This window comes from Sulfitobacter sediminilitoris, from assembly GCF_010667575.1.
Taxonomy (GTDB): domain Bacteria; phylum Pseudomonadota; class Alphaproteobacteria; order Rhodobacterales; family Rhodobacteraceae; genus Sulfitobacter; species Sulfitobacter sediminilitoris.
The window spans coordinates 1-57,671 of the sequence record NZ_JAABNT010000016.1; the positions used below are offsets into that span (position 1 = coordinate 1).

The window sequence follows — 57,671 nt, forward strand, 5'->3', positions numbered from 1 at the left end:
GCAGGTCGCGCCATGGCGACCCGGTGCGTACCCGCCAGAAGACCGCCTCCAGAAACAGGCGATTGTCCTTTGCCGTGGCTCCGGAATCGCTGGCCTTACCCGGAAGATGCGGCTCAAGCCGCTGCCAAAAGACGTCCGACACCACAAATCGCTGCTCGTTCATTCAAACCTCCATTTTGGAAGCTTGAATCAGAAATCGGGCCAAATGGGAATCCTAAATGTCCACAGGCCCTAGAAAGGTTCGTGTCCGATACCGGTAAAGCCGATGCTGTGGCTCAGGTGCGGCAACATCATGGGCTGGGCGGGCGGCAGGACAAGCGGATCATCGGTACAGGCAGACAGCAGACCGCCCATCAGCACGGCGGCAACGAGTAAGCGTGGCATATGTATTCCTTGGCAGATCAGGATTGCGCCACTATTGCCGACACACCGCGCAGCGACAAGCCCGACAATGATCCACTAGGCTTGGACAGATCGTCTGCAAGCGATTTGCTGTGCGCACGCTGATACGCGTCAAGGCTCACACGATGCATTGTCCAACGCAAAAAGCCGCGCAGATTGCGCGGCCTTGCATCAGAACAGAAGCCTGATCTTACTTGATCTTGCCTTCTTTGTATTCCACGTGCTTGCGCGCAACGGGGTCATACTTCCGCACGACCATCTTTTCGGTCATGGTACGCGCGTTCTTCTTTGTTACGTAGAAATGGCCTGTGCCCGCGGACGAGTTCAGACGGATCTTGATCGTGGTTGGCTTTGCCATCTTGTCATCTCCTGCTGCACCCGGGCCTATGCGGGGTGCGTGAATTCTGAAACCCGGCTTCTAAATGAAAGGGGGGCCGAGTCAACACCTAAAGGACGGGTTTGTCCGCAGGCGTGACCTCCAGCCGATGGCGCGGCACCTGCCTGACGGTGCCGATAGAAAAAATACGCGCGGAAGGCCTGTAAGCCGGATTCTGTCCAAGGGTTGCCCCTCTGGATGACCATTCCTCTGACCGCACCGTTGCCGATGCGGCTATAGCTGCCAACCCGGACCTGCTGGGGCAAAAGCAGCCCTGTCTTGCGACACGCGGTCCCTATTTGGCATTGCTCCCGGTGGGGCTTGCCGTGCCGCCCCTGTTGCCAGCGGCGCGGTGGGCTCTTACCCCACCCTTTCACCCTTACCCCACATCGGTTTCGGTTGCCCGACCTGATGCGAGGCGGTTTGCTTTCTGTGGCGCTTTCCGTCGGGTTGCCCCGCCCGGGCGTTACCCGGCACCGTTACTTTTTGGAGTCCGGACTTTCCTCGACAAGGTTACCCTCACCGCAGTCATCCAGCCTTCCGCGCAAGACTGCAGGTAGTGTCCCACCTGTGGTCGCGTCAATGGGTCAAGCGTTGGCGGCGCGGGATTTTTTGCCAAAATGGGGGCGCTTAGCCCATTGAATGCCGGCCAAGTCGATAATCGAGGGGATGAAGAGGGCCGCTGCGCCATGGCGCAAAGCGCAGGCGCGTGGCGTTGAGCAAGGTCTCAAACGGGACATCAGCCGTAAAACCCGCCGCTTGAGCGCATGTGCGAAAGCTGGCCTCTGTCACCTCCTTTGGCGTTTCTCCTTGGGCGCATACCGCGAGATTGCGGCGGGCAAGCCGCGCCCAGTCGAAATGCGGCCCCGGATCCCCCTTGCGCCCCGGCGCCATGTCCGAATGGCCGATCACGCCTTCGGGTCCGATGCCCCACTTCTGCATGAGCCGGTCCATAAGGTGCTCAAGTGCCGCCATCTGTGGCTCCGGGAACGGGTGATTGCCTGCATTATCAAGTTCAATCCCGATAGAGCGGGAGTTGATATCGCCCTGCCCCAACCATTCTCCAGCACCCGCGTGCCAAGCACGCTGGTCATCCGCCACCAGTTGGGTAACCTGACCGTTTGTCGCGATGACATAATGCGCCGAAACCTCAACCTGGGGGTCGCACAGCCGCTCAATCGCTGCTGCCGCGCTTTGCATGGCAGTGTAGTGCAGCACGATCAGTTGCGGGGTCAGACCGTCGCGCCGTGGCCCGCAGTTGGGGGACGGGTGCCAGACAAACTCCAAGTCTGACACGCCTTACCCCTGCTGGGCTGCGCGCCGGAAGGGGGTCGGATCCCATGTGCAGGCAAAGCCGTCACCGTCGGGGTCCACGCCCATGCGATCCCGATCCGGGCCGCCGCGTGCCAGAAAGTCGATCTGCGCCTGATCGGGGCTGGCATATTCCGCGCAGGCACGGTCATACTTGGCCTGTTTGTTGAAACCCGTCCGGCGATAGACTGGTGTGCCGGGCGCATGACCGGTTTGGATCGCGTAGGCCACGATATTGGGGCCTGAATCCGTGCGGTCGGGCAATGCCTCTGGCTGGACGACCTGATACTGGGACCGGTTCGCCGCGATCCGGGCGGCATCCGCGTTGATACTGCGCTGGCCGGAAACCGCATCAAAGTTGTTTTCATCCGAGATGCCGGCTGCGTTCAGGACGGGCGGAGGCGGGTTCGACGGGCTGGCATTCAGCGGCTCGCCCCCGGAATTGCTGACCACGGCGGCACCGGGCCGTGTCGCAGCCAGCACGCGCGCGGTTTCGGCGGCCGTTGCCTCGGCAGAGCCGTCGTTCGCGGTGGCCTGAAGCGGCACGGAGGAGACCTGCGCAGGGGCTGGCACGCCGCCACCGGCAAGAGCCGCATCGCGGGCGCGCTGTTCAGCGGTGAACTGATCGTCAAAGCCCACGCCGCGGCCGGAGTCGGGGACCGCGGGTTGACAGGCCGCAAGCGCCGCGCCAGCGACGAGAACAAGGAAAGCGCGTGGGGTCATGGATCCTGCTTTGTCTTTTTGACTGCTTTATTACGCGGGGTTTACCACCATTTGTCCGGTTTGGCTACAAAGCCCGCCGCCTGTTCCAATGCGTAGGCGGAAGACAGCAAATCCGCTTCTTCCCATGGGCGTCCGATCAGTTGCAGCCCCAAAGGCAGCCCCTGACGGTCCGTGCCTGTCGGCACGGCGATGCCGGGAAGACCCGCCAGGTTCACGGTCACTGTAAAGACGTCATTGAGATACATCTGCACCGGATCGGCATCCGTCATCTCGCCCAGACCGAAGGCGGCAGAGGGCGTGGCAGGTGTTAGGATGCTGTCGATCCCTTGGGCAAAGACATCCTCGAAGTCTTTCTTGATCAGCGTGCGTACCTTGCGCGCGCGGTTGTAGTAAGCGTCATAAAAGCCAGCTGACAGCACGTAGGTGCCGATCATCACCCGGCGCTGGACCTCGTGGCCGAAACCTTCGGCGCGTGTCTTTTCGTACATCTCGGTGATGCCGTCACCCTGATCCAGCTTGGCACGGTGGCCGTAGCGCACACCGTCATAGCGGGCGAGGTTCGAAGACGCCTCGGCGGGGGCGATCACGTAATAGGCGGGCAGCGCGTACTTGGTGTGCGGCAGCGAGATATCGACGATCTCGGCGCCTGCGTCCTTCATCATTGCGATGCCGTCTTGCCACAGCTTTTCGATCTCTTCCGGCATGCCGTCCATACGGTATTCCTTGGGGATGCCGATTTTCTTGCCACGCACGTCACCTGTGAGCGCGGCCTCAAAGTCCGGCACGGGCAGATCGGCCGAGGTGGAATCCTTGGGATCATGTCCGCACATCGCTTCAAGCATGATTGCCGCGTCGCGCACCGACTTGGTCATTGGCCCGGCCTGATCGAGGGACGAGGCAAAGGCCACAATGCCCCAGCGCGAGCAGCGCCCGTAGGTTGGTTTGATGCCCACGGTGCCGGTAAAGGCGGCAGGCTGGCGGATCGAACCGCCAGTGTCGGTGCCGGTCGCCGCGAGGCAAAGGTCTGCAGCAACTGCAGCGGCTGAGCCGCCCGAAGAGCCGCCGGGTGTCAGTTGAGCATCATCATTGCCACGCCGCCAAGGGTTCACGGCGTTGCCGTAGACCGAAGTTTCATTGGAGGAGCCCATGGCGAATTCGTCCATGTTGAGCTTGCCCAGCATGACAGCGCCCGCGTCAAAAAGGTTCTGACTGACAGTGCTTTCGTATTCCGGCAGGAAGCCTTCGAGAATGCGGGAGCCCGCCTGGGAAGGCACGCCCTTGGTGCAGAACAGGTCCTTGATGCCGATGGGCAGGCCACACATGGCGGGCGCATCGCCCTCGCTCAGACGTTTGTCCGCTGCTGCGGCCTGCTCCATGGCGATCTCTGGCGTGTGGTGGACAAAGGCATTCAGCGCCCCTGCTCCGTCGATGGCCGCCAAGCAGGCTTCGGTCAGGTCTTTTGATGTAGTCTCGCCGCTGCGCAGCGCGTCGCGGGCTGCAGCCAGCCCCAGTTTGTTCAGATCAGACATTATTCAACCACCTTCGGCACTGCAAAGAAGCCTTCCCGCGCGTCGGGCGCATTCGACAGGATCTTGTCCTGCTGATTGCCGTCCGTCACCTCGTCCTTGCGCCGTTTCAGGCGCTGCGGCGTGACTGATGTCATCGGCTCAACCCCCTCCACATCGACTTCGCTCAGCTGTTCAATAAACCCCAGAATGCCGTTGAATTCCTGTGCCAGCGCAGGCAGCGCGTCAGGTTCGACCTTGATCCGGGCCAGTTTTGCCACGCGGGCGGCGGTTGTCTCATCGATTGACATGGGCGGTCCCCTCTGCGGTCATCTCGTTTCCCTGCCAATACCGCCCCCGGCGAGGCCTCGCAAGGGCGGGTCCATGTGAAATGTGGCAACGGATCGATCTAGGGACGGGCAATTGCCCCGCGGCTTGATCTGGCGGTCAACACCGTTCCGGATCAGAGCATCTTTTAAGCGGGGAGGATGTCTGAAAACGAGCGTCAGAACTGAGCCAGATCATCGTTAACCCAGCCTTAACCAAAAGCCCTGAACTCGCCTCAATTGGCGGTCGGCCTGCCTTACTTGAGCCAAGCCCGGTCCCTAGCTCAATACGCAATCAGGTATGAAAACCTTTCAGCAAACGTTTGAGGCCGACATGAGAACCTATCCGATCCCCTTCAATGAAGTACAACGCAGCGCCGCAGTGCAAAACGTGCCCGGTTTGACCCGTGAAAACCACGATGTCTTTGATAATCTGTGCCGGGCCACTGCCGCTTTGCTGGATTGCCCGATTGCCCACATCAGCGTCGTCGAAGAAGACAAGCAGTGGTACAAGAGCGTTGTTGGTATCGACCTTTCCGATATGCCCAAGGACAATTCGTTCTGTACCCTCACAATCATGAGCGATAGCCCGATGGTTATCACGGACCTCAGCAAAGACCCGAAGTTCAGCGAACATCCGATGGTCGCGGAAGGCGGTCCGCAGGCGCGATTTTACGCCGGTGTGCCTCTTGTGCTGTCTTCCGGGTATCGCTTTGGCAGTCTGTGTGCGCTTGATCTGGTGCCTCATGAAATGCCCTCGGATCAGCTTCTTGTTGTTCTGGAACACCTTGGAAAATACGTGGTTGCAGCCCTTGAAAAGGCGCCGGCAGCCCCCGCAGTGACAGAGGATGAGCATGGGCATTCTACGTTTCTGAATCTTGTCGGCCATGAACTGCGCACACCACTTACAATCGTGAACGGCGGCCTCAAATTACTGGAGCACCGGATTGAAGACGATGTGGTCAAGCAGCTTGCCAAGAGTTCCATCAAATCGACGGACCATCTTGCGAAACTTATCGATTCAATACTGAAGTTCAGTGATGTTTCGACCGGCGAATTGCAACTGAATGAGCAAAACACAGATCTTGGTGCGTTGCTGACCAATCTTGTAGAAACGCATGCCACCGCGCTCGCCGATGCACACAAGTCGATTGAGGTCACCAATCTTTCGACATCCAGACCTGTGTTACTTGATCCAGAACACATCAATATTTGTGTTACGTCACTGCTGCTGAATTCGGTCCTGCACGGCGGCGACACGGTTGAACTGTCCTGCACTCATGATGCCAAAGGACACATTGAAATACATGTGATCGATGATGGAAACATTGACGAACACGTTGAATTGGCTGAGCTTTACAAGCCCTTCATCATCGGCGGTGATGTCGAAAGACGGGGAACTCGCGGTGGCTTGGGGCTTGGCCTGCCTCTGACCCGCAAGCTGGTTGAGCTGCACGGCGGAGAATTCGAGGTCCGTTCAGAGGTTGATAGAACAGTGGCTTGCATTCGCCTTCCCAAGTGGCGGGAACTGAACTGAGGCGTGATACGCTGATCACGTCAGCAGTGTTGGCAGGCGTGCTGTCCATCGGCATGGCAGGGAACCACAGCAAGGCTAGACCTTTTGCGATGTCCTACTAAACTGCCCCCAAACATATTGGGGGAGAGACATCCATGAATATCATCTGGCTTGGCCACGGTTCATTCCGGTTCGAAATCGAAGATCAGGTGATCCTGCTGGACCCGTGGCTGAACGGCAATCCGATGTTGGCCGAAGATCAACATGCCGCGGCCATTGACGGCGCGACGCATATCCTTGTGACCCACGGCCACTTTGACCACGTCACCGACGTGGTGGAGATCTCCAAACAGACCGGCGCGCCCGTGTCTGGCATGTACGAGCTGGCCGCCTATCTGACGGCGCAGGGCGCTGTGGAAGGTGCTGGCTTTAACATGGGCGGCACTGTGCAGATCGGGGACAAGGTCAGCGCCAGCATGGTGCCGGCCTCGCACTCATCAACGAACAGTGTGAATGACATGCCAGTCGACATGGGCAGCGAGAGCGGATTTATCCTGCGTGGTGAGGGACATACGATCTATATCTCAGGTGACACAGGTATCATGGCCGACATGGACTGGATCGGGGATTTCTACAAACCCGACATCGGCATTCTGTCGGCAGGCGGTCATTTTACCATGGGCATGGCTGAGGCTGCCTATGCCGCGAAACGGTATTTTGATTTCGAGACCGTTATCCCCTGCCACTACCGCACCTTCGAGTTGCTTGAGCAATCGGCCAAGGTGCTGGCAGACGGTCTGCCCGGCGTGGATGTGATCGAGGCGGAGGTCATGACCCCCATCGCGCTGTGATGTCGCAGGTCGTCGGTTCTGCGGAACCTCCTTTGGTCCGCCGGGTTGAGGGGGGTAATCACAGGAGACGACGATGACCGACGCCGCAGACAAACCGCTGACCTTGACGATCTTTGGGGCCTCAGGCGCCACGGGGCGCGCCGCGATCAAGGCCGCGCGCCGCAGGAACCATAAAGTGCGGGCGGTTGATCATCATCTGCCTGAGCAAAGCGAAGACGATCCGATGATCACGCATGTTCAGGCCGATGTGCTGCAGGACGATCTGCGCGAACATGTGCGCGGTGCCGATGCGGTTCTGTCCTGCGTTGGGGTCGGGAATGCGCCGGAAACACTCCTGGACCCGCCGCCCCTTTATACCGATGGCACCGACGCGATTTGCAACGCGATGGAAGCAGAGGCGGTAAAGCGGCTGATCGTGATCTCAGCCACCTTTGTTGAAACACGCAATCGTGGGCCGATCTGGTTCAAGCTGCCAGCAATGACCAGCCTGCATCTGGTCTTTGAACAGATGAAGGAGATGGAGCACAACCTGCAGCGGCACAAAGGGCTAGACTGGACGGCTGTCCGCCCTGGATGGCTGATGGAAGGTCCCCTGACAGAAGACTACGTGGTGCAGGACGACGAGATCCCCAAAGACCTGATCCGAACGCGCCATGCGGACCTTGGGCACTTCATGGTGTCGTTGGCCGAGAGTGGTGAGTGGGTGCGTCAAACCCCGGCAATCGCACGGGATGAACCGGCCCATACCACGTCACCCCTTGCCGTTCTGGACGAGATCATGGGCGGCTAGGCCCTTTTTCCGGCAAAGAAACCCTTGAGCAGTTCTTCGCAGGCCAGCCCGTCTATTCCGTCAAAGACCTCCGGGCGATGATGACACTGCGGATGGTCGAAAACGCGGGCGCCATGGGCGACGCCGCCGGATTTCGGGTCAGCCGCGCCGTAATACAGCCGCTTAATCCGGGCCGCCGAAATGGCAGCGGCACACATCGGACAGGGTTCCAGCGTCACATACAATGTGTGGTCGACCAGTCTTTCGGATGCGGACAGCTTGCAGGCCTGACGGATCGCCAGAACCTCGGCGTGGGCCGTGGGATCGCTCAGTTCCCTTGTCCGGTTGCCAGCCTTTGAAACGACATTTCCGACAGGATCGACGACCACCGCACCAACGGGCACTTCGCCTCTGGCGCCAGCCGCACGCGCCTCTTCCAGCGCCTGATCCATGAAAGAACGGAAAACCATGGGCGCAAGAGGACCGCAAAAGCCACCCTTTCGCAAGTCTGCCAAAGCGGCTAAGCGGGGGTATGACAGACAAATCCTCCCCAGATACGCCGCCCGGCGACCGCATAGCCAAAGTCTTGGCCCGCGCAGGCGTTGCCTCGCGCCGCGAAGCGGAACGCATGATCGAAGCTGGCCGGGTCAGCGTGAACGGCAAACAGATCACCTCCCCGGCGCTTAACGTATCGGAAAATGACAAGATCACTGTGGATGGAAAGCCGGTATCAGAGCCTGAGCCCCCTCGGATGTGGCTATATCACAAGCCGCCGGGACTGGTGACCACAACGCGGGATGAAAAAGGCCGCGAGACGATCTTTGACAAGTTACCCGAAGATATGCCGCGTGTGATGACCGTGGGGCGGCTTGACCTGAACTCCGAAGGTTTGTTGTTGCTGACCAACGATGGGGGCATCAAGCGCAAGCTGGAACTGCCCAGCACCGGCTGGCTGCGCCGCTACCGGGTGCGGGTCAACGGGCGACCCACGGACGACAGCCTTGAACCGCTGCGCAAGGGCATCACGATCGACGGCGAACGTTTCCTGCCGATGACGGTCACGCTGGACCGTCAGCAAGGTGCGAATGCATGGCTGACCGTGGGGCTGCGCGAGGGCAAGAACCGTGAGATTCGCCGTGCAATGGAGGCGGTCGGACTGAGTGTGAACAGGCTGATCCGGATCAGCTATGGTCCTTTCCAGCTGGGTGAGCTGAAGGCTGGGGAAGTAGAGGAATTGCGCCGCAAGATCGTGCGCGACCAGCTTGGGCTGGAACTGGAAGATGACAGCGGGACGGCGGTGAAAAAGCCCAAGGCGGTCAAGCACATGTCCCGAAAAAGCCCCGCCCCGCGACAGCGCAGAAAAACGCCAAGGCCATAATGCCGCCAGTATGACTTGACGCTGTTTCGATGTCGCTTTTGCGGCAGGGGATTGCGCTTTGACCGCCAGAGCAGGTTGGATGCGCGACACTCAGGCAAACGGCATGAGCCCGACCCTAGCACCCGCTGCATATAACGCCTATGTTGCAGGGCAGAGAGAGGTACTATGGGCCGATTGTTTCTGATCCTGATGGTCTTGGTGGCGTGCGTTGTCATCGCCATGATACTTCATTCGATCATAACCGGCATCATCGAGGCCGGTCAGCGCGGCTTGCGCCCCGTACTGGGGCAAACAAAGGATGGGGAAATGGCACCGACCGGCATTCAAAAGGCCGCCTATGTGGCTTTGATTGTTGTCCTTTTCGGCGTAGCTTCTGGCTGGCTAGGAGGGATGTAGACCGTGGCACAACGCTTTGGCGGAAAATACAGCCCGGATGGCACAAATGGCGATGCCCCCCGCCCCGCACGCCGGGTCGAAGTAGATCCCGCTGGGGGGCGGTCGAACGTGATGTTCGTACCGGCCATCGTGCTGGTCGCCACCACGTTGTCCGATGGGGCGCTGCCCATGACGCTGGGATTGGCTGGCGCGGGTGTCTGGACGCTCTCTGCATGGCTATTGCGTGAAGGGCTGCAGGCTGAGGCTGCGTTTCGGGCGCGCAAGGTGGCCCGGCGCCCGGCGTTGCCGCGCAAGATGCTGGCAGCCGTTGGGATCGGTGTTGGAACCGCACTGGCAGTCATGGCGCATGTCAACAATACAACCGACGTATTGGCGCCCCTCTTGTTCGGGGTCTGCGCCAGTGCGCTGCATCTGGTGGCCTTTGGCATTGACCCGTTGAAATCCAAGGGCATGGAAGGGATCGACACCTTTCAGCAAGACCGCGTGGCCCGCGTGGTGATTGAGGCCGAAAAGCATCTGAATGCGATGACGGACGCGATCAGGCGCGCGGGCGACCGGAAGGCCGCTGCCAAGCTGGAAGACTTTCAGGAGACGGCACGCACCCTGATCCGCACGGTCGAGGAAGATCCGCGCGATTTGACCGCGGCGCGCAAGTATCTTGGCATCTATCTGCAGGGCGCGCGTGACGCGACGATCAAGTTTGCGGATATCTATAGCCGCACCAAGGATAAAGAAGCCCGGGACGACTACATGGCGCTGCTTGATGATCTGGATCACAATTTTGCCGCCCGCACGCGGAAATCCTTGCTGGATGATCGCAGCGACCTGACCATTGAAATTGACGTGCTGCGCGAGCGGCTGTCGCGTGAAGGGGTGCGTCTGGAATAACCTGCGCACTTCGCCATAAACTTTAAGGGACTCCATCAAATGTCTGAAAATGTTCGTGAAAAAGCCGCCAAGGAATTAGCCTTGGTCGAAGAGGTGACCGCCGTTGTGCTGCCTGAACCGGCCGAGGCAAATGCGATTGTGCCACTCAAGCAAGCCGACAAGCCGCTGGGCGAAGAAATCAAGCGCCGCATGGCCGAGATCGACATGGAGGATACGCAGTCCATCGTTTCGTTTGGCTCTGCTGCGCAAGCGGAATTGCAGGAAATCAGCCAGTCCATGCTGGCCGATGTCCGCAATAAGGATGTTGGGCCGGCAGGCGATTCCCTGCGCAATATCGTGACCACCATTCGCGGTTTCTCGGTTTCGGAACTGGATGTCCGGCGCGAACGGAGCTGGTGGGAAAGGCTGATCGGGCGGGCCGCGCCCTTTGCGAAGTTCACCGCGCGGTTCGAAGAGGTACAGGGGCAGATCGACCGGATCACGGACAACCTGCTGGGCCATGAGCACACGCTGCTGAAAGACATCAGATCGCTCGATATGCTCTATGAAAAAACGCTCCAGTTCTATGATGAACTGGCGCTGTATATCTCGGCCGGGGAAGCAAAGCTGGAGGAGCTCGACAGCAAGACCATTCCCGCCAAGGAGAAAAAAGTCGAAAAGGCCGCAGAAGACGCGGCGGTCATGAAAGCACAGGAGTTGCGCGACATGCGGGCCGCCCGTGATGATCTGGAACGCCGGGTGCATGATCTGAAACTGACGCGTCAGGTCACCATGCAATCGCTGCCCTCCATCCGGTTGGTGCAGGAAAACGACAAGAGCCTTGTGACCAAGATCAACTCTACCCTCGTCAACACTGTTCCCCTGTGGGAGACGCAGTTGGCGCAGGCCGTGACCATTCAGCGCTCGGCCGAAGCGGCGGCGGCAGTGCGCGAGGCAAATGACCTGACCAATGAGCTGCTGACGTCGAACGCAAAGAACCTGCGCGACAGCAACAAGATGATCCGTCAGGAAATGGAGCGCGGTGTATTCGACATCGAAGCGGTCAAACAGGCCAACGCCGATCTGATCGGCACCATCGAAGAAAGCCTGCAGATTGCCGATGAAGGCAAGGCAAAGCGCGCGGCTGCTGAAAAGGAACTGAAGGAGATGGAAGCCAAGCTGCGTGATACACTGGCTGCTGCCAAGGCCAAAAAGACAGGCTTGGGTGAAACCGCCTCAGGATCGGTGCCTGGCTGATCCGACATGGGGTTTTGGGCCGGCCATAAAACACTGCGCTGGGGGGCTGTTTTGGCAGCGACCCTGACGCTTGTCGCCTGTGTGCAGGGACCTGTTGGAGAATCGCTCAAGCCGCAGGCACGCCCGGCAAACGCAGCACCGCCCCCCGTTGTTGCCAAGCCCACGTCAGAGAAAAGCGCCCTGCTGCGCCAATACCTCAATCAGGTGCAGCAGGCGCAGTTGAGCCAAGGATTGCTACGACAGGATGGTGGCGGCGTAGACACACCCTTCACGCCTGACATTCTGGCGCGCAACTTTGAACAGATCGTCTTTTTCAATGAGTATGACGGCAACTTTTCAGGCCGTGGTGGGGCCAGCCCGCTGCGCCGCTGGGAAGATCCGGTACGCATGGAAGTCATCTTTGGCGCCAGCGTCCCGCCGTCGCGCCGCAAAAGTGATACCGACGATGTAAACCGTTACGCCCGCCGGCTGGCGCGTGCAACGGGGCATCCTGTGTCCGCCGTGGGACAGCCGAATTTTCTGGTGATCATCGCATCCGAGGACGACCGGAGCGAAACGCTGATGCAGGCCGCGACGCGCGTGCCGGGCATCTCTGCGGCCTCTTTGCGGGCGTTACGCGACATGCGCAGAGATACCTATTGCGCCGTGGCTGCCTACGCTGCTGGTCCGAACGCAAATGTGTACACGGCCGCGGTCGCGGTCATCCGCGCTGAAAACCCCGATTTGCTGCGCCTGTCATGCATTCACGAGGAACTGGCGCAGGGCATGGGGCTGGCCAATGACAGCCCCGCCGCCCGTCCGTCCATCTTTAACGATGACGACGAATTCGCGCTGCTGACAGATCACGACGAACTGCTGTTGCAAATGCTTTATGACCCGCGCCTGCGCCCCGGCATGAGCGCCACCGAAGCAGCACCCATCACAAGGATCATCGCCCGCGAGCTTTTGGGCGGACCGCTTTGATCCAGAACTGACATACGACGCAAAGGATTGACCCCATGGGCATTTTTGACTTTCTCACCGGCGAGTTTATCGACGTCATCCATTGGGTGGATGACACCCGCGACACCATGGTCTGGCGGTTTGAGCGCGAAGGCCACGAGATCAAGTACGGTGCCAAGCTGACCGTGCGTGAAGGTCAGGCGGCGGTCTTCGTGCACGAAGGCCAGCTGGCGGATGTCTTTACCCCCGGTCTTTATATGCTTGAGACCAACAACATGCCGATCCTGACCACGCTGCAACATTGGGATCATGGCTTCAAAAGCCCCTTCAAATCCGAGATTTATTTCGTCAACACGACGCGCTTCAATGATCTGAAATGGGGCACAAAGAACCCGATCATCGTGCGCGACCCGGAATTCGGCCCGGTCCGCCTGCGCGCCTATGGCACCTATTCCGTCCGCGTCAGCGATCCGGCACGTTTCCTCACGGAAATCGTCGGCACTGATGGTGAATTCACCATGGATGAGATCAGCTACCAGATCCGCAACGTCATCGTGCAGGAATTCTCGCGCACCATCGCGCGTGCGCAGATCCCGGTGTTGGACATGGCGGCCAATACCCGAGAGCTGGGCAAATTGGTGGCGCAGGAGATCGCCAAGCAAATCGGAGAATACGGCCTGTCATTGCCTGAACTCTACATCGAAAACATCTCGCTTCCTCCGGCAGTTGAAGAGGTCTTGGATAAACGATCTTCCATGGGTGTGATCGGGAACCTGAACGAATACGTGCAGTTTCAGGCGGCCGAAGCCTTGGGCCGCGATGGTGCAGGTGCGGCGGCCATGCAGACCGGGTTGGGCGCGGGCCTTGGCATGCAGATGGGCCAGGCAGCGGCTGCGCAGGCAGGACCCTGGGGCGCACGCACGCAAGCCCCGGCTCAAGCGCAGGCCCCAATGGCTTCGCCACCGCCCCCTCCTGTTGAGCACGTCTGGCACATCGCCGAGGGTGGAGAGACGAAGGGTCCATTTTCCAAGGCCGCTCTGGGGCGGATGGCCGCCGAAGGGGCGCTGACCCGCGAGACCTACGTCTGGACACCCGGGCAGGATGGCTGGCAGCGCGCAGAAGATGTCGTGGAACTGGCGCAGCTTTTTACCGTTTTGCCTCCACCACCTCCGGGTGCATAGGCGGGCACAGCAGATCATGTTCTGTCGTGCTGTAACACTGGCGTTGGCGAGACAGCCGTGATGCGCCTTCCGCAACGGCGGACGGCCCTCAAGATCATGCACTGGGCCATGGTTCCCCTGCTGATCTGGTTCATCCTTGTCACGCCGGATGACGTGCTGCCCTTTGGCCCTACGGCGTTTCAGTTCCACTCCATTCTTGCGCTGGTGTTCGTGACGCTTTGCCTTTTGTGGACTGCCGATTATCTGCGCCGTGGCCTTGCCAGCCGTCCCGGCCCCAAGCTTGGCCCTCTGGCGCGGTTGATCCATCAAATGCTGCACAAGCTGCTGATCTGGGGCCTGTTTGGTGTGGCAATCGGTGGGTTTCTGCTGGGCCTGACCTCGGCAAGGATGCTCAAGGCGGGCGGGTTCCTGCCCATTGCCCCACCGCTGGGCCTGCGAGAAGTCAATGAGATCATTGGCAAAATTCACATCTACGAGTTTTACCTGCTAACCTTTATCGCCGCTATCCACGCGGCCTTTCACATCTGGCGTCACGTCAAACTGCGCGACAATGCCCTGCGGATCATGGCCCCCAAGGCGCTGCATCGCTTTTTGTAGGCGACACACGCTGGCAGGCCGCCCGGATCAACGCTATGTCTGAGCCATGGCCGATACGCTGACACCTGACACCCCCCTGACAGAGCATCGCTTTCCCTGCGATACCTGCGGGAGTGACCTGCGCTACGCGCCAGATGCGGGCAAGCTGGTCTGCGATCATTGCGGCAATACGGAACCCATCGAAGGCACGGGATTTCGCTTTCAGCCCATCGCGGAACTGGACCTGCACAAGGGTCTGCAAGCGGACCTCGCAGCAGACCAGATGGAAGAGACCCGCGTCACAACCTGCCCGAATTGCGCCGCTCAGGTCGAATTTGAGGCTGGCAAACACGCGACCGAATGTCCCTTCTGCGCGACCCCCGTGGTGGTCGACACCGGCACCCACCGCCATATCAAACCGCGTGCCGTCCTGCCCTTCGCCCTGACCGAAGAGATCGCCCGCGATGCCATGAAAGACTGGCTGGGCGCGCTTTGGTTTGCGCCAAACGGGTTGCAGGAATACGCCCGCAAGGGCCGCCGGATGCAGGGTATATATGTTCCCTACTGGACCTACGACGCCGATACAAAATCCAGCTACACCGGCCAGCGCGGCACGGTCTACTACGTGACCCGCACGGTCATGCGCGACGGTAAACGCGTGCAGCAACAGGTGCAGAAGGTCCGCTGGCGCCCGGCCTCTGGACGGGTGGCACGCTTCTTCGATGACGTGCTGGTTCTGGCCTCTCAATCCCTGCCCAAGAAATACACAGATGCGCTCGAGCCCTGGGATCTTTCCGCGCTGGAGCCCTACGCCCCCGAATACCTCGCAGGCTTCCGCGCCGAAGCCTATGCGGTGTCCTTGGAAGATGGCTTCAAGGAGGCGCGCGCGCATATGGACAGGGTGATCGAACGCGATGTGAAATTCGACATCGGCGGCGACCGCCAGCGCGTCCATTCCATCGACACGTCCCTCAGTGGTCTCACCTTCAAGCACATTCTGCTCCCGGTCTGGCTTGCCGCTTACAAATACCGGGGAAAGACCTACCGTTTCGTCGTGAACGGCCGCACCGGACGGGTTCAGGGCGAACGCCCCTACTCGGCCATCAAAATCACCATCGCGGTGATCCTCGGCGCCATCGCCGCAGGCATCATCGGCTATCTGGCAGCACAGCAATGACCGCATATGACACTTTGAAAGACACCCTAACGTCCCGCTATTCCTGCCGGGGGTTCAGGCCCGATCCGGTCCCGGACACGGTTATCACACAGATTGTCGACGCCGCGCGCCATGTGCCGTCATGGTGCAATGCCCAGCCCTGGCAGGTCACGATCACCAAGGGCCCGGCGACTGAAGCCTTGCGGGCGTATCTCACTGACATCGCCACCAAGGGCACCCCGCCAGAACCCGACCTGGAATGGCCCAAGAAATACTCGGGAGAGTACGGCGAACGGCGTCGGACCTGCGGATTCCAACTCTATGACGCTGTCGGCATTGCCAAGGAAGACCGGGCCGCCCGCGCCCAGCAGATGCTCCAGAACTATGCCTTGTTCGGTGCGCCCCACGCCGCGATCATTCACTCACCCGCCGAACTTGGCCCATACGGTGCCATGGACACCGGCGGTTTCGTGACCGCCTTTACCCTCGCCGCCACCGCCCTTGGCGTTGCCACCATCCCGCAGGCCGCCATCGCCGCCTATGCGCCACAGGTCCGCGAACACCTGGGCATCGGGCAAGACCGGCTGATCCTCTGCGCGATCTCGTTTGGCTATGCCGACCCGGACCACCCGGCCAACCAGTTCCGCACGGAACGCGCGCCCACTGTCGATATCATCGACTGGAAGAACTGATGCGCGCCCTCCTACAACGGGTCACACAGGCCTCTGTCTCCGTAGACAGCACCAAGATCTCGGAAATCGGACCCGGTCTGCTGGTCTTTGTCTGCGCCATGCCAAACGACACCGAAACCACGGCCGAAACGCTGGCTGCCAAGATCGCCAAACTCCGGCTCTTCAAGGACGAGGCCGGGAAAATGAATCTCAACCTGTCCCAGACAGGTGGCGAGGCTCTCGTTGTCAGCCAGTTCACCCTGGCCGCCGACACCTCTCGCGGGACCCGCCCCGGCTTTTCCTATGCCGCCAAGCCCGACGTGGCGCGCGCTCTTTATGAACATTTCGCGAGCCACCTCGCCACCCTGGACATTCGCACCCAGCGCGGCCAGTTCGGTGCCGATATGTCCGTTGCCCTCACCAACGATGGCCCCGTGACGATCTGGCTTGATACGGATACCTGACCACCTGGTTTCGGAGCCGCCATTGCGTGAGACCAGGCAGACAGGGGCAGCGCCGGTTGCCAAGGCAAATCGTCGAGGGGCCCCTTGGGGATACGACTATTTTCCTTGGGAAGCGGGGCTGACGCTGTCAGACAGGGCTCGGGCACGGGCGGCGTTGCCACCATTTGGTTTTGGTGGGCCAGCAGCGCCTGACACATTCCAACCGCCGGTCCGGCGAAGACGCGCGACGCGCGGATGAGCGGGCCGCTCAGGGCTCGCGGAACGCTTCTTTCGATTTGTAGAGCGGTTTCAGAAGATACTGCAGGACCGTCTTTGCGCCGGTGTGCAATTCGACGCTGGCCTGCATCCCCGGTCTGATCTGCAAGGAGGCCTGCCGTTCCGTCAGGTTCTGCGTATCCACCTTCAACGTGACCTTGTAATGCGGGTTCCCATCCGCCTCCCGTGCACGTTCATCCTTGAAGGTGTCGGCAGAGACCAGTTTCACCTGCCCTTTCAGGGTGCCGTAGATCGTATAATCATAGGCGGAAAGTTTGATCGTCGCTTCCTGTCCCGGCCGCACGCTGGCGATGTCTTCGGGGGGCACCCGGGCCTCCACGAACAATTCCTCGTCCAGCGGAATGATCTGCAGGATCTCTTCTCCGGGCCGCACCACCCCGCCAATCGTGGTCACGCTGAGGTTGTTCACGATTCCCCGCATGGGGGAGGTCAGCACGGTGCGGTTCAGCTGATCCGTGCTGGCCGTGAGGTTCTGGCGCAGGGTCGCCAGCTCTTTCAGCACATCGGAGTATTCCTGAGCCCGGTCCAATTCGGTTTGCGTGACAATTTCATCAAAGCGGATCCGTGCATCGGCATAGGCCTTGCGCGCCCGGGTCGCCTCGAGCAGCGACACGATGTTGCGGTCCAGCAAATCGTTCATCAGATCGCGCTCGCGCTGCGCCTCGACCAGCACCCGCTTGGCCCCTTCAGAGCGGGACACAAAGTCGGATTGCCGCGCCATCAACAGGGCGCGTTCACTTTCCACAATTGCGGGCGTGCGTCCGGCCCATTCATCTGGCACAGAGAAATCGAACTGGCCGGCAAGTTCAGCTTCAAGGCGCAAGCGCCTGATTTCGAATGCCGATATCTGGTCGCGCAAATCATCGACCGAGGACTGGAACTGCGTGCCATGCAACCGTGCCAGCACATCGCCCTTGTTCACGATATCGCCTTCGGCCACCTCAAGCTGGGCAAGGATGCCGCCTTCGAGGTTCTGAATGATTTGGGGCCGCGAGGACGAGATCATCGACCCTTCGGCGCGCACGATCTCATCCACCCAGGCAAAGGCGGCCCAGATCAGGAACAGCAGTACCGAGGCAGCGCACAGCCAGATCACCATGGACGGGCCGCGCATCTGCCTGCCAAGCTGTGCATCGAACTGTGTCGGGTTCACCAGTGTCATGCCGCCTGCCCCTTGCTACGGGCAATGTGGCTCAGCACCTTGTCCTTGGGACCATCGATCGTCATCCGTCCGCCCTGCAGGACCAGTGTCCGGTCGGTGAGCGCGAGGATCGGCGCACGGTGGGTGGCGATGATGGCGGTGCGCCCCGCCATCCAGCTTTGCAACCGGCTGACTAGCGTTGCCTCGAGCGTCTGATCAAGTGCTGCGGTCGGTTCATCCAGCAGACATATCTGCGGATCCTGTAACCAAAGCCGCGCCCAGCCGATCGACTGGCGCTGCCCGATGGACAGCCCTGCCCCGTTGTCCTTGATCTCAAGATCGAGGCCCTTGTGATGTTCTGTGACGAAAGGACCAAGTCCCGCGAAATCCAGCGCCGCCTGCAAGCGGGCGTCATCGCGCTCCAGCATCGTCAGGTTCAGGTTGTCGCGCAGTGTGCCCGCAAAAAGCCGTACGTCCTGCCCCAGATAGCCGATCAATCGGCGCAGATCGCGCGGCTCGATCTGGCTCATCTCCGTGCCGTCGATCAGAACGCGCCCCGTCTCGGGCGCATAGAGGCCCGATAGCAGTTTCAACAGGGACGATTTTCCCGATCCGTTGGCCCCCAACACCGCAACCTTTTGTCCCGGCAGGATCGCCATGCCCTTGATGTCCAGCGTCGGTGCACCATCATCGTCGTAGCGGAAGGTCACATCGCGCAGCTCGTAGTGACCCTTCAGGGCCTCCCGGCGCAGGTAGCTGCGGTTTTCTTCCGTGTCCTGTTCGACCTGTGCGATTGCCTCCAACCCATCAAGCGCCGATTTCACGTTGCCCCAGCGTGCCATCGTCCCGGCAAGCTGTGTGAGCGGGGCCAGGGTACGGCCCGTGAGGATGCCCACCGCGATGATGGAGCCAACTGTGAATTGTCCTGCGAAAACAAGATAGGTTCCCGTGATCACGGCGGCCACGTAGGTGCCCTGCTGGACCCCCTGTGACCAGAATGTTAGGGTGGAAGCGAGCTTGCGCTGATCGGAGGATTTCATCGCCTGCAGCGTATTCAACTCGTGCCAGAGCCGCATTACCCGGTCCTCACCGCGCTGGGTCTTGAGGGTATCAAGCTCAAAGATCGTCTCGTGCAGCAGACGCGAGGCCTTGGCGGAGGCACCTTGCGTCTCTTGCGTCAGACGGATCATCTTTTTCTGCAAAAAGAAGCCGGGGATGACCATCAGGATCCCCCCCAGAACCAGCACCCAGACAACATTGCCTGCGATGCTGGCCACGAGGAACAGAAAGACGAAGATGAAGGGAATGTCCGCGATCGTGCCGATGGTTGACGCGGTAAAGAATTCCCGCACGGACCCGAATTCGCGCATGGACGAAAAGACCTGATTGGGTGCCTGCCCCCTGACATCAGAGCGCATCCCAAGGATGCGCTCCATCAGGACCTGAAGCACAGAGGTTTCGATCTGACGTCCGGCCCCGTCCATCAGGCGCGCCCGCGCGATCTTGATAAAGGCCTCCATCAGCAGTGCGAGGGCGGCACCCGCCGCCAATACCCACAGCGTCGCCTCGGACTGGTGCGGGATCACCCGGTCATAGACCTGCAACGAGAAAAGCGCGACCGCAACCGCCAGAAGGTTTGCGATGAATGAGCCAAGTGCGATCTCGGCCATTTGTCGACGGAAGCGGCCAAATTGCCCCCAGAACCAATGCGGTGCCTTGCTTTCCGTCTTGTGCGTTTCTGCAACCTTGGCCAGCGGCGCCTCGGCCCGCACGATCAACCCTGCGAAAAACGGTGTGAAATCAGCGACCGGCACATGTGCCCTGTTGTCGGGGCAGGTCTTGTCGAAAATGATCAGATCGCCCCGTGACTGACCCAGCACCAGAAGCACCTGACCGGAGGTCATATAGGCAAGGGCCGGCCAATAGTCCGCATGGGGCCGTTCAACCCGGCTGACCTGCGCCAGAAGACCGAGCGAGACAAGCCCTTGCGAAATCGCCGCCGCCTCTTCGTGTTCCGCCGCCCCTTCGCGTGTCGCGGCACCAATCACTTCGAAAAGATCGCGCTGAATGGCCGCGACGCCCAGAAGCCCGGCATAGGTCGCCGCCAGCCCGGCACGTGTCGCGATGCGGTCCTTGAACCGGTTTTCCTTTGCATCAGCCGGAGAGACCGCGGTGTTTGCAGGCGCAATTCGACCCTGATTGCCGTTGGTGATAGTCAGCGTGAAGGGGCGCTTCTGGGTCAAATCTCATCCCCATCCGCCAAAACGCCCAGAAGTCGTGCCAGTTCGACCTGCAATCGCAGCGCATCGTATTTCAGCGTGACTTCCTCATGCTGCTGGCGCTGGTAAGTTTCATAGACGCTGACCACGTCGATAACCTGTCGCTGACCCGCGTCGTATTGTGCCTGAAAGAGATCAAGATTTTCCTTGGCTTGCGCGGTCAGACCAGCGGCCTCGGCTGCCTGGCGGGACTTGGCGGCGATCTGACCTTCGAGCTTGCGCAGACGGCGATTGGCGTCCTCATTGGCCTGAGACACCTTGCGGCCTGCCGCCTCCTTGGTCGCTTCAATCGCGCGCAGGGACGCGCCGGTGCCAAGACCCAACAGGTTTTCCGATCTGACCCGCAGCCCAAAATCGGAATTTTCGCCCACGGTGCCACCGGCAGAGAGGCCCGGCAGTTGATCCGCCCGGTCGATCTTGGCCGCTGCAATCGCGCGGGTCTTCTCCGCCTCGGCCAGCACCACGTCCAAGGGCTGCGCTGCGGACGATGACACGTTGAAGGCAGGCACGCCGCGCAGAGCGGTAAGCGGTTCGATCGACATGGCATTCAGTTCTGCAATTGCGGTGCTCGCCTGCTCGGCATTCGCGGCGCGGTCGGCTTTGATCTCTGCCAGCTTTTGACGCAGGATGTTGAGGTCAGACCGGTCCGACACGCCGCCGCGTACCCGCTCTGACATGATGTATTCAAAGTGGCCCATGTCTTTGAGCGACCGCTCGGACAGAACGGATTTCTCGCGCCCCTCGGCGGCTGTCAGATAGAGATCCAGCGCCGTGCCGACGCGATCATTGGTGTCCTGCGCCAGACCAACAGCCGCGACCTCAACATCGGCGATTGCAAACTCTCGCTCGCCCTTGAGACGTCCGTTGTCAAATAGCACCTGATCCACAACCAGATTGGTAACCAGTGAGCCCAATGATGTCAGGCTGATCTGCGGGCCGATCTTTGGCAACCAGTTCTTGCTTGCCGCCTCAGACCGAAGCCGGGCTGATCGCAGCTCGGCCTCTGCGGCACGGGAGTTGGCCGCCAACACAGAGGTCGCCACCCGCTCAAAGCTGCTGTCCGACGGCAGCACCGACCGGCGGCTCATGAGCCCCTGAATGATCACGCTCTCGGAGTTTACTTTTTCGGCATGGGTCGGCTTGGCAACAGAGGTGTTGTCAGGTGATTTCAGTCGCGCGACGAAATCGCCGCCCGCGTCGGACAGACATCCTGTCAATGCGAATGCTGCTGCACAGCAGACGACTGCCCTTTTTACACCTTGCCCCATGTCCTGCCTTTAGCGGTACATTTATGTAAGGGCGCGGGTCATTTGCCGCCCGCGCCTCTTGTTCAATCGGTCAGGTCGTCACGTTGATATCATCGTCGATGATGATCGTGCCTTCGCTGCCCAAGGAATAGATATCGTTGCCCAAGCCATCAGAGCCTTGTCGTGTCGCCCCCTGAATGGTGACGGCGTCGTCAGAGCCACCGATGATGGTCAGCTCGTTCGAATTACTCGACAGCGCCAGCAGTGCAGCTTCGTCGATTGTCAGGCGACCTTCCTCGGCAAAGCTGAGGTCGACCGTTTCGATGTTGTAGTTCCCCAGACCGGGGTTGCTCATCGTAACAGAGGTGCTGGCGACTTCATCGTCCAGCACCACGTAGGTGCCCGAAGTGTTGCCGGCCTGATCTGTGGCCGTGACCACAAGATGCGAACCGTCCGGCACGTCGGAATTGAACTGGAAGTTCGTTTCGTTGCCGAAATCCTGACTGCGCGCGCCGATCTCAGTGATCGACCCGTTCTCGGCCACCTGATAGACATCCAGATCGTCTGCGCTGATCTCGGTCGAGATGCCGCGAATGCCGTCGCCGTCACGGGTATAGGACGCGATGACCGGCCCTTCGGGCGCTGCTGTGTCAATCGCCAGCGTGTCGCTGATTGTATCCACGTTACCGACAGCGTCAGTCGCGCTGACCGTGATGGCCGCATTGTAGCTGCCTGCCCGGATTGCCGAAGGCGGGATCGTGACAGACCAGTTGCCGGCCGCATCGACAAAGGCGGTGTGATTGGTTCCATCGAAATTGACCACGACGGTCGAGCCTGCCTCCACCTGGCCACCGAGATCGATGCCGGTGGCTGCTTCGGCGATGTTGACGGTGCTGTCATAGCCCCCCGCGCCATCCGCCATGTTCAGCGGAACGACTTCGGTATCGATGTTGACCACATCAGATACGGTGGCGGTGTTGCCCGCCCGGTCCGTCGCCTGCACCGAAATGCTGGCCGTATAGGTGCCGGGGCTGACCTGGGCAGGTGTATAGTTCGCGGTCCATGTCCCATTGGCCCCAACCTGCGCGTTCACGGCCACTCCATTCAGTGTAACAACAACAGAAGTCGAGCCGATCTCGGTCGTGCCGGTGATCAGCACGCCGCCGCCATCGGTCCGTTCCACCCCGTTGATAACGCCATCGCCTTCGATGATATCGGCGCGCACGCCAAGGTTATCGACCCGCGTATCAACCTCGACACTGTCAGAGGCATTCAGCGTATTGCCCGCCGGATCGGTGGTCGTCGCGGTGATCTGCGCGGTATAGACGCCCGGCGCCACTTCGGAATTGAGGTAATTCGCCTGCCAGTTGCCGCCTGCATCGGCAGTCACAGTCTTGCTGACGCCCCCCATGGTCACGGTCACGATCGCATTGGGGTTGGAGGTACCGGTGATAACGACGCCATCGCTGGCCTCGACCTCGTTGACGATATCATCCCCTTCCACCGGTGCCGAACTGATCGTCAGGATACCCGCGTCGCGGTCAATTTCGACGTCACGCGTGATGGTGTCGATGTTGCCTGCGATATCGGTGGCCACGGCTGTCATTACGGCGGTCTGCTGACCTGACGGAATTTCATTGGCGGCAAAGGTCACTGTCCAGGACCCATCCACTGAAACCGTTGCACTGTGCGTCACACCGCCCAAGGAAACCTGAACCGTTGAGCCGGGCTCTGTCGTGCCGGTCATCACCAGATTTTGTGCTGCTTCTTCGGCGTTGATCACGCCGTCCGCCCCGCCGGTTGTCCCGGTAAAGGCAAAGTCGCGCACCAGGGTGTCGATATCGACCATGCCCGAGGCGCTGCTGACATTGCCAAAGGCATCGGTCGCGGTTGCCGTCACTTCGGCCTGCATTTCACCGGTTGGCACTTCGCCCATTGCGAAGTTTGCCGACCAGTTGCCTGCCGCATCTACCGTGGCTTCATGCGTGCCCGTTCCAAAAGTCACAACAACAGTTGAGCCGGGCTGCGCGGTACCTGTCAGCGTCACGCCATCTTCGCGTTCGACTGCGTTTACGATGCCATCCGTTTCGACGCTCTCGGTCGCAATGGTCACTTCAGAGATCGTGTCGATCACAACCGTATCGATCACTGTAGTAGTGTTGCCGAAGGCGTCGGATGTCACGATTGTCACGCCCGTCGAGTATTCGCCGCCCTCAAGCGTGCCTGCTGCCCAGCTTACGGACCAGGTGCCATCTGCACCCACCGTGGTGATCTGTTCGATTCCGGCAATGGTGACCATGACGGATGCACCCGCCTCGCCTGTGCCGGTCAGCGTCACGCCATCGGCAAAGGACACGGCGTTAAAGAAGTCCTGAACGGACTCTGTGCCGGACGTTACTTCGATCAGCGGAGGCGTGGTGTCGATGACAAAGCCCGGACCATCGAGAACGACAGGGCCATCCACCGTGTAACATGTGCAGATCGCCTCGTAAGAGCCATCAGCAGGGAAATTCTCACCCTCGAAGACAACGATAAAGGTGCCATCTTCTCCGATAACGGTCTCGACCTCTTTGTCGCCCAGTATGATTACGACCCGGTCGCCGGGTGCTCCGCCGCCTGAAACTGTGGCGGAATGCGGCGCGGAATTGTCGCCGCCGATGTCTGTGCTGCTGTCAGGGTTGTTGATGTAGGATCAACTGACAGGTCTCGACCACCTCTGCCGCCCACACCGCCGCCGCCACCGCTGCCGCCATCACTGTTGCCGCCACCGGTGCCCAAGACGGCAGCGCCACCAACAACAGCTGCGGCAGCTGCACCGCCGCCGCCCAGAAGGCCCGCGCCCAGCAAGGGGGCCGCGAACATGGAAACTTCATCATCCGCCACGCCGGCAGCCGCCAGTTCCGTGCGCCCAAGATAGATCAGATCATCCGAAGGGCTCCACTTGCCCCATTGTTCGGACGGCCCGAATTGCGCGTACAGTTCTCCCGCGCCTGTATCCACGAAAGCCACCTCGTTGAGGTTGCCGTCCGCCGATATGAACAGCCGGTTGGGCGTCCCCGAACCGTTGAAGTAATTATCAATCGTGATCTCACGACCGTCGCTGAGCGTGATCACAAGATCATCGCCTTGCCGCTGATGCGACTGCAAGTCGACCTGTCGGAGATTAAGGGAAATCTGCTGGCCTGATCCGGCCTGGATGACATGGCTTCGCGCCTCGCTTGGCACAACCCCACGCTGCAATCCGCCCGCGCTATCGCGGACGACGAAATCAATCGCCTTCATAACACCACCACTCTACCTCGAAGCCCGTTCAATGCGTGACTTCTGTTTATTGCCGGTCCGTTCAAGCGAACCGTGCATAGTATTTCTGATCTTTGGGTACCTGCTAAACGCCTGTTTGGCTATATTTTTTTTGAATCCTTCCGCAAATTCTACCCTTTGGTGTGCCTTGTCAGCTCAGCCATTTCTCCATTTGCAGACCTATACGATTCATTTCCAAGGGGAATTGCATTCGCATTTCGTCAGAATGGCACACAAGCAACAGTTGACAACAAATTCTGCGCCCCCAAGGGTTGCCGCATGACTGTGACTCAGAACACCCTTCGCGACATCACCGAAGAGCCCGACCTCGGCATTACCCTCTCTGACGGCTGCCGCCTCTCGGCGCGGATCTGGAAGCCAGTGGATGCCGATGACGATCCGGTCCCAGTGATCCTGGAATACCTGCCCTATCGCAAACGCGACGGCACCTGCGCGCGTGACGCGCTGACCCATCCGTGGTTCGCGATGCGCGGCTATGCCTGTGTGCGCGTGGACATGCGCGGCAATGGCGACAGCGAAGGCATCATGGAGGACGAATACGCCCCGCAGGAGCAGGCCGACGCGGTCGAAGTCATCAACTGGCTGGCAGCGCAACCCTGGTGCAACGGCAACGTTGGCATGATGGGTATCAGCTGGGGCGGCTTTAACGGTTTGCAGGTTGCGGCGCTTGGACCCGAACCGCTGAAGGCGGTGATCACGCTCTGCTCGACCGTGGACCGTTTCGCGGATGACATTCACTACAAGGGCGGCTGCCTGCTGAATGAGAACCTCGGCTGGGGTGCGACGATGTGGTCCTATTCGTCCCGTGCGCCAGACCCCGCCCTGCGCGAGAACTGGCGCGAGATGTGGCTGGAGCGGTTGGAAGCCGAACCGTTTCTGCCTGATCTCTGGCTGCGCCACCAGCGCCGCGACGCTTATTGGCGGCATGGGTCCGTGATTGAGGATTACAGCGCCCTAAAAGCCAAGGTGCTGGCGGTTGGCGGCTGGGGTGATGCCTACAAGAACGCTGTTCCACAACTTGTTGAGGCGCTGCCGGCTGCCAAGGGCATTGTTGGCCCGTGGGTTCACAAGTATCCGCACTTTGCCGTGCCAGAGCCGCGCATCGGCTTTCTGCAAGAGGCGCTGCGCTGGTGGGATCGCTGGTTGAAGGACCTCGACACCGGGGTAGAGGACGACCCCGATTATCGGGCGTATCTGATGGACGGCACGCGTCCCGCTGCGTGGTATTTTGAACGTCCCGGTCGATGGATCGCGGAAGCCGAAGGCGCAACCTCGCACCTTGAGACCAAAACCCTGCACCTGACGGACGAAAGTCTGTCATCGACTGCGGGAACCCTGACCAAGACTGTCGCCTCACCGGCGCATTGCGGCGCGGATGCGGGCGAGTATTGCGCCATCTGGCTTGGGCCCGAAATGCCCGGCGACCAGCGGCGTGACGATGCGCTGTCGACCACTTTTGACAGTGGACCGCTGACCACGGACATGGACATCGTCGGTGCACCGAAGATCACGCTCACCGTATCAAGCGACCGGCCACAGGCGCAGATTGCCGTGCGCCTGAACCACATTCATCCAGACGGTGCCGCGACGCGGATCACCTACGGTGTGCTGAACCTGAGCCATCGCGCAGGCGCCGCTGATCCCCGGCCGCTCCCCCCCGGACAGGCCGAAGAAATCAGCTTTGCGCTGGATCATATCGCTTACCGCGTGCCCAAGGGACACCGCCTGCGGGTCTCGATTTCAAACGCCTATTGGCCGCTGATCTGGCCCTCCCCGGAAAAGACCAACCTTAGTCTGACTGCAGGTCAGATCGCCCTGCCCCAGCGGCCAACGTCCGGCGGCAACGAACATCTTTTTGAGCCGCCCACCGCTGCCGACCCGTGGGAGATCGAAACCCTGCGGCCCGAAAACCACATCCGCCGACAGGAGGTCGATATGGTGACGGGCCATGTCGATCTGGTGATTGAGGATGATTTCGGGCGCGTCCGCGACTGCGATCATGGCCTGATTACCAGCACCATCGCCCGCGAGCGCTGGCGCATTCATCCCGACGATCCCAATTCTGCGCAGGGGTCCTGTCACTGGACGGATGAGTTGGAGCGCGACGACCTGCGCCTGCGCACCGAGGCGAGCTGCGAAATGACTTCTGATGCAACGCACTTCCATCTAAGCGCGCGCATGGAAGCATTTGAGAACGACGAACTGATCTTTGAGCGCGACCTAACACAGAGCATTCCACGCGATCACATGTAATCGGATCGCAACATAATCAGCCGGATTAAACCTTGCGAGCATGCCGGAAATGCGCAAACTTGACCCATCAATCAACAAAAGTCGCACCAAACGCGATTCCAACGGGAGAGACCTGAAATGAATGACGAACTGAAATACCTCAGTGGCAAAGTGGCCAAGGGCCTGATGACGCGCCGCGAATTCGTAGGCCGCGCAGCCGCCCTCGGCGTCACCGCCGCTGTCGCCAATACGATGCTGGCCGAAAGCGCCGCTGCTGACGGCCACGGCACGCCCAAGCGTGGCGGCATGTTGAAAATCGGCTCCTCTGGTGGTGAATCCACAAACACCCAGGACCCGGCGCTGACCGCCTCCGAAGTTCCGCTCAACAACCTGCGCTGCTGGGGTGAAACGCTGGTCGAGATCAGCCCCGAAGGCGAGATCGAATACCGCATGGCGGAAAGCGTTGAAGCATCCGCCGATGCGCAGACATGGGCCTTCAAGATCCGCAAGGGCATTCCGTTCTCCAACGGCAAGGACATGACGCCGGAAGACGTGCTGAAAACCATGCAGCGCCACTCCAACGACGACAGCCAGTCGGGTGCTTTGGGCATCATGAAAGGCATTGCCAACATGAAGGTCGATGGCGACAACTTTATCGTCGAGCTGGACACCCCCAACGCCGACCTGCCCTTCCTGATGGGCGATTATCACCTGATGATCCAGCCCAACGGCGGCATGGACGATCCCGGTGCCGGCATCGGTACAGGCCCTTACACCATCGAGATCGACGAGCCGGGCGTGCGCCACGCCTTCAAGCGTCGCGATGACTATTGGGACAGCGAAAACCGTGGCTGGGCCGATGAGGTTGAGCAACTGGTGCTGAACGATGCGACCGCCCGGACCGCTGCTTTGCAGTCCGGTCAGGTGCATGCCATCAACCGCGTTGATCCCAAGGTCGCCAGCCTGCTGGACCGCGCGCCGAACCTGAGCGTTCAATCCGCTTCCGGCCGTGGCCACTATGTGTTCATCATGCACATCGACACGGCACCGTTTGACAATAACGAACTGCGTCTGGCGCTGAAGTATGCCATCGACCGTCAGGAAATGGTCGACAAGATCCTGCGCGGTTACGGTTCTATCGGGAACGACATGCCGATCAACGCGTCCTATCCGCTGTTCGATGACACAATCCCACAGCGTGAGCACTCGATTGAGAAAGCCAAGGAGCATTACGCCAAATCCGGTCACGACGGCTCTCCGATCATCCTGCGCGTTGCTGACGGTGCCTTCCCCGGTGCGGTCGATGCTGCGGCCCTGTTCCAGCAGACTGCACAAGCCGCTGGAATCCCGCTGGAAATCAAGCGCGAGCCAAATGACGGCTATTGGTCCGAGGTTTGGAACGTACAGCCCTTCTGTGCGTCCTACTGGGGTGGTCGTCCGGTGCAGGACCAGATGTATTCCACCGCGTATCTGTCCACAGCCGACTGGAACGACACACGTTGGAAGCGGCCTGAGTTCGACGCGATGCTCAACGCTGCAAAAGCTGAGCTGGACACTGCCAAGCGCAAGGAAATCTATTCCAAGATGGGCCGGATGCTGCGCGACGAAGGCGGTCTGATCCTGCCGATGTTCAATGACTTCGTGTCTGGCGTGTCCAACAATCTGGGCGGTTGGATCACCGACCCGAATGGCGGCATGATGAACAACAAGGCCGCGATCAAGTGCTGGGTAAAGGACGCCTAAGGGCGTTCTGCGGTCATGCACCCAATCCTGAAACTCATTGCCCAGCGCGTCGCGCTGGGCATCATGCTGCTCTTTGCTGCATCAATCCTGATTTTCGCCGGCACGATGATGCTGCCCGGCGACGTCGCTCAACAAATCCTCGGCCAGTCGGCGACGCCCGAAAGCCTTGCCAACCTGCGCAGGGAGCTTGGCCTGAACGAGCCACCGGTTTCACGCTATTTCAGTTGGCTTGGCGGGTTCCTGACCGGAGACCTCGGCACCGCGCTGACCAATGGCCGCGACATTGCCGAAAGCCTTGGCTCACGCCTGTCGAACACGCTTTTCCTTGCCTTCTGGGCGGCCGTCATCTCGGTCCCGCTGGCCATCTTTCTGGGCCTGCTTGCCGTCCGCTACAAGGACCGGTGGCCTGACAAACTGATCTCTGCCGTGACGCTGACGACGATCTCCATCCCTGAATTCATGATCGGGTATGTCCTGATTTACTGGATCTCGATCCAGCTTGGATGGTTCTCATCCGTGGCGATCATCAACGACGGCATGAGCCTCTGGCAAAAGCTCAACGCGATTGCCATTCCCGTGATGGTGCTGACGCTGGTCGTTCTTGCCCACATGATGCGCATGACGCGCGCGGCGATCCTGAACGTGATGCAATCGGCCTATATCGAAACGGCCGAGCTTAAGGGCATGCGGATGCTGTCGATCATCCGCAAGCACGCCTTCCCCAATGCCATCGCGCCCATCGTGAACGTGGTCATGCTGAACCTCGCCTACCTTGTCGTGGGTGTTGTCGTGGTCGAGGTGGTTTTCGCCTATCCCGGCATGGGGCAATACCTGGTGGATCACGTGTCCAAACGGGACGTCCCGGTGGTGCAGGCCTGTGGTCTGATCTTTGCCGCAGTCTACATCGGGCTGAACCTGATCGCTGACATCGTGTCGATCCTTGCCAATCCAAGGCTGAGGCATCCGAAATGAGGAATATTCCAGTTGCGGCCCTTATCGGCCTGTTCTTCACCTGTCTTTACTTTCTCATGGCGATCTTTGCGGGCCTCATTGCACCCTACGGCATGGCCGAGGTGGTGGGGGATGTGTGGGAACCGCCTTCTGATCAATTCCTGCTGGGCACGGATAGCATCGGACGAGACTTGCTCACACGCCTGATCTACGGTGGGCAAACGACGATCTTTATTGCAACGATGGCGACGATCCTCAGCTTTACGACCGGCTCTATCCTTGGTTTCTTTGCCGCCGTGTCCGGTGGCTGGATCGACCAAGTGCTCAGCCGTTTCGTCGACCTGATCATGTCCATCCCGTCGCTGATCTTTGCGCTTGTTGTACTGTCGGTGATGCCGACAACCATGACGATCCTGATCCTGCTGATGGGCTTGCTGGATTCGACCCGCGTGTACCGTCTTGCACGGGCCGTCGCCGTGGACATCACCGTGATGGATTACGTCGAGGCCGCGCGGCTGAGGGGCGAGAAGATCGGCTGGATCATCTTCCGTGAAATCCTGCCCAATGCCCTGTCACCGCTGGTAGCGGAAATGGGCCTGCGCTTTATCTTTATGGTACTCTTCATCTCGACCCTGTCTTTCCTTGGTCTTGGTGTGCAGCCGCCGCTGGCCGATTGGGGCGGGATCGTGAAAGAGAACAAGGAAGGCATCAACTACGGCATCGCCGCAGCGCTCTATCCGGCTTTTGCAATCGCGACGCTCTGTATATCGATCAACCTTGTCGCGGACTGGATCCTGAACCGCACCACATCGCTGAAAGGGGGTCGAGGATGACCGAACCACTGCTCAAGGTCCGTGGCCTCAAGATCGGCGCGACCATCTATCCCCCCGGCGAACGCCCTCGCGACATAGAGATCGTGCACGGCGTCGACTTTGACCTTGATGGGGGCAAAGTTCTGGGCCTGATCGGGGAATCCGGTGCCGGGAAATCCACCATCGGCCTTGCCGCGATGGCCTATGGCCGTGGCGGTGTGGAGATCATCGGTGGCGAGGTCTGGGTCAACGGGCGCGACGTTCTGAAAACACGCATCGGAGACGTCCGCCGGTTACGTGGCGGTGAAGTCACCTACGTCTCGCAATCTGCCGCCGCCTCGTTCAACCCGGCCAAGAAAATCATGGAGCAAGTGACCGAAGCGGCCATCCTGCAGGGCAAGTTTTCAAAGAAAGATGCAGAGGCCCGCGCAATCGAGCTTTTCCGGAAACTGGGCCTGCCCGATCCTGAAAACATCGGCAACAGGTACCCTCACCAAGTCTCTGGCGGTCAGTTGCAACGCTGCATGACGGCCCTTGCCCTGTGCCCTGAACCGGACCTTGTGGTCTTCGACGAACCGACCACCGCTTTGGACGTAACCACGCAAATTGATGTGTTGGCCGCGATCAAGGAAGCGATCCGCGACACCGGTGTAGCGGCGCTTTATATCACGCACGACCTTGCGGTTGTGGCGCAGGTGTCAGACCACATCATGGTGCTGCAACAGGGCTCCATGGTTGAGTACGGCACCACGGACCAGATCATCAACAATCCGCAGGAAGAATACACACAGGCCCTCGTATCTGTCCGCTCTATCAAGCATGAAGAGAAGAAGCCGACCGACAATCCGTTGCTGAAGGTCGAGCATATCACGGCCCGGTACAGGGGTACGGATTTCGACGTTCTCAAGGACGTGAATGTAGAACTGCATCCTGGCCAGACCCTCGCCATCGTCGGGGAAAGCGGCTCTGGCAAATCCACCCTCGCCCGCGTCATCACCGGTCTGCTGCCGCCATCGGATGGCACCATCACCTTTGACAGTCGCACGTTGACGCCGGATCTTCCGACGCGCAACCTTGAAGACCTGCGCGAATTGCAGATGATCTACCAGATGGCCGACACCGCGATGAACCCGCGCCAGACTGTTGGCACGATCATCGGACGCCCGCTGGAATTTTATTTCAACCTGCGTGGCAAGGCGAAACAGGAACGCATTCAGGAACTGCTGGACGAGATCGAACTGGGTGACGGTTTTCAGGACCGCTATCCGGCGGAATTGTCGGGCGGTCAGAAGCAGCGTGTCTGCATCGCCCGGGCGCTTGCGGCCAAGCCAAAGCTGATCATCTGTGACGAGGTGACATCGGCGCTTGATCCACTTGTTGCGGACGGCATTCTGAAGCTGCTTCTGAAGCTGCAAAAGATCGAGGATGTGTCCTATCTCTTCATCACGCACGATCTGGCGACGGTGAAGGCGATCGCGGACAGCATCGCCGTGATGTATCAGGGCGCGGTGGTCCGGTATGGCCCCAAATCGCAGGTTCTGGCACCTCCGTTCGATGATTACACGGACCTGCTGCTGTCGTCTGTTCCAGAGATGAAGCTGGGTTGGCTGGAAGAGGTTCTGGAGCACCGCAAAATGGAAAGCGCGGGCAACTGACGCCGGTATCATGACCGCGCATGCACAAACCGTTCTGATCTGCGGTGCCACGGGCACAGCAGGCCGGGCCGCCGCCATGGCGTTGCGCGATGATGGCCAAAGTGTCATTGCATATGGACGAACCGCACCTGACATCGAAGGGATTGAAGCGGTTACAGGATCGATGCAGGACACAAGTGCGCTCAGTGCAGTGTTTGCCAGTCACAAGATCGACAGCGTCGTTTCGTGCCTTGCCTCGCGCAGTGGCACGCCATCGGATGCGTGGGCTGTCGATCACGGTGCGAACCTTGATCTGCTGGCGGCGGCAAAGCACGCAGGCGTCGGTCATTTCGTGCTGATTTCGGCCATCTGTGTCCAGAAACCGCGGCTTGCCTTCCAGCATGCCAAGCTGGCCTTCGAGGACACGCTGATCCGCTCTGGTTTGCCCTATTCCATTGTGCGCCCAACTGCGTTCTTCAAATCGCTATCAGGTCAGCTGGATCGTCTGCGCGCTGGCAAACCGTATCTCATGTTCGGTGACGGCACACTGACCGCCTGCAAGCCGATCAGTGATGCGGATCTTGGGCGGTTCATCGCCAGCTGTCTGACCGATTCTGCCCGTCAGAACGCCATCCTGCCCATCGGAGGCCCCGGACCTGCGCTTACCCCACGTGACATGGGAAAGGCCCTCTTTGACGCACTTGGCATTTCCCCCCGGTTTCGCAGTGTTTCACCCCGTGTGATCAGCGCCATTGCGGGTACTCTTTCGCTTGGCGGCAGGTTCAGTGAACGGATTGCGACCAAGGCGGAACTGGCCCGCATCGGCCACTACTATGCTACAGAATCCATGTTGCTTTGGAACGCAGAGACGTGCCGTTACGAGGCTGAGGCGACACCAGAATTCGGATCTGACACTCTGACGGAATTTTACCACGCGCTCGCCAATGGCGAGGTGACCATTTCACGCGGCGCGCATGCCGTTTTTTAGGGCTACTGCGTTGCGCTGACGCGTCCCCTGCGCCACAAACGATTGGACAAAACCGGAGACCCCGCCATGGACAACAAACTGCTGCTTATCATCCTTGATGGGGTGCCCTACCGCAACTTTCGCCGACTGTTTGGCAATCTAGAAGGCTGGGTCGATAGCGGGGATGCGCGGGTGTGGAAACACCGCGCCGTTCTGCCATCCATCTCTGCGTCCTGCTACGCATCAATTCACACCGGCGTGGCCCCCGCAGAGCATGGCAGCACCGGAAACGGCAATGTCTTTCGCCTGAAACACAAGGATGTCTTTAGCCAGGTCCGCGAAGCCGGTGGCGTCACAGGTGGCGTTGCGCACAGCTTCTGGTCTGAGTTCTTTAACCGCCATCCCTTTGATTACGTTCGTGATATCGAATATGACGAACCTGACAGCAAGACCATCAACCACGGTCGCTTTCACACGATGACGGGCTATGGCCACGCCAACCAGATGACGCCCTCTGACGTTGATCTTTTTGCGACGCTGACCAATCTATGCCTGCGCTTTGGACTGAATTACGGGATGCTGCACACCTGCACATTGGACAGCATGGGGCACCGCTTTTTTCACGATTGTCAGGAAATGGACCACGCCTGCGCGGTCATGGATGAAATGCTGGCACCCTTCATCCCGAAATGGCTTGGCGCGGGGTACGAGGTCATTGTGACAGCCGATCATGGACAAGACGAACGTGGCCATCACGGCGGGCGGGGGCCGTTGCAACAGGAAACCGCGCTTTATTACTTCGGCCCAGCTCAGGGTCCAAGGGAGGACACGGTCATCGACCAGCTGCAACTGGCGCCAACGATCCTGACACGCCTTGGTGCGCCCATCGCTGACACCATGAAAGCAGAGAGTTTCCTGAGCGCCTGATCAATAGGGCCAGCGGCCCTGCCCGACGTTCGCTATACCGTCAATCACACGGTCAAAGAATACCGCTGCACGCTTGGACATGTTCCGCGCCCGCAGGCAGGCGTGGACAAGCCCCGGTTCGTTGAACCAGACCGCGTTGCCGCCCGCCAACATCACCGCATCGCGGTAGCTTTCGCCGTCGCTGGCCAGCGGATCACATTCCGCCGTCACAACAACTGTAGGCGGCAAGCCACTGAAATCACTGTCACTGAGAGGAGCATAGCGCGGATCATCTTCGGGCGGTTCCGCCCCGCCGATGCGCACTGTGCGGTAGAACGCCAGATCGGCCATCGTGAGATGCGGTGCGTTGGCGTGTTTTAGATAGGACCCCTTGGTGGTGTCCCCGCCCAAACCCGGATAGATCAGCACCTGCCCGGTTACGCGCCCATCAACACGCCCCCGCGCGTGATGCGCGACGGCGGCTGCCAGATTGCCCCCGGCACTGTCCCCAGCCAGCACGATATCGCCTGAACGATCTGTTGCGATGGCGTCAAATGCCGCCCACGCGTCATCAAAGCAGCCGGGAAAGGTCACCTCTGGTGCCAATCCGTAATCTACTGAAATCACGTCAAAACCGGTGCGCGCGGCAATCTCGGCGCAGATGTCATCGTGGCTTTCCAAACCACCCACGACAAACCCTCCGCCGTGATAATAGACGACGGTCACATCACTGCCCGCTACCTCGTAAACCCGGCACGGAACGCCGCCGAATGCACGATCAGAAACAGCCACGCCCGACGGGCGCGGCTGATGAAAGATCTTGCACATGGCGTCATAGACGTCACGCTGACCTTCTATGGGCAGATCAACCGCATCAGGCGGATAGCTTGCATCATACCGCTCGATATAAGCCCACATCTCGGCGTCTATCAAACGCCGATAGTCAGGTTCGTTCACGCAGCCTTTTCCCATGGACGGGTGAAGCTGCCCAGCGCCTTATCGACCTCGTCATCCGACGCGCCGTTCATGGCAACCTGGGCGACCAGACCGCGCTTCTTGTCATCGATCACATTGGCCACGCGGGCGGCAGACCCGGCACCCTCAAGCGCGGAATCGTAGATGCGGATGATTGCATCCTTGCGCAGGTCAGGTTTGAAGATCTTGCCCACCGCCGTCTTTGGCAGCTCATGCATGATCTTGATGTGCTTGGGCTGCGCCGCACGCTCGGTGACGTGCTCCTTGCAGAAATCGATCAGCTCTTGCTCTGTGACCGATGCCCCTTCGACCAGTTCGACAAAGGCGCAAGGCAGTTCCCCCGCGTGCGCGTCTGGCTGGCCAATGGCACCGGCAAAGGCAACAGCCTCGTGTCCAAGAAGCGCCTCTTCAATCTCAGCCGGGTCGATGTTGTGACCACCGCGGATGATAAGATCCTTGGAGCGGCCGGTGATCCAGAGATAACCGTCTGCATCGACGCGGCCCAGATCGCCGGTACGCAGGTACTTGTCCTTGTAGTAAAGGCCTACGTTCTTATCCGCTTCGGTATAGGTGTTGCCGACATATACACCAGGGTTTGACACGCAAATCTCGCCGATCTCATCCACGCCCGCCTCAACATCGCCTTCGGCAGAGCCTTTGACGATCTTGATGTCCGTATACGGGAACGGGATACCGATGGAGCCGACCTTCTTTTCGCCATCAACCGGGTTGCCAGAGACAAGGCAGGTCGCCTCGGTCATGCCGTAGCCTTCGACGATGGTCATCTTGGTCTTTTCCTCGAACCGCTTGAACAGTTCGAGCGGCAGGGGAGCAGAGCCGGAGAAGGCGGTCTTGACGGTCGAGATGTCTGCATTGACCGGCACCTGCATCGTCGCGGCCAGCGCCGTCGGGACAGAGCAGACAAAAGTGACCTTATAGCGTTCAACCAGTTTCCAGAGGTTGTCGAAGACACCCTCGCCTCGGTAACCCTGCGGCGTCGGGAAGACCACATGCGCACCAGAGGCAACAGCGCCCATCAACATCACCTGACAGGCCATCACGTGGAACAGCGGCAGCGGTGCCAGCATCACGTCATCTTCGTTCAACAACGTGGTGGCACCCAGCCAGCCGTTGTAGATCGCACCCGAATAGAGATGCTGTGCAACCTTCGGCATGCCAGTTGTGCCACCGGTATGGAAGTAGAAGCCCACGCGGTCTTCCTGTACATCCTCGAAAGACAACGTCGTCGGCTGTTTGTTTAGTTCGGTATTGAAGTTCAGGTATTTTGCATGGTTCGTTGTGGTCAACTTTGGCCGTACCAGTGGAACGATCCATGACTTGGGCGGCGTGAGGTAGCGGTTAAGGTCCACCTCCAGCACGGTCTTGACGTTGGGCGCCAGTTTGACCGCAGCTGCGGTCTTTTCAGCAACATCTGTCTTTGGGAAGGGGCGCAAAGTCACAACGACCTTCGCACCTGTTTCACGCAGAATGGAGCCTATCTGTTCAGGCTCGAGCAGGGGGTTCACAGGATTAGCGATCCCGGCGACGGCGCCGCCCAGAAGGGTCAGAATGGTCTCGTTACAATTGGGCAGCACATAGGCAACCACGTCTTTTGGACCAACGCCAAGAGAACGGAACAGGTTTGCCGCCTGACTGATCTTGCCGTGAAGTTGCTTCCAAGTGAAAGTTTCCTTCTTGTCGGTTGGCCCCGACAAAAGCTGAAAGCTTACAGCATTGTGGTTCGGAAACCTGGTCGCTGTCTGTGTCACCTGTCCGTAAAGTGTCTTTGGAACGTCACGCTTCTCCCATGGCATTTCTGCCTCGATCGCATTGCGGTCTTCCATGCTGGCATATCTCATTGCCAATCCTCCCCTATGGTCACGTTTTGGACCTTTGTTTTTGCTGATCAGAAAGATGGGCGGAAACTCTCGGTTGCGCAAGCGTTCCGGTACGGAAATCTGAGGTTGATTAATTCGGCAGGCAAATAAAAAGGCGTTTACGCTCTACACGTAAACGCCTGTTACACCCGGATGTCAGGACAGCCTGACAAAATGGGGGCAATAAGACTGTTTCAGGACACAGGGATCCGCAAAACCTGACCGGGGTAGATTTTGTCGGGATCGCTCAGCATCGGGCGGTTCGCCTCGAAAATCTCATTGTAGCGCGAGCCATTTCCAAGTGTCTTTTCCGAAATCGCCCAAAGCGTGTCACCTTTTTCAACGGTGTGGAATGTGGGTTCACCTTCACCGCCTTCAATGTTGTCCTCTACCGCAGCAACGCCTTCGACATTACCAACAGCCAAGATGACTTTCTCTTTCATCTCCTGGCTGACAGCTTTGCCGCTGACTTTCACCTGATCGCCCTCAACCGTGATGTCGAGACCCTCTGCGTCAAGACCGAGGTCTTTCAGTTCGTCCTATAGTGCAGCACCAGAGACTTCTGCGTCATCATCCCCGCCAAAGACCTTCTTGCCGGCCCCTTTAACAAAACTCCACAAACCCATTTTGGATCTCCCTATTGAATTGGTTCGAAATCAGTATGCGCGACGGCGCAGGAAAAACAAAAGGGGGAATTATTCGGCAGCAATCCCATCGGTGAATTGCAGCCGGGCAAGGCGTGCATAAAGACCGTCCTTTGATACCAGTTCGTCATGGGTACCGCTGGCCACGACACGACCGGCGTCCAACACGATGATGCGGTCCGCCTTTTTCACCGTCGCCAGACGGTGCGCCACGATCAGGGTGGTACGGTCTGCGCTCAACTTATCCACGGCCTGCTGCACGGCGCGTTCGCTTTCCGCATCGAGCGCGCTCGTGGCCTCATCCAGCAGCAAGACGGGGACATTGCGCAAGATTGCCCGCGCAATCGCAACGCGCTGTTTCTGCCCGCCCGATAGCATCACGCCACGTTCGCCGAGGTAGCTGTCATAGCCTTCTGGCAGCGCCTCGATAAATTCATGCGCCGCGGCGGCCTTGGCTGCTGCGCGCACTTCTTCGTCTGTTGCGTCAGGCCTGCCGAACCGGATGTTTTCGGCTGCACTGGCTGCAAAAATAATCGGGTCTTGGGGAACCAGTGCAACCGCGCGACGGAATTCGGCCCGCGCCAGATCGCGCAGGTCGACACCATCCAGTGTGATCCGACCCGAAGCAGGATCATAGAACCGCAAGATCAGCTGTATGATCGTAGTCTTACCCGCGCCAGAGGGGCCGACGAATGCCACCGTCTCGCCGGGCAGAATCTCAAGATCGACGCCGTCAAGCGCGGCCGTTTCAGGACGTGCCGGATAGGAAAAATGCACATCTTCGAACCTGATCTGTCCACGCACGGGCGTGTCGAGGGACCGCCCCTGATCGGGATCCTGAACCGTGTCTTCCGTTTGCAGCAATTCGACAAGGCGTTCCGTTGCCCCTGCAGCACGCTGCAATTCGCCCCAGATTTCCGACAGCGCTGCGACAGCACCGGCTACCATGACTGCGTAGATTACGAATTGCACGAGCGCACCGGCAGACATGTCCCCTGCCCGCACATCACGCGCCCCGACCCAAAGGACGCCGACAATCCCGGAGAATGTCAGGAAGATCACGATGGTCGTCATCAGTGCCCTGATCTTGATCCGCCGCTTGGCCGCGTCAAAGGAAGCTTCGGTAATATCAGAAAACTGCGTGCGGCTTGCCGCCTCGTGGGTAAAGGCCTGTACGGTTTGCACCGCTGACAGGCTTTCAGAGGCATTGCCAGAGGACGCGGCGATCCAGTCCTGTGTTTCGCGGCTGATCACCCGCATCCGGCGGCCCAGCGTCAGAATGGGCACGATCACAGCAGGCACAATCAACAGCACAAGACCGGACAGCTTGCCCGATGTGAGCAGCATCAGGATCAGACCCCCGATAAAAATCAAAGCGTTGCGCAAGGCGATCGACACGGACGAGCCGATGACCGACTGGATGAGCGTCGTGTCGGTAGTAATCCTACTGAGCACCTCACCGGTCATGATCTTTTCATAAAACGACGGGCTCATCCCGATGACCCGATTGAAAACAGCTTTGCGAATGTCAGCTACTACACGTTCACCCAGACGAGTGACGAGCATGTAGCGCAGCGCAGTGCCGACGGCCAAGAGCCCGGCAATGGCAAGCGCTGCCAAGAAGTACTGATCCAGCAAATGCGGGTCTTCAGTGCCGAAATTGTCCACCACACGGCGCACGGCAAGCGGCAGTGTAAGAGATACCATCGCGGTCAGCACCAGCGCCATGACGGCGGCAATTATCAAAACCTTGTAGGGTAACATGAAAGGAGCCAGCGCACGCAATGCACCGATACGGCGGGATTTCTGCCGCTCTTCCGGGGCTTTGTAGGCAGGTGCTGGGGCGCGGGCCATGGGTCGTCCTTTATTCTAACACCGGGGTGATGGCGCGGCTTTCGACCGGGGTCAAGCGCTTGGACTGTCACAGGATGTTCCGATGCCAAGAAATTATCCACTCGCCAGCCGTGTCCTTGCCTTCCGATCAACCAGGAGAACCTGAGCAGCGCATCAGGATATCATTATATATCAGGTGGGTAGAAGCAGCGCCGTCAAGACTTTTAGCGTTTCTGGCAGATATGGACTTCTGGAGCGGGCGGCGGGAATCGAACCCGCATCTCTTGCTTGGAAGGCAAGGGTCTTACCATTACACAACGCCCGCTCGGCGTGATACGAGGTATTTCATAGGTGTTCTGAGGTCAAGCACCTGCAGTGCAAGTGGAGGGATTATCTCATGAACAAACCGCATGCCGTGGTTATAGGGGTTGGCGACGGGCTGTCCGCAGCTTTGGCGCGCAACCTCGCCTCAGACTACGAACTGACGCTCGCCGCGCGCAGTGGGGACAAGATGATGGCGCTCGCTGAAGAGACAGATGCCCGCACGGTTCTTCTGGATGCAACCGACGAAGACGCGGTTGCCGCACTATTCGATAATCTCCCTGCGGCTCCCCGCGTCGTCATCTACAACCCTTCTGCCCGCGTGCGCGGACCAATTGCGGAGTTGTCTGCCGATGATGTACGCAACGCTGTAGAGGTCACGGCCATCGGCGCCTTTCTGGCTGGAAAGCACGCGGCAAGGCACATGCTGGAGGCGGAACCGGCCAACGGAACACGGGGCACCATTCTCTTCACGGGTGCATCTGCGGGCGTCAAAGGATTTCCCCAGTCCGCGCCCTTTGCCATGGGTAAGTTCGCCCAACGCGGCTTGGCCGAGAGCATGGCGCGAGAACTGCATCCCCAAGGCATTCACGTCGCATGGATCAATATCGACGGTGGCATCCTGAACCCCGGCCGGACAGAGCCCGAGGACAAACCCGGCTCCATGCTGCGGCCTGACGCCATTGCCCGCACCTACCGCCATCTGATCGAGCAGGACAGAAGTGCCTGGACCAACGAAGTTGCCGTGCGGCCCTGGGTCGAGCGGTTCTAGGGAGCTTTTGCAGACTGGACGTTGCATATGCTGACTGACGATGAACTGGACCAACTCGATGACCTGCTGCTGTCCTTGCCAATCGATACCGACGGCATGCTTCTTAGCGAATTTGACGGCTTTTGTGCAGGCCTGATTGTGTGCCCCGAAATGGTCATGCCAGGGGAGTGGTTGCCCTGCGTGTGGGGGAACAACCCTGAGCACCTGGAAACACTAGAGGACATCCAGGCCGCGATGGACCTCATTATGCGGCACTACAACGACGTTGCGCGTTCGCTGACCCCACCGGCAATGGGATACGCCCCGCTTTATGACAAAGATGGGAGGACCGGTGAAATCCTCTGGGAGTCCTGGTGTTGCGGCTTTGAACGCGCGATGAGGCTGCGTCCGGATACCTGGGAACGCATCGTTGAAAGTGGCGACGAAGAAGCGGCGGCCTCTGTCAACATGATGCTTGCGCTATATGACATCGCCGAAGGTCAGAGCGATCTCCCCAAAGCCTCCGTCAAAGCGCTGACAGAAGAAGCCCCGGACCTCATCCCGAACCTTGTTTTGGCGATCAACGACTGGACCAAATCTGGTCGGACTGCTGATCCCTTCCCGGTTTGGGCTGCAGCAAATCAGTCTCAAGCCCCCCATCAAGGAACAAAAGTCGGGCGGAACGCCCCCTGCCCTTGCGGTTCAGGCCGCAAGTACAAGCGTTGCTGCGGGGCCAACTGAGCGCACAGGAATACTTTGCAAGCTGTGTGGAAGGAAGCTGACCCTCGGGCGGTTTGTGGGTTCAGCCGCAACTTACATTCTTGGCCCGCCCAGCCAATGACTGGTTCCCAGCTATTGAGCCAATTGGACCTATTGCTAGACGATCGAAAACTCGCACGATCCGCCAGCTCGAGGCCGATGCAGCCAATGGCGGCATATCGCGGGAGCAGACGTTCGTCACGCGCGCAGCGATCGGCTGGTGAGAGCCCATCTTTATCATTCATCCTCTAAGGTTTCCTTGACTGTGCTGACGTTCACTTGAACGCTTTCACACTGGATGACCTTGACCCGGAGTATTTTGGCAACTCTGATCAGCGATATGGATACCGTAGTTGGCAAAAGGTTCCGCCGGTATTCAGGGACTTCGTTCAAGAACCAACATGTCGCTTCGACCCGTTAGATAACGATCAGAACTGAGCGTCCGGATGCCAAACATACGAATGGACAACAAACCAGTCAGCCCCCGCCTTGGGCTGTGTAAACCAAAGTGTCAGGTTCTCCTCCGGCGACATTGACCATGTCACTTCACGCACGTCCGGTGGGTTTTCAGCTCTGCGGACCTCATCAAAAATGTTGGTCAACTCAATTCGAAACTCCAACACTGCCGTTCCCAATTCAAATCGGTCCTCACGGATCGGTTTGCCGAGTTTTTGTTCGGCCTCGCTGAAGGATTTGCCAATCATCTCCTCGCCAATACGACCCGTTTCCATTTGTATGCCCCCTTTTGAATTATCCGCAGTAGACACCGCTGTCGCACAGATGAGTGAGACAACAGTGGCTGCCACCAGTATGAATGCACCTGAATGTATCACTTCACGCTCTTAACCGAGAACGTGGTGTCAGGGATCATCTTGTTGAGTTCTTCAACAAGATGCTTCGCATGTCTTTTTTTCACCTCGTTGCCGCGGTTCATAATCGATTTCTTGTGATGTTTGTGGGAGCTTGTGGATTTGTATTCATCCGGTTGGCCGATAGCATGGCCAAACTCATGCGCGGCCACATCCATTTTGACGCCGCCACCAGCACCTTTATCCGCAGGCTGAAGATCTTCGGTATCAAGGTTGATTTCCTGCTTGCTCCAAACCACGTTCGAAACGAGCGAGCTCCCTTTGGGGATTTTGACAATTTTTGCAGTCCAGTGTTTCCCCTTCTTGCGTGGATCGACGTCAAAAAGCACCGTAAAGATCTTTCCTGCGAAGTATTTTGCGAAGTCCGATGTTCCGGATACTTCCAGAATGAACTTGCCACCCCAGGCCTTGCGGATGATCTTTTCGGTCTCTTTGTGGAAGTCACTCTTTTCTTTTGACGTCCACTTAGAGACCTTGCCTTTTGTCTTGAAGACATAGGACCAGTACTGCCGGACCCAAATCTTCTGAGTTGCGCCGGTCAATTCGAAGTCCATCCGCTTGGTTTTGAGGGTATAGTTCATTTTCTTTGGCGCAACGGGACCCGTCAACTTCGCTTTCAGCTCGGCCAGCGTGTTTGGCCCTGCCTTCCCATCAACTTTAAGCGGGCGGTTCTTCTTTTGAAAATCCTTCACCGCCGCTTCCGTAAGCGGACCGAATATGCCGTCAACGGTAAGCTTTGGAGTTGCTTTTGATTTGTTCAGATCGGTCTGGAGCTTTTTAACGTCATTGCCCTTTGACCCTTGCTTGAGTAACGCCATCTCGAATATTCCCTAACAGAAATCTCAAAGAACTTATTTTTTTTCGAATTTTGCCTCTCGGCTATGGTCAGGAAATCCCGACGGCGAGAAGGCTGTAACCTAGGTTAGGCTAAGAAATGCAAAATTGCCTTCATCACTCTCTTCTAACAGGTTTTTGCGAATTTTCAACCGATGGTTCCCAAGTCGCCTTGAGTTTGTGGAAGGTTTCGTAGGGTCAGGACTTCGGTAACGGGGCCGTCAGAGTCAAGGGATTTTGGGCAAACGAGTTAAGCCGCCAAAGGGGAGCTTTTTGTTCGTCTTGTCCGTTGTGCTTTATCTTGCGGCTTTCGGTTGTCCAACAAGCACGTCAACCTGACGCAACTTCTGAACTATCTCCTCTGGCTTGTGTCGCCTGTTTGCCATTCTTTGTCCTCCGTTTCTTAAACATAACGGTGGACCAAGTCAGATGGGGCACTCCAGATAGGCGATGGAAGGTTTCGTCAATTTCTGCTTTGTCCGCTCCTTGCTAGGCCGTCTCTAACGCGGCGAAGGATCACTTTGGGATTTGTCTGAAGCCGAGCCGTTGAATGTCCGCAAATGGAAAAATCCGCCGCGTTGCCGCAAATTCGATGCGGCGCTAGCGAGGGGCTTCTGCATCAGCAAAAGTGAGAATTCCAAGGTCGGAAATGCCCTATTGAGCGGGCCTTAATGCCGTGCGCAGCTAACGGCTGGAACGAGCTGATTGTGTTGAAAAACTCGAAAGATCCGCACTCTCGCTTTTCCGCCAAAACCCGTTGCATCGGAAAAGCTGGCACTGTTCGAACGGAGAGGGCATTTAGAGCTGCACACATCGCCAAAGCCCTGATTTTGCCGACCCCCTCGCCAAGATTTCCAACTGGCGCTCTATGGCGAAGTTTTTCACCGTTTTTTGGAGAAAACAAAGTTTTTCAACACAATCAGCCCATCTTTATCATTCATCCTCTAAGGTTTCCTTGACTCTACTGACGTTCACTTGAACGCTTTCACAATGGATGACCTTGACCCCGAGTATTTTGGCAACTCTGATCAACAACGCCTTCAAATGCGTGCCGACCATCTTTGGAAACTGCTGCAGGACATCCCCGACTATGCCTGCCACGGTCGGGTTGTGGGGCTGGCAAACTATTCCGAGCACAATCTCGAACAGCAGATAGCGCTTGCACGTTTGCAAGGGGTCGCACCAATCGACGGGATGCCACGGGAACATCTTGCCAGGCGCCGCGCAGGATTGGAGAGCGCAGGACTGGTAACGGATGTCTACGACCACTGGGAAGGCTCTTTAGGGACGTTCGAAGCTGCCGATGCAATTCTTGCCAATCGTGGCTTGCCCGCTGACCTGAAGGCCAGTGCCGTCACTGCGGAGACCTCGGTGGAAGATTTAACGAATCTCGATAACCTCACGCAGAACTGCGATGTGCTGCTTCCCATGGGCTCATTTCTGCGGGGTTTCGAGCGGCCAAGCGTATTCCTCTATGCGAAAGACCCTGAAGGACGTGTCGTCGGAGCCGCCGCGGCCGTCGCACAGTTTCACGACGAACACGACAAGGGCGGAATGGTGTGGTGGGGTATGCTCTCGACAGACCCCAAGCGACGCGGAGAGGGCATAGCGTTGCTATTGGGTGCCATGGTTTTGCGCGATGTTCGGAAAAAGCTGGGATTTTCGGAATGTTTCACCGGCATTCGCGCGGGCAATTTGCCATCTGAGGCGCTTTGTTCGAAGCTCGCATTGTCACGAACGAACACCGTGGATTTGCTTGCGATCAATCCCGAGTCGTTTGGTTGTGGCCAAATGACCAAGTGATCAGCGCTTATCCGCTCCGTCCCGCTCGGCGGACCTTGGTGCTAGGTGCCAGGAATGGGTCGAACGAGCCCAGAGTGGTTATCTGAAATTCCATATAGAGAACTGCGTCTTAAGCAGGAAGCTCTCCGCCAGACTGAAGCCATCGCGCTTCGTTTTCCGGAAGTAACTCTGCAAGACGTTCATGAAATACGCGAAGATCATTTTCGGACAGCTTGCCTTCCCATTTTCGACTACTTGCGCTATCGAAGAACGCAGCCGGGTCTTTGAAGGTTGCGGACCTTTGAGTGTCTTGCCTAGCACTTGCACGCGCATTGGCTTGCATGCTTTCGAACTGCATACTGTCTTTGATCGCGACCAAAGTGTCATCGTCAATTTCCAGGCCAAGAACCGAAGCAAGCTTTCTCGTATGAGAGAGCAAGTCGCGCTGCATATCAGCATAATGGAAAATATGTATGTTGGAGTGTTGGATGTTCGACTTGAAGGACTTGAAGTGATGAACGATGGCCTCAAGGGTGATCCCGTCGGCCATCTCCTCTCGGTCGGTCGCACCAAGGAACAGGGCGAATGACGCTGACGGCTCATCCGGGAATCTGTCCTGGATCAGGTCTTCCTGCAAGTTGGCCACGTGACGACGCATCGAAAAATGAGCGTCGATTGGGTGTCTGTAGACAGCGATGTAAGTGCAATCGGGATCGAAAGGAATGCCATCGAATGGCGTGTGTGTCTTGATGCATCTCCTGTGGCTCTGAGCTTCGAACATTCGAGCTATGGGGAGTTGATCTCGGAATGCAGGATCGAGCCAAACCGACAGATCATTCATTACCTTGTCCATACCGGGCTTTTCGAACAGGAGCGACAGCACAAGTGCCTGTGTCCAAGTTGTTCCGCACTTGGGCGGTGTTGCGACAATCACATCTCCTTGGCGGAGCGCGAATGTGTCCCAAATCCGGTTATCGGTAAGAATTGTTCTGTAATCGGATGATTTTTTGGAAGGCGCTCTTAGTGCCATTCTGTTCTCCGCCAATGAACCCTTGGATGAGACGATAGCAAGTCAGCTACAACGAACCTAGAACTTTGCTGGGACACCACGACCCGGGAAGCTGCTCAAAGCGCTAAAGCAAAACGTCCAGGCGCCGCCGGACGGCCGATTTGTCCCGCATCTCGGTCGTAGCCCGATTTCTGACGAACGCCCGCTTCGTTTTGAAACCAATCATCGAGACGTCAAACCAGACCTCGTACCGGGTGCAAACAGCGCTGAGTGACAGCTATCCGACTTCAAGCGGCCATCTAACCATCTTACTCAGATGTCCCAGGAGATGAAGATTTTCTGATGCGGGCCATGGCGCAAGGTTTCAGTTTGGCCGTTTGGGTGGCCCGCGTTGGAAAATCTTCATCTTTCCGGCCCTTCGCTCGCATCAGTTCAACTGCCGCTTTCGGCGTATTTTGTTGAAAAACTACTGGTTGATCGAAGTGTAGGTCGCTGATTCAATTCGTCCTAACGGGAGGGATTGGCGATGATGGGTCCGAAGCAAGAAGCGCAAGCGGCGTTGTTCTACGAGTTCTCGCTGGAAGATCATGTCCCGCAGGATCACCTTCTGCGGTCGATTGATCGTTTCGTGGATTTGTCCGGCATCCGCGCGCATCTTGCAGACTTCTACAGCCACACGGGCCGCCCATCGGTCGATCCCGAACTGCTGCTCCGGATGCTGTTTGTTGGGTATTGTTTCGGCATCCGGTCCGAACGACGTCTGTGTGAAGAGGTGCATCTGAACCTCGCCTACCGCTGGTTCTGCCGCCTCGATCTGAACGACCGGGTGCCGGACCATTCAACCTTCTCCAAGAACCGCCACGGGCGGTTTAGAGAAAGCGAACTGCTGCGGCACCTGTTCGAGACGACTGTCGCCCGGTGTATCGAAGAAGGTCTGGTCAGCGGCCAGCGCATGGCCATCGATGCCAGCCTGATCGAAGCGGATGCCAACAAACAGAACTCGACGCCGAGGGAAGTCTGGGACGCGGCGCGCATCGATCCAACCGATGCACCCCGCGCCGTGCGCGAGTATCTCGACACACTGGATGAGGCCGCGTTCGGGGCGGCGAGCGAAGTGCAGCCCAAGTTCACCTCCCATTCAGATCCGGCCAGCCAGTGGACGGCAGCGCGCAAAGGCCCGGCTTTCTTCAGCTATTCCGACAATTACCTGATCGACACGGACCATGGCGTCATCGTCGATATGGAAGCCACCAGATCAATCCGACAGGCCGAGGTCGGATCAACCAAGACGATGCTAAAGCGGGTGAAGGAACGGTTCAATCTGCACCCCGAACGTCTTATTGCAGATACCGCCTACGGCACCGGGCCGTTGCTTGGCTGGCTGGTGGACCGCAAGATCGCGCCGCATATCCTGTCTTCGACAAGTCCGGCCGCAATGATGGGACATGGACTCGGGCGGACTTCGAGTGGGATGCCGAGAACGACCAGTACATCTGCCCCGAAGGCCATGCTCTGAAGCAGTTCCGGCGCAACTACTCCGACCCGAACCGCGGTCCGACCGGCAAGGGTACAGCGCGCTATCGCGCGTTGAAGGACGTCTGCCAGGTCTGTCCTTCCAAAGCCAAGTGCTGCCCAAATGCCGATGCCCGCAAGATCACCCGCGAAGAACATGAAGACGCCCGCCAGGTCGCCCGCGACATCGCCAAGACCCGCCAGTACGACATCTCGATGAAGCTCCGGAAGAAGGTCGAGATGCTGTTTGCGCACCTCAAACGCATACTTGGCTTGGGCCGACTCCGATTACGCGGCCCATGCGGCGCAAACGACGAATTCCTCCTCGCCGCCACCGCCCAGAACCTCCGGAAATTGGCCAAGATCTTTCCTGCACCGCAGCAAGCAGCCTAAGCCTGACCAGAAAGGCGCTCGCGTGCAGCGCGGACCGCGACATTCTGCGCTCGGACGGAGCCTTTCGCTGCCGATGCAAGATCTGTCATAGGAAGTTGCACCCTGCCGGGTGAACTTGCCCCAGGGATTTCGACTTCGCTCACCGAAAACCAAGCCATATGCCCGCTTGCCCACTCGACCGACCCATGCGAATGGTCCCAAATGGGCGCTTGGACCCCGGCGGTTTGCGCCATCAAACTCTGAGGATCGGAATTTCTGGTCAACGGCTGCGCCGACAATGTTGATTTTCTTGTATTCCGACCCCCCTTTGTCCGCTAGCCTGTTCGCAATGATTTAACTCACACGAATCTTTGGCATATTTTGGCAAATTGAAAAACACGTCCAAAACTACATCCAGCGGTCAAGCCACGAAGTCCGGGGGCGCGTCAGGCGGTGATGCTGGTCTTTCGGCACAGCTGGCCGCGATGGCGGAGATTCTGAGCGTTGTTGCAGAATCTCGCGAAGATCAGGCGCCGGTGTTTGCGGCCATTCTCAAGAACGCCAAGGTGCTGTGCAATGCAGATATGGCGGCATTGATCCTGGCCAGCCCGGAAGATGCCACGCAGCGGCTCGCCGCACATATCAACGTCCTACCTCGTACCGTCGAGATGTTCGAGACCGGACAGATGAAGGTGGATCCGAACCTGTCCTATGCTGCCAAATGCATTGTGGAGGGCCGTCTGCTCGCCTGGGCCGACATGGGCGAAAGCGACCTTTATCGCGCAGGCAGCCCTATCGTGCGGGCCATGGTGGACGAGAGCGGCATCCGCAGTGTTCTCTTCGTCCCACTTTTGAAGGACGATGCGGCGATCGGCCTAATTACGCTTTTCCGCGAGGACGTCAATCCGTTCGATCAGAGCGAGATTGCGTTGGTGGAGAACTTCGCCACCCAGGCCGTCATCGCCATCGAGAACGTTCGCCAGTTCCGCGAAGTACAGACGCGGCTGGAACGCGAACAGGCGACGCGCGAAATCCTGTCTGTCATCAGCCAGAGCCGCGACGACGAAACTCCCGTGTTCCGTGCCATTCTCGACCGGGCGGAGCGGCTGTGCCAGGCAACCGGCAGCGGGCTGCAACTGGTCAACGAGGCGCGCACGCATCTGCTGATGATGGATTCAAAGGGGGATGATCACGGCTCTTTCCCGCTGGGCTTTGGTTTCGATCTGAACGAACCGCTGGGCATGTGCATGGCGGTCAAAGAGGCGCGGGTCGTACTTATCGAAGACCTCAAGGAAACCGATCTTTACCGAGCCGGGCATCCGGGGCGGGTGGCGCTGGTTGATGTGGAAGGCGTGCGCACGCATCTTCATGTGCCGCTGGTCAAGAACGGCGTCGGCTTTGGCAACATCACCCTGAGCCGCAAGACCGTCAGCCCCTTCTCTCCTGATGAAATCGCACTGGTCGAATCCTTTGCCGATCAGGCGGTGATCGCGCTAGAGAACGTCCGCCAGTTCCGCGCGCTGCAAAGCCAGCTAGCGCGGGAAGAGGCGACGGGTGAAATCCTGTCGGTGATCAGCCAAAGCCGCAATGACGACGCGCAGGTTTTCAGCACCGTGCTGGAGCAGGCCGCAAAGGTCTGCGGGGCGGATCAGGCCGCCGTCCTGCTGGCCAACCCGTCGGGCACCCGGTGCCGTATGATGGCCAGCTGGGGTGAAGTGCGTAGGGCCTTCGAGGATGGCGCGGAATTCCCGATGGAAGGCACCTTGCCCGCCATAAGCGCCATCCTGAAGGGTGAGGTGGTGCATGTCGAGGACATGGCGCAAACGCCCGAGTACCTCGCCCGTCAGCCTATCGCGGTGGAGGTGGTGGAAACCGAAGGTATTCGCACGCGGCTTGCGGTGCCGATGTTTCAGAATGGCAAACCCATAGGATCAATTGCCGTCAGCCGCCGTGAAGCGCGCGCCTTTGCGCCAGCCGATATTGGCCTGCTGGAACGCTTCGCCCAGCACGCGGTCATTGCCATCGAAAACACACGGCAGTTCCGCGAAGTACAGACGCGGCTGGAGCGCGAGGCCGCGTCGCGCGAAATCCTGGAGGTCATCAGCCAGACCCGCGACGATGGCCAGCCGGTGTTCCAGAGCATCCTGAAAAACGCCAGCCGCCTGTGTCAGGCACCGCTGGCGTTCTTGTCTTTGGCGGATCACGACCGCGACCGCGTCACCATTCCCGCCAACATCGGGACCCGGCAGGCCTTTGGCGACATCCTCGCCAACTTCGATGAACCCCTGACGGGGTCTGATCTGGTGGCGATCCGCCCCATGCTGGACGGGCAGATCATCCGGCAGGACGATATTGCGGATGACCCGCTTTATTTCCGCGACCGCAACGCGCGGCGGGTGGCGATGGTGGAGGTCGAGGGCGCGCGTTCTGTCCTTGCTGTGCCACTGATGCGTGAAGGCAGGGGGCTGGGTGTGATCGTGCTGTACCGGCGCGAGGTATCGCCGTTTTCGGATGACGATGTTGACCTGATCAGGACCTTTGCAGCTCAGGCGGTGATCGCACTTGAAAACGTAAGCCAGTTCCGCGCGGTGCAGCAGCGCACCGCCGAGGTCGAAGAGGCTCTTGAATATCAGATGGCGACGGCGGAAGTCCTTGACGTGATTTCAAGATCACCGGACAACCTGATCCCGGTACTCCAAGCAATCTTGCAGGTATCCTCGCGAATTTGTCGGCTTCCAGATGCATTTGTCAGCTTGCTGGACCCGGCTGATGGTCGCTTTCACGTGATTTCTCAGATCAACATCAGCCAGGCCTTTCATACGTTTCTGAAGGAAAACCCCTTCAAGCCTGGCACCCGGTCTGCGACCGCGCGCGCGGCATTCACTGGGAAGACCAGCTACATCGAAGACATGATTGTCGATCCGGACTACCAGCTGGATATCGCCGTCAAGTCCGAAGATTATCGATCCGTGCTTGCCGTACCCCTGAACAGGGATGGCGAAACCATCGGAGTGATAACCCTGGGTGGCCGCGAGGCAGCCTCTTTCACCACGTCTCAGGTCGATCTGATGGAAACTTTTGCCGCACAGGCGATCATCGCCATCGGCAACGCGCGTCTGTTTGACGAGGTGCAGCAACGTACGGCGGAGGTTGAAGAGGCGCTGGTGCGCGAACAGGCCAGCGCGGAAATCCTTCAGGTGATTAACGAGGCAACGACGGACCTTCAGCCGGTCTTTGACCTAATCGCTGTAAAGTCAGCAGAGCTTTGTCGCGCGAAATATTGCGTCCTAGACCGTTTCGACGGAGCTGCCTTGCACTTCTGCGCCCAGCACGGGTTCCCAGCCGAGAAGGTGCCGGAACTTGTCGCCGATTATCCGATTACCGCTGCCAAGGGCCATATGGCCACGGAGGTGGCCAAAAGCGGCGAGATCATCCATTTCGAGGATGGGCAAGCCGCCGACTACTACGATCCGGAATATGCGGCTGCGGTAGGGTTTCGGCGTCTGCTTGGCGTGCCGATCAAAGCGGACGGCCGGGTGTGGGGGGCGATCACCCTGGCATGGCCCGACACAACGCCACCGACCACAAGCAACATCGAACTGGTCCAGAGCTTTGCCGCTCAGGCCAGCATCGCGATCGAGAACGTGCGGTTGTTGCGCGAGACACAGGAGCGCACGGCGGAAGTGGAAGAGGCGCTAGAATACCAGAAAGCCTCCTCTGAGGTGCTTGAGGTTATCTCACGGTCGCCCGACAGGGTGCAGCCCGTGCTGGACGCGATCCTTGATGTTGTGGCGCGGATCATGCGGCACAAGGGCGGATACATTGCGCTTTTGAACGAAGAGACCGGGTTTTTTGAGCCGCAGGCCGTCAGCCATGCGTCCCCCGAAATGGCCCGGATTGTTTGGGAAAGCAAGCTGGCCGCTGATGATACGACAACGACAGGCCGTGTCGCCGTAACCGGCAAGACCGTTCATATTCCCGATCTCGAGCAGGACGCCAATTATGGCTGGGCCGACAAAGCGCAGGTGGGGGAATATGCATCGACAGTGGGCGTGCCGCTGAACAACCACGGGCGTACCGTCGGGGTCATCACGGTCGCGCACACCCGGAAAAACTCGTTTACGGACAAGCAGATCGCGCTTTTTGAAACCTTCGCGGCCCAGGCCGTCATTGCATTGAACAACGCCAAGCTCTTTGACGAGGTTCAAAAGCGCACCGCCGAGGTCGAGGAGTCGCTGGAATACCAGACTGCAACCTCCGAGGTGCTGGGTGTCATCTCACGTTCGCCCAACGCGGTCGAGCCGGTGCTGGAGGCCATTCTGGAAGTAGCCGCGCGGCTTTGCACGCCGCAATATGGCTACATCGCCTTGCTGGATGCGGCGGACGGGCTTTACCACATCCACAATACCCATGGGGTCGATAAGGATTTCAAGGCTTTCCTGGCCGCCAATCCGGTGCGGCCGGTGCATGGCTCCAGCACCGGGCGGGAAGCGCTGCTGGGCGAGACGGTCTATATCCGCAATACCGAGACGGATGAGAGTTACGAGTGGAAGGAGGCCTCCCGCAAGGGCGGTTACCTGAGTTCGCTGGCTGTGCCCTTGATGCGGGAGGGCAAGTGCGTGGGCGTGATCGCGCTGGCGGATGAAAAGGCGGAGGCCTATTCGGACCGCCAGATCAGGCTGCTTGAGACATTCGCCTCGCAGGCCGTGATCGCATTGAACAACACCCGCCTTTTCACAGCTTTGGAGGAGCGCACGGCAGAGGTGGAAGAAGCGCTGGAGCGGCAGAAGGTGACTTCTGAAATTCTGCGCGCCATCAGCCAGTCTCCGACCGACGTGCAGCCGGTCATGGAAACGATTGTCAGCAACGCAACGCAGTTGATTCACGCTGACATGGCGATTTTCCATTTGCGCGATGAGGATTATTACTTTCCTGCGGCGGGCTCCGGACCAAATGGCGTTCTGATCACCGAAAGGGTGCAGGAGGGGGCGCGACAGCTTGCAAAAAGATTCAGTGCCGACGGGCTGCCATTGCTGCCGCTGGCCCCAGAACAGAATTTCCCCTCACGCGCGATGGTGAGCGGCGAGGTGCAGCACATCACGGACTGGCCCAATGCCGATATCCCCGCGCATGAGGTGGAGCGGGGCAAACAGCTTGGGCTGACCTCCGCCATTTACATCCCGCTGGTGCAGGGCGGCACTTGCCTAGGGTCGCTGGCGCTGGGATCGACCACGGAGACCTCGTTTTCCGAGCAGGACATCGCGCTGGCAAAGTCATTCTGTGATCAGGCTGTTATTGCTTTGCGCAATACTCAGTTGTTTGTCCAAACGCAGGAAGCCTTGGAGCAACAGACCGCCAGTGCGGAAATCCTGAGTGTGATCAGCCAATCTGTCGAAGACACCAAGCCGGTTTTTGAGAAAATTCTCGACAGTTGTGAGCGGCTGATCCCCTGTCCTGATCTGGGGATACTGACGTTGGAGAGTGATGGGTTGGTGCATCTTGGAGAGATCCGGGGCACCTATGGCAGAAAGTTGGCCGAAGGTTTCCAACCCATGCCGATCGCGCGTTCCCTGCTGGAACCGGTCATGGAAACGCGTTCGCGATGCTATGAAGTCAACCCGCTGACAGACCCGGATGTGTCGCCAGTCATCAAGCGCATGGCGGAGCGGGATGGTGACTTTGCCATCGTGGTGTCGCCGATGCTTTGGAAAGGGGAAGTGGTGGGTGTGATCACCCTGGGCCGTCCTCACACGTACGGTCATCAGGCGTCGTTTTCTGATCGTGAGATGGACCTGCTGGATAGCTTCGCCGATCAGGCTGTCATCGCGATCCAGAACGCACGGATGTTCAAGGAGACGCAGGATGCGCTGGTGCGGCAGACGGCGAGTGCCGAGGTGCTACGCGTGGTCAGTGAGACGCAGGATGATCTGACGCCGGTCTTTGATGCGATCCTGAGCCGCGCGGCGGGGATTTGCGGGGCGCCTCTGGCGAGCCTCAATCTGGTGAATGAGGATCGAACCTTTGCCGATCTGGTGGCCCATCAGGGTGAACAGCTTGATGTGCTGTCGGTGGGCGAGACGAAGTGGGAAATGAAGCCCGGTCTCTCTGTCGCCGACAGCATTCTCACGGGCAAGCCGGTCCATCTTCATGACCTCAAGGACACTGACGCGTATCGGCAGGGCAATCCGGTACGGCGCATGGCCGTGGATGAAGAGGGTATCCGGACCTTTCTTGCCATTCCGCTGGTCCACAAGGGGCAAGGGATCGGCAATATCGTCCTCTACAAGCGCGAGGTGAAGCCCTTCACCAATGAGGATATCGCACTGCTGGAAAGTTTCGCGGATCAGGCGGTGATCGCGATCCAGAACGCGCGGCTGTTCAAAGAGACGCAAGCTGCGCTGTCGAGGCAGACAGCGAGTGCGAATGTGCTGCGGGTGATCAGTGAATCTCCCACTGATGTGACTCCGGTGTTTGAGGAAATCGTGACCTCCGGCGTGTCACTGATTGATTGCGATCTGGCGATTGCCCTGCGCACGGACGGGGATTTCGCCTGGCAGGAGGCGGTGGCCTCACCTGCGGGTCTGGACGCGGAATTTACCAACACCAAGTTGCGCATGTCCGAAGTGGATAACGTGCCGTCCCGGTCGATGCTGAGCGGAGAGATCATCCATGTGCCGGATTGGGATACTGCCGATTTCGGTGAGTTCGATGCGGCGGTGCGCGCAAGACACGGTTTCAAATCGTCGCTCATCGTCCCGATGATGCGGGGGGAGACCTGTCTGGGATCGTTCAGTTTCATTCGCAAGACCAAGCGGCCCTTTTCGCCTGATGAAATCGCGATGGCCGAGTCATTTGCCGATCAGGCGCTGATCGCGATTGAGAACGTGCGCCTCTTCAACGAGACCCAGACCGCCCTGATCCGGCAGACAGCAAGCGCGGACATCCTTCGGGTGATCAGCGGGGCGCAGCAAGATGCGCGGCCGGTGTTTGAAGCGATTTCTCAGGCCGGGATGAACCTGCTGTCCTGTGAAGGGGCAGCGGTTATGATCCGGAAAGGGGACCATTTTATCCCCGAAGGCGGGATGCAGGTCTCGGGCGGGCTGAAGAGCCTGAGCCCTGAACCGGTAAAGATTGATCCCGAACTGAACTATCCGTCGCAGGTGTTTGAAAGCGGTGAGGTGATCCACATCCCCGATTTCGCAGCGGTTGAAGTGCCTGTGCATGAGCGGGTATCGGTGCCGAAGTTCGGGATGAAATCGGCGGTTTTCCTGCCGATGAAGCGAGACGGGATCACGTTGGGGGTCCTGGTCTTTACGCGGGTGACGGCCCCCAAAGCGTTCACAGAAGAAGAGATCGAACTGGCGCAAAGTTTTTGCGATCAGGCGCTGATCGCCGTTGAAAACGTGCGGCTCTTCAACGAAACCCAAACCTCCCTTGCCCGCCAGACGGCCAGCGCGGAGATTCTGCGGGTCATCAGCCAGTCCCCCGACGATGTAAGGCCCGTCTTCGAGGCGATTGCCGAGGCGGGTGTGCGGCTGATTTCGTCGGACATAGTCGCGGCCATGACAGCGCAGGAAGGCACTTTCGAAGTACTGGCGCGGGTCACCGAGGAGGGGGTCGGAAGCCTTGAGGGGGACCAGACCTTCCCGGTCAATCCCGATCCGAAAACGAGCTTTCCCGCGTGGGTCGCGCACGAAAAACGTCTGCTTCATCTTCCCGATTGGGACGAACTTGACCTGTCACCCTTCGAACAGGTCACCTACGACCGGCACGGGATACGTGCCGCCCTGCTGGTTCCGCTCCTCAAGGCCGACACCTGCCTCGGTGTTCTGGTCTTTGCGCGACAGACCGCAGGGGCCTTCACCGATGATGAGATCAAACTGGCGGAGGCCTTCGCCGATCAGGCCGTCATCGCGATCGAGAACGTGCGGCTTTTCCGGGAAACCCAGAAGGCCCTTGCCCGCCAGACCGCCAGCGCCGAGGTCCTGCGGACCATCAGCGCCTCGCCAACCAGTGTCCAGCCGGTCTTTGAAGAGATTGTGCTGGCGGCCGTCCGCATCGTGCAGTGCGATTTCTCGGTCGCCCTGATCCGTCAAGGCGACGGCTTTATCTATCTGGCGGGGGCAACCGAGGAAGGCTTGAGAGAGAACAGGGGACTGCCCGAAATCATGCCGCTGGACCCGGCGCAGAACTTCCCTTCGCGCTGCTTTGAAACCAAGAAGAAGCTCCATTTTCCGGATTGGTCGAAAGCGGACTTGCCCCAGTTCGAACAGCGCGTTGGAGAGGTGAACCGGATCGCCTCTGCGCTCTACATGCCGCTGGTAAGGGGCGAGGATTGTTTTGGCGTTCTGACCTTCGCAAGGCACACGGCGGTCGCCTTCTCGGACGAGGAGATCGATCTGGCGCAGTCCTTCTGCGATCAGGCCGTCATCGCCATCGAAAACGTCCGCCTGTTCCGCGAAGCGCAGGAAGCGCGGGAGGAGGCGGAGAAAGCCAACGAGGCCAAGAGCGCCTTCCTTGCCACCATGTCCCACGAAATTCGCACGCCGATGAACGCCGTGATCGGAATGAGCGGGCTGTTGATGGACACGGAACTGGACGCCGAACAGCACGACTACGCCCGCACCATCCGCGACAGCGGCGATGCACTTCTGGGGATCATCAACGAAATCCTCGACTTCTCCAAGATCGAAGCCGGTCAGATGGACATCGAGGAGCACCCTTTCGATCTGCGCGAATGTATCGAGTCCGCCCTCGACCTCATCGGCGGACGCGCGGCGGAAAAGCAGCTTGATCTGGCGTACCTCTACGAAGATGCGGTGCCTGCCGGGATCAGCGCCGACCTGACGCGCCTGCGGCAGATCCTGTTAAACCTTTTGTCCAACGCCGTGAAGTTCACCGACAGCGGTGAGGTGGTTTTGTCGGTTGATGCGACCAAGAGCACCCGCGGCAGGGTCCAGCTGCATTTCACCGTGCGCGATACCGGCATTGGCCTGACCGATAAAGGCATGAGCCGACTGTTCCAGTCTTTCAGCCAGGCGGATAGCTCCACCACCCGTAAGTACGGTGGCACAGGGCTGGGCCTTGCCATTTCCAAGCGGCTGGCCGAACTGATGGGCGGTAAGATGTGGGCCGAGAGCGACGGGGCGGGCAAGGGATCGACCTTCCATTTCACCATCCTTGCCAAACCCGCCAAGCTGCCCAAAGGCAAGGCGCGCAGCCTTGTTGGAGAGCAGGAAGAGTTGCGCGGCAAGCGGCTGATGGTGGTCGACGACAATGAAACCAACCTGAAAATCCTGTCGCTACAGACAAAAAAATGGGGGACCGAGACGTTGGCCTTCGGCACGCCTTCAGATGGTCTGAAGGCGCTGAAGTCAGGCGAGGCCTTTGACCTCGCCATCCTAGACATGCACATGCCGGAGATGGACGGCGTTGCCCTGGCACAGGCCATCCGCAAGCTGAAACCCGATTTGCCGATGATCTTGTTCAGTTCGTTGGGCCTGCGGGACATTGAGACGGACGAAGGGCTTTTTGCTGCCTATCTGGCCAAACCGCTGCGGCAATCGCAGCTTTTTGACACGCTGGTGACGCTTTTTGCACCCACGACCCCGGCGACGCGAACGGTCAAGACGACTGACAAACCGAAGACCGATCCGGACATGGCCAAGCGCCACCCGCTGCGCATCTTGCTGGCCGAGGACAATCTGGTGAACCAGAAGCTTGCCACCCGGCTGCTGGAGCAGATGGGCTATCGGACGGACCTTGCCAGCAACGGAATTGAGGCCCTGGAAAGTGTGGCGCGGCAGACCTACGACGTGGTGCTGATGGACGTGCAGATGCCCGAGATGGACGGGCTCGAAGCCTCGCGCCGGATCAACCGTGACCATCCCGACAACCGCCCCCGCATCATCGCCATGACCGCCAACGCCATGCAGGGCGACCGCGAGATGTGTCTGG

At 59.0% G+C, this 57,671-nt stretch carries 43 protein-coding genes, 1 tRNA gene, 1 other RNA gene and 2 pseudogenes (1 of these 47 running past the window's edge); 25 read left to right on the forward strand and 22 right to left on the reverse strand.

What is annotated here, in order from left to right; all coding sequences use genetic code 11:
* The 8 genes from GV827_RS18895 to gatC all read right to left on the reverse strand — a co-directional run.
* Positions 1-163: transposase (locus tag GV827_RS18895; RefSeq protein WP_164355382.1), on the reverse strand; the 163-nt coding region annotated here is incomplete at its 3' end.
* 68 nt (positions 164-231) lie between these two features.
* The gene (locus GV827_RS18900; protein WP_164355383.1) at positions 232-384 is read right to left on the reverse strand and encodes a hypothetical protein; all 153 of its coding nucleotides are present in this window, start codon (positions 382-384) and stop codon (positions 232-234) included.
* Between the two features lie 208 nt (positions 385-592).
* Positions 593-760, reverse strand: a complete 168-nt coding sequence (gene rpmG / locus GV827_RS18905; RefSeq protein ID WP_011454349.1) for a 50S ribosomal protein L33 — start codon at positions 758-760, stop codon at positions 593-595.
* A gap of 166 nt (positions 761-926) precedes the next feature.
* An RNA gene (gene rnpB / locus GV827_RS18910) (RNase P RNA component class A) lies at positions 927-1,322 on the reverse strand.
* An 86-nt stretch (positions 1,323-1,408) separates the two neighbouring features.
* Positions 1,409-2,074, reverse strand: coding sequence for an N-acetylmuramoyl-L-alanine amidase (locus GV827_RS18915; RefSeq protein WP_164355384.1), 666 nt, complete (start codon positions 2,072-2,074; stop codon positions 1,409-1,411).
* A 3-nt stretch (positions 2,075-2,077) separates the two neighbouring features.
* The gene (locus GV827_RS18920) at positions 2,078-2,812 is read right to left on the reverse strand and encodes a hypothetical protein (protein WP_164355385.1); all 735 of its coding nucleotides are present in this window, start codon (positions 2,810-2,812) and stop codon (positions 2,078-2,080) included.
* A gap of 41 nt (positions 2,813-2,853) precedes the next feature.
* On the reverse strand, positions 2,854-4,341 hold the full coding sequence (gene gatA / locus GV827_RS18925; protein ID WP_164355386.1) for an Asp-tRNA(Asn)/Glu-tRNA(Gln) amidotransferase subunit GatA: 1,488 nt from the start codon (positions 4,339-4,341) through the stop codon (positions 2,854-2,856).
* Positions 4,341-4,628 carry an Asp-tRNA(Asn)/Glu-tRNA(Gln) amidotransferase subunit GatC gene (gene gatC / locus GV827_RS18930; protein ID WP_164355387.1) on the reverse strand — a complete coding sequence of 96 codons (288 nt, stop codon included), beginning with the start codon at positions 4,626-4,628 and terminating at the stop codon, positions 4,341-4,343. The genes gatA and gatC overlap by 1 nt, the downstream gene beginning before the upstream one ends.
* Before the next feature lie 349 nt (positions 4,629-4,977).
* Here gatC and GV827_RS18935 point away from each other — a divergent pair, with 349 nt between their 5' ends.
* The 3 genes from GV827_RS18935 (at position 4,978) to GV827_RS18945 (ending at position 7,800) form a co-directional block, all read left to right on the forward strand.
* Positions 4,978-6,180, forward strand: coding sequence for a GAF domain-containing sensor histidine kinase (locus GV827_RS18935; RefSeq protein WP_164355388.1), 1,203 nt, complete (start codon positions 4,978-4,980; stop codon positions 6,178-6,180).
* A gap of 134 nt (positions 6,181-6,314) precedes the next feature.
* A complete protein-coding gene (locus GV827_RS18940) occupies positions 6,315-7,010 on the forward strand; it encodes a metal-dependent hydrolase (protein WP_164355389.1) in 696 nt (231 codons plus the stop codon).
* A gap of 73 nt (positions 7,011-7,083) precedes the next feature.
* Positions 7,084-7,800: an NAD(P)-dependent oxidoreductase gene (locus GV827_RS18945; RefSeq protein WP_204325977.1), complete on the forward strand. Its 717-nt coding sequence runs from the start codon at positions 7,084-7,086 to the stop codon at positions 7,798-7,800.
* Here GV827_RS18945 and GV827_RS18950 read toward each other — a convergent pair.
* Positions 7,797-8,249: a nucleoside deaminase gene (locus tag GV827_RS18950; protein WP_164355390.1), complete on the reverse strand. Its 453-nt coding sequence runs from the start codon at positions 8,247-8,249 to the stop codon at positions 7,797-7,799. The genes GV827_RS18945 and GV827_RS18950 overlap by 4 nt on opposite strands.
* A gap of 62 nt (positions 8,250-8,311) precedes the next feature.
* On the opposite strand from GV827_RS18950, the gene GV827_RS18955 reads away from it, so the two are divergent.
* The 10 genes from GV827_RS18955 to dtd all read left to right on the forward strand — a co-directional run bounded on the left by GV827_RS18955 (position 8,312) and on the right by dtd (position 16,667).
* Positions 8,312-9,157 (forward strand): pseudouridine synthase, encoded by an 846-nt coding sequence (locus GV827_RS18955; protein WP_164355391.1) that lies wholly within the window; start codon positions 8,312-8,314, stop codon positions 9,155-9,157.
* Between the two features lie 165 nt (positions 9,158-9,322).
* The gene (locus tag GV827_RS18960; protein ID WP_164355392.1) at positions 9,323-9,553 is read left to right on the forward strand and encodes a hypothetical protein; all 231 of its coding nucleotides are present in this window, start codon (positions 9,323-9,325) and stop codon (positions 9,551-9,553) included.
* A gap of 3 nt (positions 9,554-9,556) precedes the next feature.
* Positions 9,557-10,441, forward strand: a complete 885-nt coding sequence (locus tag GV827_RS18965) for a 5-bromo-4-chloroindolyl phosphate hydrolysis family protein (RefSeq protein ID WP_164355393.1) — start codon at positions 9,557-9,559, stop codon at positions 10,439-10,441.
* Between the two features lie 39 nt (positions 10,442-10,480).
* The gene (locus tag GV827_RS18970) at positions 10,481-11,677 is read left to right on the forward strand and encodes a toxic anion resistance protein (RefSeq protein WP_164355394.1); all 1,197 of its coding nucleotides are present in this window, start codon (positions 10,481-10,483) and stop codon (positions 11,675-11,677) included.
* A gap of 6 nt (positions 11,678-11,683) precedes the next feature.
* On the forward strand, positions 11,684-12,640 hold the full coding sequence (locus tag GV827_RS18975; RefSeq protein WP_164355395.1) for a DUF2927 domain-containing protein: 957 nt from the start codon (positions 11,684-11,686) through the stop codon (positions 12,638-12,640).
* A gap of 35 nt (positions 12,641-12,675) precedes the next feature.
* Positions 12,676-13,800: an SPFH domain-containing protein gene (locus GV827_RS18980; protein WP_164355396.1), complete on the forward strand. Its 1,125-nt coding sequence runs from the start codon at positions 12,676-12,678 to the stop codon at positions 13,798-13,800.
* A 60-nt stretch (positions 13,801-13,860) separates the two neighbouring features.
* Positions 13,861-14,397, forward strand: a complete 537-nt coding sequence (locus GV827_RS18985) for a cytochrome B (RefSeq protein ID WP_164355397.1) — start codon at positions 13,861-13,863, stop codon at positions 14,395-14,397.
* A gap of 46 nt (positions 14,398-14,443) precedes the next feature.
* Entirely contained in the window at positions 14,444-15,553 is a 1,110-nt protein-coding gene (locus tag GV827_RS18990) for a TFIIB-type zinc finger domain-containing protein (protein ID WP_164355398.1), read from the forward strand.
* Entirely contained in the window at positions 15,550-16,224 is a 675-nt protein-coding gene (locus GV827_RS18995; protein WP_164355399.1) for a nitroreductase, read from the forward strand. Before GV827_RS18990 ends, GV827_RS18995 begins: the two co-directional genes overlap by 4 nt.
* Complete coding sequence (gene dtd / locus GV827_RS19000) at positions 16,224-16,667, forward strand: D-aminoacyl-tRNA deacylase (protein ID WP_164355400.1); 444 nt, start codon at positions 16,224-16,226, stop codon at positions 16,665-16,667. The genes GV827_RS18995 and dtd overlap by 1 nt, the downstream gene beginning before the upstream one ends.
* A gap of 247 nt (positions 16,668-16,914) precedes the next feature.
* On the opposite strand, the gene GV827_RS19005 is transcribed toward dtd, so the two are convergent.
* The 5 genes from GV827_RS19005 to GV827_RS23700 form a co-directional block, all read right to left on the reverse strand.
* Positions 16,915-18,105, reverse strand: a complete 1,191-nt coding sequence (locus GV827_RS19005; RefSeq protein WP_164355401.1) for an HlyD family type I secretion periplasmic adaptor subunit — start codon at positions 18,103-18,105, stop codon at positions 16,915-16,917.
* Complete coding sequence (locus GV827_RS19010; protein ID WP_164355402.1) at positions 18,102-20,327, reverse strand: ATP-binding cassette domain-containing protein; 2,226 nt, start codon at positions 20,325-20,327, stop codon at positions 18,102-18,104. Before GV827_RS19010 ends, GV827_RS19005 begins: the two co-directional genes overlap by 4 nt.
* Positions 20,324-21,580, reverse strand: coding sequence for a TolC family protein (locus GV827_RS19015; RefSeq protein WP_235930448.1), 1,257 nt, complete (start codon positions 21,578-21,580; stop codon positions 20,324-20,326). Before GV827_RS19015 ends, GV827_RS19010 begins: the two co-directional genes overlap by 4 nt.
* A 121-nt stretch (positions 21,581-21,701) precedes the next feature.
* Complete coding sequence (locus tag GV827_RS19020; RefSeq protein ID WP_328823188.1) at positions 21,702-24,074, reverse strand: beta strand repeat-containing protein; 2,373 nt, start codon at positions 24,072-24,074, stop codon at positions 21,702-21,704.
* A 122-nt stretch (positions 24,075-24,196) separates the two neighbouring features.
* Positions 24,197-24,892: a BapA prefix-like domain-containing protein gene (locus tag GV827_RS23700; RefSeq protein WP_235930449.1), complete on the reverse strand. Its 696-nt coding sequence runs from the start codon at positions 24,890-24,892 to the stop codon at positions 24,197-24,199.
* A 297-nt stretch (positions 24,893-25,189) separates the two neighbouring features.
* On the opposite strand from GV827_RS23700, the gene GV827_RS19025 reads away from it, so the two are divergent.
* The 7 genes from GV827_RS19025 to GV827_RS19055 all read left to right on the forward strand — a co-directional run bounded on the left by GV827_RS19025 (position 25,190) and on the right by GV827_RS19055 (position 34,197).
* Complete coding sequence (locus tag GV827_RS19025) at positions 25,190-27,184, forward strand: CocE/NonD family hydrolase (protein WP_164355404.1); 1,995 nt, start codon at positions 25,190-25,192, stop codon at positions 27,182-27,184.
* A gap of 117 nt (positions 27,185-27,301) precedes the next feature.
* Entirely contained in the window at positions 27,302-28,906 is a 1,605-nt protein-coding gene (locus GV827_RS19030) for an ABC transporter substrate-binding protein (protein ID WP_164355405.1), read from the forward strand.
* Positions 28,907-28,921: 15 nt separating this feature from the next.
* A complete protein-coding gene (locus GV827_RS19035; RefSeq protein ID WP_164355406.1) occupies positions 28,922-29,878 on the forward strand; it encodes an ABC transporter permease in 957 nt (318 codons plus the stop codon).
* Positions 29,875-30,690 (forward strand): ABC transporter permease, encoded by an 816-nt coding sequence (locus tag GV827_RS19040; RefSeq protein WP_164355407.1) that lies wholly within the window; start codon positions 29,875-29,877, stop codon positions 30,688-30,690. Before GV827_RS19035 ends, GV827_RS19040 begins: the two co-directional genes overlap by 4 nt.
* Positions 30,687-32,324 carry an ABC transporter ATP-binding protein gene (locus tag GV827_RS19045; protein ID WP_164355408.1) on the forward strand — a complete coding sequence of 546 codons (1,638 nt, stop codon included), beginning with the start codon at positions 30,687-30,689 and terminating at the stop codon, positions 32,322-32,324. Before GV827_RS19040 ends, GV827_RS19045 begins: the two co-directional genes overlap by 4 nt.
* A 10-nt stretch (positions 32,325-32,334) precedes the next feature.
* A complete protein-coding gene (locus tag GV827_RS19050; RefSeq protein ID WP_164355409.1) occupies positions 32,335-33,291 on the forward strand; it encodes an NAD(P)H-binding protein in 957 nt (318 codons plus the stop codon).
* A gap of 66 nt (positions 33,292-33,357) precedes the next feature.
* Positions 33,358-34,197 (forward strand): alkaline phosphatase family protein, encoded by an 840-nt coding sequence (locus tag GV827_RS19055; RefSeq protein ID WP_164355410.1) that lies wholly within the window; start codon positions 33,358-33,360, stop codon positions 34,195-34,197.
* On the opposite strand, the gene GV827_RS19060 is transcribed toward GV827_RS19055, so the two are convergent.
* The 5 genes and pseudogenes from GV827_RS19060 to GV827_RS19080 all read right to left on the reverse strand — a co-directional run bounded on the left by GV827_RS19060 (position 34,198) and on the right by GV827_RS19080 (position 39,830).
* The gene (locus tag GV827_RS19060) at positions 34,198-35,133 is read right to left on the reverse strand and encodes an alpha/beta hydrolase (protein ID WP_386333156.1); all 936 of its coding nucleotides are present in this window, start codon (positions 35,131-35,133) and stop codon (positions 34,198-34,200) included.
* Positions 35,130-37,010, reverse strand: coding sequence for an acyl-CoA synthetase (locus GV827_RS19065; RefSeq protein WP_164355412.1), 1,881 nt, complete (start codon positions 37,008-37,010; stop codon positions 35,130-35,132). Before GV827_RS19065 ends, GV827_RS19060 begins: the two co-directional genes overlap by 4 nt.
* A gap of 212 nt (positions 37,011-37,222) precedes the next feature.
* Positions 37,223-37,654, reverse strand: a pseudogene (gene lysM / locus GV827_RS19070) (peptidoglycan-binding protein LysM).
* A gap of 69 nt (positions 37,655-37,723) precedes the next feature.
* A complete protein-coding gene (locus GV827_RS19075; protein ID WP_164355413.1) occupies positions 37,724-39,526 on the reverse strand; it encodes an ABC transporter transmembrane domain-containing protein in 1,803 nt (600 codons plus the stop codon).
* A 230-nt stretch (positions 39,527-39,756) separates the two neighbouring features.
* Positions 39,757-39,830 (reverse strand) — tRNA-Gly (locus GV827_RS19080).
* A gap of 72 nt (positions 39,831-39,902) precedes the next feature.
* Between GV827_RS19080 and GV827_RS19085 the strand changes: the two genes are divergently transcribed.
* The gene (locus GV827_RS19085) at positions 39,903-40,598 is read left to right on the forward strand and encodes an SDR family NAD(P)-dependent oxidoreductase (protein WP_164355414.1); all 696 of its coding nucleotides are present in this window, start codon (positions 39,903-39,905) and stop codon (positions 40,596-40,598) included.
* A 27-nt stretch (positions 40,599-40,625) separates the two neighbouring features.
* Positions 40,626-41,318 (forward strand): UPF0149 family protein, encoded by a 693-nt coding sequence (locus GV827_RS19090; RefSeq protein ID WP_164355415.1) that lies wholly within the window; start codon positions 40,626-40,628, stop codon positions 41,316-41,318.
* Positions 41,319-41,764: 446 nt separating this feature from the next.
* On the opposite strand, the gene GV827_RS19095 is transcribed toward GV827_RS19090, so the two are convergent.
* Positions 41,765-42,142 (reverse strand): hypothetical protein, encoded by a 378-nt coding sequence (locus tag GV827_RS19095; protein WP_204325978.1) that lies wholly within the window; start codon positions 42,140-42,142, stop codon positions 41,765-41,767.
* 23 nt (positions 42,143-42,165) lie between these two features.
* Positions 42,166-43,023 carry a peptidoglycan-binding domain-containing protein gene (locus GV827_RS19100; protein ID WP_164355417.1) on the reverse strand — a complete coding sequence of 286 codons (858 nt, stop codon included), beginning with the start codon at positions 43,021-43,023 and terminating at the stop codon, positions 42,166-42,168.
* A gap of 1,006 nt (positions 43,024-44,029) precedes the next feature.
* On the opposite strand from GV827_RS19100, the gene GV827_RS19105 reads away from it, so the two are divergent.
* A complete protein-coding gene (locus GV827_RS19105; protein ID WP_164355418.1) occupies positions 44,030-44,842 on the forward strand; it encodes a GNAT family N-acetyltransferase in 813 nt (270 codons plus the stop codon).
* Positions 44,843-44,951: 109 nt separating this feature from the next.
* Here GV827_RS19105 and GV827_RS19110 read toward each other — a convergent pair whose 3' ends face one another.
* Positions 44,952-45,851, reverse strand: a complete 900-nt coding sequence (locus GV827_RS19110) for a sulfotransferase domain-containing protein (RefSeq protein WP_235930450.1) — start codon at positions 45,849-45,851, stop codon at positions 44,952-44,954.
* 505 nt (positions 45,852-46,356) lie between these two features.
* On the opposite strand from GV827_RS19110, the pseudogene GV827_RS19115 reads away from it, so the two are divergent.
* Positions 46,357-47,735, forward strand: a pseudogene (locus tag GV827_RS19115) (IS1182 family transposase).
* Between the two features lie 464 nt (positions 47,736-48,199).
* Positions 48,200-57,671, forward strand: partial view of a GAF domain-containing protein gene (locus GV827_RS19120; protein WP_204325979.1) — the 5' portion only. 98 nt of this gene lie beyond the right edge of the window; 9,472 of the gene's 9,570 nt are visible here — the first part of the coding sequence; the start codon lies at positions 48,200-48,202; the stop codon falls past the right edge of the window.

What these genes read in the sequence shown, in the direction of transcription:
- GV827_RS18900 (WP_164355383.1), bottom strand. Translation starts at nt 384, where the DNA reads ATGCCACGCTTACTCGTTGCCGCCGTGCTGATGGGCGGTCTGCTGTCT.
- rpmG (WP_011454349.1), bottom strand. Translation starts at nt 760, where the DNA reads ATGGCAAAGCCAACCACGATCAAGATCCGTCTGAACTCGTCCGCGGGC.
- GV827_RS18920 (WP_164355385.1), bottom strand. Translation starts at nt 2,812, where the DNA reads ATGACCCCACGCGCTTTCCTTGTTCTCGTCGCTGGCGCGGCGCTTGCG.
- gatA (WP_164355386.1), bottom strand. Translation starts at nt 4,341, where the DNA reads ATGTCTGATCTGAACAAACTGGGGCTGGCTGCAGCCCGCGACGCGCTG.
- gatC (WP_164355387.1), bottom strand. Translation starts at nt 4,628, where the DNA reads ATGTCAATCGATGAGACAACCGCCGCCCGCGTGGCAAAACTGGCCCGG.
- GV827_RS18935 (WP_164355388.1), top strand. Translation starts at nt 4,978, where the DNA reads ATGAGAACCTATCCGATCCCCTTCAATGAAGTACAACGCAGCGCCGCA.
- GV827_RS18940 (WP_164355389.1), top strand. Translation starts at nt 6,315, where the DNA reads ATGAATATCATCTGGCTTGGCCACGGTTCATTCCGGTTCGAAATCGAA.
- GV827_RS18945 (WP_204325977.1), top strand. Translation starts at nt 7,084, where the DNA reads ATGACCGACGCCGCAGACAAACCGCTGACCTTGACGATCTTTGGGGCC.
- GV827_RS18950 (WP_164355390.1), bottom strand. Translation starts at nt 8,249, where the DNA reads ATGGTTTTCCGTTCTTTCATGGATCAGGCGCTGGAAGAGGCGCGTGCG.
- GV827_RS18955 (WP_164355391.1), top strand. Translation starts at nt 8,312, where the DNA reads ATGACAGACAAATCCTCCCCAGATACGCCGCCCGGCGACCGCATAGCC.
- GV827_RS18960 (WP_164355392.1), top strand. Translation starts at nt 9,323, where the DNA reads ATGGGCCGATTGTTTCTGATCCTGATGGTCTTGGTGGCGTGCGTTGTC.
- GV827_RS18970 (WP_164355394.1), top strand. Translation starts at nt 10,481, where the DNA reads ATGTCTGAAAATGTTCGTGAAAAAGCCGCCAAGGAATTAGCCTTGGTC.
- GV827_RS18975 (WP_164355395.1), top strand. Translation starts at nt 11,684, where the DNA reads ATGGGGTTTTGGGCCGGCCATAAAACACTGCGCTGGGGGGCTGTTTTG.
- GV827_RS18980 (WP_164355396.1), top strand. Translation starts at nt 12,676, where the DNA reads ATGGGCATTTTTGACTTTCTCACCGGCGAGTTTATCGACGTCATCCAT.
- GV827_RS18985 (WP_164355397.1), top strand. Translation starts at nt 13,861, where the DNA reads ATGCGCCTTCCGCAACGGCGGACGGCCCTCAAGATCATGCACTGGGCC.
- GV827_RS18990 (WP_164355398.1), top strand. Translation starts at nt 14,444, where the DNA reads ATGGCCGATACGCTGACACCTGACACCCCCCTGACAGAGCATCGCTTT.
- GV827_RS18995 (WP_164355399.1), top strand. Translation starts at nt 15,550, where the DNA reads ATGACCGCATATGACACTTTGAAAGACACCCTAACGTCCCGCTATTCC.
- dtd (WP_164355400.1), top strand. Translation starts at nt 16,224, where the DNA reads ATGCGCGCCCTCCTACAACGGGTCACACAGGCCTCTGTCTCCGTAGAC.
- GV827_RS19005 (WP_164355401.1), bottom strand. Translation starts at nt 18,105, where the DNA reads ATGACACTGGTGAACCCGACACAGTTCGATGCACAGCTTGGCAGGCAG.
- GV827_RS23700 (WP_235930449.1), bottom strand. Translation starts at nt 24,892, where the DNA reads ATGAAGGCGATTGATTTCGTCGTCCGCGATAGCGCGGGCGGATTGCAG.
- GV827_RS19025 (WP_164355404.1), top strand. Translation starts at nt 25,190, where the DNA reads ATGACTGTGACTCAGAACACCCTTCGCGACATCACCGAAGAGCCCGAC.
- GV827_RS19030 (WP_164355405.1), top strand. Translation starts at nt 27,302, where the DNA reads ATGAATGACGAACTGAAATACCTCAGTGGCAAAGTGGCCAAGGGCCTG.
- GV827_RS19035 (WP_164355406.1), top strand. Translation starts at nt 28,922, where the DNA reads ATGCACCCAATCCTGAAACTCATTGCCCAGCGCGTCGCGCTGGGCATC.
- GV827_RS19040 (WP_164355407.1), top strand. Translation starts at nt 29,875, where the DNA reads ATGAGGAATATTCCAGTTGCGGCCCTTATCGGCCTGTTCTTCACCTGT.
- GV827_RS19045 (WP_164355408.1), top strand. Translation starts at nt 30,687, where the DNA reads ATGACCGAACCACTGCTCAAGGTCCGTGGCCTCAAGATCGGCGCGACC.
- GV827_RS19050 (WP_164355409.1), top strand. Translation starts at nt 32,335, where the DNA reads ATGACCGCGCATGCACAAACCGTTCTGATCTGCGGTGCCACGGGCACA.
- GV827_RS19055 (WP_164355410.1), top strand. Translation starts at nt 33,358, where the DNA reads ATGGACAACAAACTGCTGCTTATCATCCTTGATGGGGTGCCCTACCGC.
- GV827_RS19065 (WP_164355412.1), bottom strand. Translation starts at nt 37,010, where the DNA reads ATGAGATATGCCAGCATGGAAGACCGCAATGCGATCGAGGCAGAAATG.
- GV827_RS19075 (WP_164355413.1), bottom strand. Translation starts at nt 39,526, where the DNA reads ATGGCCCGCGCCCCAGCACCTGCCTACAAAGCCCCGGAAGAGCGGCAG.
- GV827_RS19085 (WP_164355414.1), top strand. Translation starts at nt 39,903, where the DNA reads ATGAACAAACCGCATGCCGTGGTTATAGGGGTTGGCGACGGGCTGTCC.
- GV827_RS19090 (WP_164355415.1), top strand. Translation starts at nt 40,626, where the DNA reads ATGCTGACTGACGATGAACTGGACCAACTCGATGACCTGCTGCTGTCC.
- GV827_RS19100 (WP_164355417.1), bottom strand. Translation starts at nt 43,023, where the DNA reads ATGGCGTTACTCAAGCAAGGGTCAAAGGGCAATGACGTTAAAAAGCTC.
- GV827_RS19105 (WP_164355418.1), top strand. Translation starts at nt 44,030, where the DNA reads ATGGATGACCTTGACCCCGAGTATTTTGGCAACTCTGATCAACAACGC.
- GV827_RS19110 (WP_235930450.1), bottom strand. Translation starts at nt 45,851, where the DNA reads ATGGCACTAAGAGCGCCTTCCAAAAAATCATCCGATTACAGAACAATT.